Raw genomic sequence first — 57,671 nt, 5'->3', positions numbered from 1 at the left:
GAACGGCACCCCCGGCTTCGGTACGGACGCGCATCATCGGGCCGCCGGGTGGAAGAGGCCGGTCGCCGTGGGGCGTGGCGTCTCGGATCGCCTCGACGCCGTCGGCGAAGACGGTCTCGCCCAGGCGCGTGACGAGTTCGGCGATGGCCACCGGCCGCAGCCGGTGGGTGAACCGGTTGAGGTAGACGAGCAGGAGCACGAGGCTGACCGCCACCGCCGCGCCCGCCAGCGTGACCCCCAGGTCGGGGACCGATCCGGCTTCGACCCGGCGCAACAGCGAGAAGGAGAACGAGAACGTCCCCGTGAAGGTCGCCAGGACCGCTTTCTGCAGCCGGTCCCGGTACCAGAGGCGCATGTAGCGGGGGGAGAGGGTGCCCGTGGCCTGCTGCACCACGAGCACGCCGATGGTGACGACGAACCCGAGCAGCGCCACCATCGCGCCCACGATGGCGGTGAGCACCCCGCTCGCCGTCGTGGCGGAGTAGTGCCAGCCGCTGGGCCAGTCCGTGCCTTCGGTGGCGAGGGCGAGCTCGGCGAGCAGGCCGCCGAGGACGAGACCGATCATCGGCACGATCCACAGGCTCGCCTTGACGTACTGCCGCAACGCGAATCTGTCCGCCCAGGACGTCATGACACGCACGCCACGCCCCCTTCAGGGGGAGGAATCAGGTGCTCCTGAGGCACAGGAGAGGGTTCGCCCGACGCGACCGCCACCACCTCACGGTAGGGCGATTCCCGCACCGGCGCAGCGGCAGCACCGCCGCCACCCGGGCGACGCCCTCGTCAGGACGGCCCGCCGTCGGCGGCCTAAGCTGATCGGGTGCCGCCCCGGTCCGTCTCGACCGCGGCGTGACGGTGCCCCGAGTGCGGTCGGCCGGGGCTGAAAGGGGTCGACGATGGACGATTATCCCCTGATCGAGGACCATGGCCTGATCGGTGATCTGCAGACCGCGGCCCTCGTGACGACCGACGCGACGATCGACTGGTTCTGTTGTCCGCGGTTCGATTCGCCCAGCGTCTTCGGCGCTCTGCTCGACCGGCGCAAGGGCGGCCACTTCACCGTGCGGCCGGCTACGGGCACGTACACCACCAAGCAGCTCTACCATCCGGACACCGCCGTTCTGGTCACGCGCTTCATGACCGAGGACGGGGCGGGGGAGGTCGTCGACTTCATGCCGGTGACCGGACGTACCGCGACCGACCGGCACCGGATCGTCCGCATGCTGCGCTGTGTACGCGGCAGCATGACGTTCGAAGGAGAGATCGCCCCGCGCTTCGACTACGGTCGTAAGCCCCACAAGGCGCACCTCACCGAGCACGGGGCCCTGTTCACCTCGGAGGGCCTGGACCTCGCCGTCCACGTCGTCCGCGAGCCGCAGGACGAACGGCTGGTGAACACGCTCGTGGTCGACGACAACGACGTGCGCTTCTCCCTGACCCTGCGGGCGGGGCAGCAGCGCGGCCTGGTCATGGAATCGTCCCCCGACGGGCCTCCGCGGGAGGTCCGCCTGGAGGAGTTCGCGCGGCTCTTCGACGAGACGGTCGGCTTCTGGCGTTCGTGGCTGGGACAGTCCACCTACTCCGGCCGCTGGCGGGAGGCGGTGGAACGTTCCGCCGTGACGCTGAAGCTCATGACGTACGCGCCGACCGGCGCCCTGGTCGCCGCCCCCACGGCGGGACTCCCCGAGCAACTCGGCGGAGAGCGCAACTGGGACTACCGGTTCACCTGGATCCGCGACGCCTCGTTCTCGGTGTACGCCCTGCTGGGCCTGGGTTTCACGGAAGAGGCGTCCGCGTTCATCAACTGGCTGCACGACCGCGTGAAGCAGGAGGCCGGCCAGGGGAACGGCTCCGGGCCGCTGAACATCATGTACCGGGTCGACGGCTCCGCCGACCTCGTCGAGGAGACCCTGGACCACTGGGAGGGGTACCGCGGCTCCGCCCCGGTCCGCATCGGAAACGGGGCCGCGACCCAGCTCCAGCTGGACATCTACGGTGAGGCGCTCGACAGCATCTACTTCGCGCACGAGCACGGCATGCACCTCGACCACGGGGGCTGGAAGGCCCTGCACACCCTGCTCGACTGGCTGGTCGACCACTGGGACCAGCCCGGCGAAGGGCTCTGGGAGACACGCGGCGGCCGCAAGGACTTCACCTACGGTCGCGTGATGTCCTGGGTGGCCTTCGACCGTGCCCTGCGGATCGCGCACGACGACGGCCGTCCCGCGGCCGGCGGGCGCTGGGCGGACGCGCGGGACGAGATCTACGCACAGGTCTACGACCGGGGGTGGGACACGGGGAAGAAGGCCTTCGTCCAGCACTACGGCGACGACGTGCTCGACTCGGCGCTGCTGCGCATGCCGACGGTCGGCTTCATCACGCCGGACGACCCGATGTGGAAGTCCACCCTGGACGCGATGGAAAGTGAACTGGTCAGCGACAGCCTCGTCTACCGCTACAACCCCGAGGCGTCCCCCGACGGGCTGCGCGGCTCCGAGGGAACCTTCTCCCTGTGCACGTTCATGTACGTCGACGCCCTGGCACGGGCCGGACGTACCGACATGGCCAGGCTGGTGCTTGAGAAGATGCTCACGTACGCCAACCATCTGGGCCTGTACTCCGAGGAGATCGATCTGACGGGCCGTCAGCTGGGTAACTTCCCCCAGGCGTTCACGCACCTGGCGCTGATCGACGCGGCGATCACCCTGGACTCGATGCTCCGGGAGGGTCGGTAGGCGCGGACCCTAGGAGGACGAGAGCGTCCCCGTCCCGCGGGGCGCTCTCCCGTCTCTCCGTGACCGGATCCAGCTGGTGGTCTGCCCGCACCACGAAGAGTGTGTCGTGCTCGGGCGGCAGCGGGTCGGCGGCCGGCTGCACCACGAACCGGGCGCCCCGCCTGTAGCGCTCCGCGAGGACGTGGCGGACCAGGGAGCGGCCGAACAGGATGTCGCCGCCGGTGTACGGAGCGACCACGCCGTGGCTGTCGTGAGGCGGCCCCACCCGGTAGACGGGCCCCTCGACGTTGTCCTGCATCACGATCGAGGCGAGCGCGTTGAAGTCGTCTTCGTCGGTGGCCAGGAAGACCGCCGTCACACCCTCCAGACGAGCTCCGGGGTTGATCGCCGTGGACAGCAGATTGCCTTTGGCCAGGTCGAGGCCCGCCGCCTTGATCGCTTCACGTTCCTCGTCGAGTCCCGCCCACATCAGCACGTCGAGGCCGGCGGACCGCAGGGCCCTTCCCAGGTCGATCACCCACGGCTCGCCCCCCACCAGGAGAACGCGGCTGCCCGCCGCCTTGACGACGCCCAGCCGTCTGGCCGCCGGCGCCGCCGTCAGCGCGTACAGCAGAACGGTTCCCACGATCACGAGGAAGGTCACCGGAAGGATCTTCGTCGCTCCGGTCACCCCCCGTTCGACCAGGCCGGCGGAGAAGGCCGATGCCGTGGACGCCGCGACGATGCCGCGTGGGTCCATCCATCCGATGAAGGCGCGCTCCCCCCGTGAGAGATCCGTACGCGCCGCTGCGCCGAAGGCCACCAGGGGGCGGACCACCAGGACGAGGATCGCGATCAGGCCGAGCGCGGGAAGGAGCACCGGCACCACGGACGCCGGGGTGACCGTGGAGGAGATCGAGATGAACAGCAGTCCGATGATCAGCTGGACGAGCGTCTCGAAGAAGGGCCTGCGTGCTGGCATGTCGAAGCCGCGGATGTTGGCGACGGCCAGTCCCGCCACGATCGCGGCGATGAGCCCCGTGTCGTCGCGCACGATGTCGCATCCCGCCGACACGCCGATCACGATGGCGAGTTGCGCCAGCGTCCCCAAGGTCTCGCCGAGCCGGAGGGTGCGCAGGGTGAACCACAGCAGCCCGATGCCGACGATCCCACCGACCAGCCCGACCGCCAGGCTGAGGAAGAACTGGCCGATCTGGTATCCCCTGCCGATGTCGATCTGGCCCGACGCGGCCACCGCGTGGAAGGTCAGCGCGCCGAGGATGGCACCGATCGGGTCGGTCAGCGTCCCCTCCCAGATCAGGATGCGACGCACCTTGTCGCTCGGCCGCACGAAGTCGAGGATCGGCCCCACGACGGTGGGCCCCGAGACGACGAGGATCACACCCAGCATCGCGGCCACGCGCAGCTCCATGCCGAACATCGCCGGCGACACCGCAAAGACGACGAGGGAGGTGAGTAGCACGCCGTACACGAGCAGCCTGCCCACGATCCCCCGGTTGTGGCGGGCGAGCTTGCGCAGGTCGAGTCCCAGACCGGCGTCGTAGAGGATCACCGCGACCGACAGCGACACCAGGTCCGAGAAGGCAGGCCCCAACAGATTGTCCGGGTGGATGACGTCCGTCAGCGCGCCGGCGGCGAACCCGACGGGAAGCAGGACGATCAGGGCCGGGACGCGCAGTTTGTTCGCCAGGATCTGCGAGCCGGTGGCGAGCACCACCGTCAGGGCGAGGCCGAGAAGGATCTCGTTTTCGGTCACAGCGGCTTCCTCCGTCGGGGGCCGGGCGCGAGGGGGATGTCCGGACCGGACACGAGGGGGCGATCAGCTGTCGCGTACCGCTCCGTCACCGGGGTTGCCGCTTCCTCCGCTCAGCTCGGAGTCGGTGAGCTCCCCCAGCTCACCGTGGGTGTCCAGCCAGTAGAGGAGGACGACGGCCGGCATGACGACGACCAGGGCCACCAGGGTGACGATCGCCAGCCATGTCAGCGTGGAGGGCGCGCCCGCGGCGTCGGCCACGGTCAGCGAGGTGGGGAGCAGGTAGGGGCGCTGGGCCATGCCCCAGGCGATGACGGCGGACGCGACGACGCCGACCGCCGTGACGCGCACCCACGTTCCCGGCGTCCGCAGGAGCAGCCAGACGGTCGCGAGAGCGGCCGCTCCGGCCACGATGACGAAGAGCAGCCCCAGGCCGTGGGTGAGTCCGTGCCACACGTAGGGGGAGTCCTCATGGGTGACGAACCCGGTGACCACGGCCAGGACGGTGAGCACGGCGAGACTGCCCAGCGCCCGCCGCCTGAAGTAGCCGACCAGATCGGGCGCGTCGAACCTGCGGGCGTCCCCGGTGAGGAACACCGCACCGAGGAACGCCGTGGTCGCGATGGCGACCAGTCCGAACACGATCGACGTCGGGCTGGTCCAGACGTCTGCCGAGGCTTCGGTGCCGGGAGCCACGCGTTCCGACGCGGCTCCGCCGACGGCGGCACCGAGGAAGAACGGCGTGACGAGTGAGGCGCACGCGAACACGGCACCGTACAGGCGGCGGCCGGCGAGCCGCTGCGCGGGCTTGCGGAGCGCGAAACCGGCGCCCCGCAGCACCATGCCCACGGCGGCCAGGGCGAGCGGGAGCCACATCGCGGAGAACACGGTCTGGAACAGGACGGGGAAGCCGGTCCACATGATGACGAGAACGAAGATCAGCCAGACGTTGTTCACCTCCCACACGGGAGCCATGGCGTGGTCGATGAGCCACCGGGGACGCCGGCCGCGTTCCGTCCCTCCGGCCGTCAGGTCCCAGAAGCCGGCCCCGTAGTCCGTGCCGCCCGCGCAGGCGTACGCGGTCACGGCCAGGAGCAGCACCACGGCGATCAGGTCGGCGGTCACGGGCCCTCACCTCCGGATCGGCCGGCTCCGGGGTCGGCGGCGGGCACGTCACCCGCGGGAACCGAAGCCCGTGGTCCGTAAGGGATGTCGGCCTCGGGGGTGTGGGTGCCCGCTGCCGTGGCCTGCTGCTCGTCGGCGAGCCGCCAGCGCGTGCGCATCTTCAGCAGAACGACGAGGAACGAGCCGAAGAGGAACACGTACACCGCCGCCACCACCCCGAACATGATCCACAGACTGGTGGAACGGGTCGACGTGACGGCATCGGCGACCCGCATGTTCTCGTAGACGATCCAGGGCTGGCGTCCCACCTCGGTGGCGATCCAGCCGCACTCGACGGCCACGACGGAACCGACACCGGCACAGGCCGCGGAGCCGTAGAACCACTTCGAGGCGGGCAGACGCCGGTGCCGCAGCCAGACGAGCCCGTACCAGAGGGCGAGCAGCACCAGTACGGATCCGATGAGGACCATGATGTCGAAGGCCCAGTGCGCGATGGTCGCCTGAGTGGCCGTCGGTCGTTGATCGGCCGGGACCGAGGTCAGCCCCACCACCTCGGTGTTCGGGCTGAATCCGGCCAGGAAGGAGTCGAGCAGCGGGATCTTGATGCCACCCTTGACGGTCCCGTCCTCCTGCAGGCGCCCGAAGAGATACTCCGGCACCCGCGTGTCGGTCTTCCAGACGATCTCCAGCGCGGCGAACTTCACCGGCTGCTTGTGGAACACCGACCGGGCGATGGAATCGCCGAGGACGAACTGCACCGGTGCGGCGACGGCGGCGATCGTGAACGGCACGGCGAACCCGAGCCGGTGGTAGCGGTCCCGGCGGCCGCGCAGCCAGCCCGTGGCGTAGACGCCCGCCACCACGAAGCCCGCGGTGAGGATCATCCCCACGACGAAGTGCCAGTACTGCGGCCCGAACATCGGCGTGAAGATCGCCTTCCAGACGTTCACGTCGACCGGGTTGCCCCCGGAGTCGAGCGAGAAGCCCTGGGGCGTGTTCATCCAGGAATTGGCGGCCAGGATGCCGAACGCGCCGAGCAGCGCGGCGAACGGCAGGGGCAGCCCGAGGAGGAAGTGCGTCCGCGGCTTCAGCCTCCGCCATCCGTACAGGTAGATGGCGATGAGCACGGCCTCCAGGAAGAAGGCCCAGGCCTCGACGCCGAACCCGACGCCGAAGACGTCACCCCACCGCCCCATCATGCCGGGCCACAGCAGCCCGAACTCGAACGACAGCACCGTGCCGGTGACGATGCCGAGCGCGAACTGCACCGCCATGACGGCCGACCAGCGGCGTGCCAGGAGCAGGGCCGTGGCGTCCTTGCGGCGCAGCCCGCGGTAGTGCATGACCAGGGTGATGAGGGGAAAAGCCACGCCGAGGGGGACCAGGATGATGTGGGAGGCCAGAGTGAAGGCCATGAGTTCCCGGGCCGGCAGGAGTTGGGCCGGGGCGTCCGCCAGCAGGTGGAGCGAGGTGGGCATACGTGCCTTCGTCGTTCGGGTGGGTGAAGGTCCGAAGGAGGGTCATCCGCCGGTGGCGAAGCCGGGGAAGAGGGTCATGCCGCCGTCGACGTACAGGGTGGTTCCCACCACGTAGTCCATGAGATCGGACGCGAGGGCGACGACGGCGTGGGCGATGTCGTCGGGGTCCCCGACCCGGTCGTACGGGATGAGCCTCAGGAGGTCCTTCTGCGCTTCGGGCGTCTCCCAGGCCGCGCGGTTGATCGGCGTCTTGATCGCCCCCGGGGCGACCGCGTTCACGCGGATCTTCTCCGGCGCGAGCTCCTGGGCCAGGGTCTGCATCATCATCTGCACGCCGCCCTTGGACGACGCGTAGTTCACGTGACCCGCCCAGGGGATGATCTGGTGCACCGAGCTCATGCAGATGATCTTCCCGGCGGAGCGGGACACGTCGGGGACCACGCCCCGGCGCCGGAACTCCTTGGCCGCCTCCCGTGCGCACAGGAACTGACCGGTGAGATTGACGTCGATGACCTTCTGCCACTGGGCGAGGGTCATCTCCGTGACCGAGGCGTCACGTTGCAGTCCCGCGTTGGCCACGAGAATGTCGATGGTGCCGAACTCCCGGACCATCCGGTCCATCATGGCGACGACCTGGTCCTCCTGGGACACGTCCGCCTCGTACGCCGCCGAGCGCACCCCGAACGAGGCGATCTCCGCGGCCACCTCCTCCGCGGCCTCGCGACCCGCCACGTAGTTCACGACCACATCGGCGCCGGCTCGGCCCAGGCCGATCGCCGTGGCTTTGCCGATGCCCGAATTGGCGCCGGTGACCAGAGCCTTCTGGCCGTGCAGCAATCGCGCCGGGATCACACCCTGCGGCGCTCCCACCGTGGAATCCATGCCGTCCTGCCTCCTCGCTGCGCGGTTGCGCTGAGCCCGGCACCGGCTCGGGGCGGGGCATCGTCACGCAATCACCCGATGAGGTGGTCGGCATCTCCTCGGAATCGCCGTTAGGCCGTTGGGTTCAACATCTTCGTCCGGACGGACCACAGGTCGGTCGTCGTGCTCAACCCAGCCGGGCCAAGAGGTGGTCGCCGACCCGGAGGGCGTTGGCGATGGCCGTCAAGGACGGGTTGACCGCGCCGATGCTCGGGAAGAAGCTCGTGTCGACGACGTACAGGTTGTCGAGATCGTGGGCCTTGCAGTTCACGTCCAGCGCGGAGTCGGCGGGGTCGGTGCCGAAGCGTACGGTGCCCGCCTGGTGCGCGGTCGCTCCGATCGGCATGCCCTTGTGCAGGTAGATGCTGTGGGACAGCAGACGGTGCTCGTGCATGCCCAGGTGGCCGAGCATTCCCTGCAGTTTGTGTCGCAGGCGCTTCAGGCCCTCGATGTTGTTCTTCTCGTCGAGAGCGAGCCGGATGCGGGCGTCACCGTCGAGGGTGACGCGGTTGTCGGGCATCGGCAGGTCCTCACCGCACAGCCAGAAGTCGACGGCGTGGTGTGCCAGTACCTCGAACGGCATGTCGGGTGTCACCGCACCGGCCCACCGGGGCGCCTCGCCGTGGATCTGTTCGGCGTCCGACTTGCCGAGCATCTGGATGCCGCCCAGCGGGAAGTCCCAGTCGTCCGCGCCGAGGTACCAGTCGTGCAGGGCCAGGGTCTTCTGGAACTGGGTGTCGTTGGGTTCCTTCGACACCGCCATCAGGGCCAGGTTGTTGTGCCGCATGTAGAACCGGCCGACCACGTCGGAGCTGTTCGCGAGGCCACGGGGATGGTGCTCGTTCGCCGAGGCCAGCAGCAGCGCGGCGGAGTTGACCGCCCCGCAGGAGACGACCACGACGTCCGCCGTGTACCGCACCTCGGAGCCGTCGGGGAGCCGGCCGACGACCGCGCTGACACTGCGCCCACGGCCGTCGGTCTCCAGACGCACCACCTGCGTGTGCGTCACCATCTCGACGTTGGGGTGTTCCAGAGCGGGCTCGACACAGATCACCTGGGCGTCGGACTTGCCGCGTACCAGACACGGAAAGCCGTCGACCCGGTTGCACCGGATGCAGACGCTGGAGTGGGTGGGCCGCCCCCCGTCCTCCTGGCTCAGATTGACGCCGATCGGCAGGTGGAACGGGTGCAGACCACGCTTCTCGAGGTCGTCGCTCAACTGCTGGATCCGCGGCTCGTGTTCCACGGGCGGATGGGCGTACTGAGCGCTGACGGGACCCTCGCCGGGGTCCTCGCCGTGCCGTCCGTGGACGAGGTACAAGTGCTCGGCCTGGGTGTAGTACGGCTCGAGGTCCTCGTACCGGATCGGCCAGGCGGGCGAGAGACCACCGTGATGACGGAGCTCACCGAAGTCCTCGGGCCGCAGTCGGAAGAGGGCGGCCCCGTAGAACTTCGTGTTTCCGCCGACGTAGTAGTTGACCTCGGGCGGGAACTCGGTGCCGTGCTTGTCGAGCCAGAACTCCGGAGCCCGGTACTTGCCCTTGACGAACACGGCCGTCGAGTCCCAGTTGTCCCGCTCACGCGGCAGGTAGCCGCCCCGTTCGACGAGGAGGACACGTTTGCCCGAAGGGGCGAGGCGATGGGCGAGAGTCCCTCCGCCGGCACCGGTGCCGATGATGATGACGTCGTAGTGAGGGGCGTCGCCCACGGCGACCACCGTCCTTGGGATCAGGGCCCTGACCTGCTGTCAGGCGCCTGGCGCCCCGCTGGGCGAGGGTCCAGCGGTCCCACCTCCCTCGAAAGTATCCGCCTTGCCTGTGGACGGCGACCGGAGCGGCGTCCCCGGCGCCGCGGCCCCGTCACAGCACCGCGATCGGGTTCACCGGCGAACCCGTGGCTCCGGACAGCCGAAGGGGGGCCACCGCACACAGAAAACTCCAGCGGCCGGCCCGGGCGCAGGCCGGGGCGAGGTCCTCGAACTGCAGGTAGTCCATGAGGTGGATGCCCAGGGCGTGGATGGCCAGGACGTGTACGGGGAAGGCGATGTCCTCGACCGCGCTGGGCGCGGTGTCGTTGTTGCCGTCTCCGCCCAGGGCCGCGACCTCGCGCTCGGCCAGGAACTCCACGGCGGTCGGGTGAAGGCCGGCCCGCGCCGTGGCCGCGTCCCACGGCCCGAGTTCGGTGCGCCGGAGGCGATGTCCCGTCCGGACGAACAACAGGTCCCCCGGTCCGACGCGAACCCCTTGCGCGGCCTCGGCGGCCCTCAGGTCGCCGGAGGTCACCCGGTCGCCCGGTTCCAGCCAGGGCACCCCACGCAGCCGCGGGATGTCCAGCAGTACACCCCGGCCGACGATGCCGTTCGCGAGCAGGTCCACGGAGAGGGAACGGGCGCCCTCGGCCGTCACGGTGCTTGCGGGCACTCCGCCGTAGAGCTCCCCGTCGAACACCACATGACAGAGGGCGTCGAGATGGCTGTCCGCGTCCCCGTGCACGTTCATGGCGAAGCGGTCGGTGGCGAAGTGCAGCCCGCCCGAACCGAGATCGCTCGGGCTCGGGCCGGTCATCCGGTGCACCGCCGGCTCGGGATCGTCGGGGCCCTGCACGGTGTCGATCGGAGCTGCCAGCGACACCGTGCGTCCGATGCGGACTTCGGCGGCGGCCGCCGCCACCCGCTCAGGAGTCAGATGGCGGAGTGCCCCGCACCGGCCGTCCACCGTCGACGGCGCCGCCCGCCTTCGCAGGCGCTCGTAGAGCTCCCGGAAGTCGTGCGCGGACATACCGCTCGCCGTCGCCGGCTCCACGGACGGTGTCACGCGTACCCCCATGGGCTCAGACCCCACCGGAGCACGTGTGTCGCGCCCGGTGGGAGGACGGTGAGGTCCGTACCGCTGCGAAAGGCGTCCGGCGGGCAGGACATGGCCTCCACGGCGACGCCCCGCCGCCGTTCGGATTCGGCCAGGGTGTCACCCGTGTACACCTGCACGTAGCGGGTTCCCTCGCCGAGCCAGAGATCGACGCCGTGCCGTCCGGAGGGGTGTGCGAGGCGTACGATCGCCCGCCCGTCAGGGAGGCGGTCGAGCCCGGTGAAGGCGGTGTCCAGCCTGAGATCGCCGATGGGGCGGGCGGTGCGGAAGTCGTACGGGGTGCCGTCGACGGGCTCCCGGCCGACGGGCAGGCCCCTGTCGTCGGTCCGCAGCAGGTACCGGGCGGGAACGGTCAGCACCGTGCTGTCGACCAGATCGGTGCCGGTCGTCAGATACGGATGCTGCCCCACTCCGTAAGGCGCGGGCTCCGTACCGGCGTTGGTGGCGTGGACGGCGGTGCTGAGCCCGTCCGGGCCCAGCCGGTACTCGACACGGACATCGAGGAGGAACGGATATCCCGGCTGGGGGCAGAGCGTCGTGCCGAGCACCACCGAGTCATCGGTGTGGGCGAGCGGCTTCCACAGGGCCCAGCGAAGCAGTCCGTGGATCGCGTTGCCCTTCTCGACTTCGCTCAGGGGGAGTTGCAGACTCCTGCCGTCGAAGCGGTAGCGACCGTCGCCCACGCGGTTCGGCCAGGGGACGAGCAGTTGCCCCCGCCCGCCCGTGATGGCGGACCCCGTGGAGAAGCCGTCAAGCAGCGGTCGGCCGCCCACGACGTAGTCGCGCAGGGCGCCGCCCAGCTGGACCACGACCGCGCTCTGGTCTCCCCGGGCCAACCGCCACGAGGCGCCTGTGGGGCTGGGGGACGCGGCCGGGCCGTCGCGTACCGTCGGCACACCGGCCGCCCGGTCGGACACGGTGGAGGTCTCCCCGGGCATCAGGGACAGCACCGCCGCGACGGCGGCCTCCGGAGACTGGTCGATCTCCACCACCAACGGGTGCTCGTCGGGCTCCGGCTCCTGGAGAACCGCGAGCTGGCTGTCCAGCAGGTCGGCAGGGAAGAAATGACCGTCCCGCGCGGCCAGCCGGGACTGCAGCAGTTCGCGCGAGCCGTGCAGGTACACCAGAAGAACCTCTCGGCGCCCTGCCAGCAGCTTGTCCCGGTATTCCCGCTTGAGCGCCGAGCAGGTGACGACGGCCTGCCGACCGGCCGCGATCGCCCGGCCCATCCACGCGCTGATCGCATCCAGCCACGGCCCCCGGTCGCTGTCCGTGAGGGGATGACCGGCGGCCATCCTGGCGCGGTTGGCCTCGGAGTGGAACTCGTCCGCGTCCCGGTACGCCCAGCCAAGGCGGTCGGCGAGCAGACGCCCCACGGCCGACTTGCCCGACCCGGCGACGCCGACGACGAGCACCAGCGTCGGCTGTGTTTCCTTCGCTGCTTCGAGTGCCACGGCGGCCCGTCCCGGACGTCAGTCCCGCACCGGACGGGGAACCACGCACAGCGGCCCCCTGCCGTGCGTCTCCCTTCCCGGACCGGGCGCGTTCGTGTGGGTCGTCATGCCGGGCTCCTCCCGCGTCTGCCGCCGAGGAGGTCTCCGTCCGGCGGGCCGGATACCTCCAATCTGACCCCCGTCGTCCCCCCACGCATGTCGGCGAGACAAGAAGGCCGGTGTCGCGGTGCGGCGTCTTTCCGCCCGAATCGCGCGGTTCGCGGCTGACAAACCCTTGCCATGGCGAGGACTTGCCGTCATGAGGCCTTCACGACGGCGTTCACCGGTCGATAGACCCATGGCATGTCCTCCTCCTTTCATTCTTCCGCCTTCCGGCGCAGGCGTTGGCAGCTGATCACGGCAGCCACCGTGGTGCCCCTGCTGGCATCGGGGCTCGCCGTTGCGCAGGCACCGGCCCAAGCCGCTCCGAGCAGGCCGACCGTCCCCACCAAGCCCACGGCGACCCACAAGGTCACCCTGGTCACCGGCGACGTCGTCACGGTCACCACGACCGCCGACGGCAAGCAGATCGCCGACGTCGACAGGCCGGACGACGCCTTCGGCGGTGTGAAGCTGCAGGAGATCAAGGGCGACCTGTTCGTCATCCCGGACGAAGCGGGGCCGCTGCTGGGAACGGGCGGGCTCGACCGGCGGCTGTTCAACGTCACCGACCTGATCGAGATGGGATACGACGACGCGAAGTCGGCCGCCGTACCGCTGATCGCGACGTACACCCAGCCGAAGTCCCGCGCGGCCGTCGAGCCGACGGCACCCCGGGGCAGCAAGCTGACCCGCAAGCTCAAGGGCATCGGAGGCGCCGCGCTCAGCACCGATAAGCGGCAGGTCCGCACCTTCTGGAACACCGTCGCGCCGCAGGGCAGCGCGAAGCTGAGCGCGGGCGTGGCGAAGCTGTGGCTCGACGGCCGTGTGAAGGCCGACCTGAAGGAGAGCGTGCCGCTGATCGGCGCGCCCGAAGCGTGGGCAGCCGGTTACACCGGCAAGGGCGTGAAGGTCGCGGTGCTCGACACCGGCATCGACGTCAACCACCCCGACTTCGCCGGCCTGATCGACGGCACGACCAGCTTCGTGCCGGGTGAGGCCGTCACCGACGTCAACGGGCACGGCACGCATGTGGCCGGCACGATCGTCGGTTCGGGCGCTGCCTCCGGGGGTGAGAACAAGGGCGTCGCGCCCGGCGCCGACCTCTACGTCGGCAAGGTGCTCGGCGGCCCGGAGGGTTCCGGCCAGGACTCCTGGGTCATGGCCGGCATGGAGTGGGCCGCCGAGTCGGGCGCTGACGTCGTCAACATGAGCCTCGGCGACTCCTACCCCACGGACGGCAGCGACCCGATGTCGCAGTTGGTCGACGCGCTCTCCGCGCAGTACGGCACGCTGTTCGTCATAGCCGCCGGCAACGCGGGCCCGGAGAGCATCTCCGCCCCGGGCGCGGCCGCCGCGGCGCTGACCGTGGCGGCCACGGACAAGCAGGACCGGCTCGCGTCCTTCTCCAGCACGGGCCCGCTGGCCTACTCGGGTGGTATGAAGCCGGACATCGCGGCGCCGGGCGTGGACATCACCGCGGCCCGCTCGCAGGAGATGACCGACGGTGGCGAGGGCCTCTACCGCACCCTCAGCGGCACCTCGATGGCCACGCCGCACGTGGTCGGCGCGGCGGCGATCCTGGCCCAGCAGCACCCGGACTGGACCGGCGCGCAGCTCAAGGAACACCTGATGAGCACCGCGAAGGGCCTCGGCGACGCGTACTCGCCGTACGAGGTCGGCACCGGCCGTCTCGACGTGGCCGCCGCCGTGCGCACCACGGTCCGTGGCACCGGCTCGCTCTTCTTCGGCAACTACACGTGGCCGCACGAGCCGAGTGACGTCGCCGTCACGAAGGATCTGACCTTCACCAACTCCGGTTCCGCCGACGTCACGCTGAACCTGGCGCTGACCGGCGCCGGCGGCCCGTTCACCCTGGGCGCCACCACGGTGACCGTCCCGGCGGGCGGCACCGCCTCCGTCCCGGTGACCGGCGACCCGCGCAACGCCCCGGCCGGACGGAACGCCGGCTATGTGATCGCCACCGATGCGACCACCGGGCAGCCGGTGACCCGCACCTCCGTGGCGCTCCTGAAGGAGGAGGAGCGCTACGACCTGAACATCAAGCTGGTCGGCCGGGACGGCAAGCCCGCCGCCGGCTGGGTCTCGGTCAACCTGGCGGGCGACGGCTGGCCGTGGTCGGTCTACGTCGACGGCTCCACCACCATGCGCATGGCACCCGGCCTGTACACCGTCGCCGCCTACCTCGACGTGGCCGGCGAGCAGGCGGACCGCTCGGGTCTGGCCGTCCTCGTCGACCCGGAGACCGTGTTGAAGGACGCCTCCGCGAACGTGGTCCTCGACGCGAGCAAGGCACACCTGCTGCAGACCGAGGCGCCGCAGCGGACCCAGGACCGCCAGCGCAAGGTCGACTACAACGTCCACTACACCGGCTTCGACCCGTGGATGGACTACCGCGGCGCGTATGTGCTGCCGCCGACGTACGACGACATCTACGTCGCGCCGACGGAGACGATGACGCAGGGCGAGTTCACGCTGATCACCCGCTGGCGCAAGGGCGAGCCACAGCTCGGCCTCAGCACGGTGGACGGCCGGCTTCACTTCGAGGCGCTGGTCCAGCGCGGCAGCGCCCTGGGCACCACCTCGGACAGGCTGACCGCGGTCTACGCGGGCAACGGCGCGGCGGCCGACTACGAGAAGCTCAACGCCAAGGGCAAGGTCGCCGTCGTCGAGCGCAGTGACGAGGTCTCGCCGGAGGAGCGCGTCGCCGCCGCGGTCGCGGCCGGGGCGAAGGCCCTGATCGTGGTCAACGACGGTGTGGGTGGCCTGATGGAGATCGCCGGCGAGTCCGGCATCCCGGTCGCCACCGTGCATCGCGAAGCGGGCCGGACCCTCGTGGCGATGGCGAAGACAGGCAACCTCAAGCTGACCGTCAAGCAGACCGAGTACACGCCGTTCGTCTACGACCTGACCCGGGACTACCCCGGCCAGGTGCCCGACCGGGCCCTGGTCTACAAGCCGACCAAGGACGACCTCGCCCGGATCGACGCCCGCTACTACGCGGCCGCAGGAGGCCGTCTGGCCGAGGGCTACCGGTCCGACTTCACCCTCAGCCCGTCGTTCAACTTCCCCGAGGCCGAGTGGCACCCGGGAACCCGTACCGAATGGGTGACCCCGGGTCAGGTCTGGAGGGAGTTCCACACGCAGGGTGTCGACGGAGCCCTGCCGTGGTCGATGGTGTCGGGTGACAACACGTACGCCAAGGGCAGCACCACCCGTCTGGACTGGTTCGCTCCGGCGACCCGCCCCGCTCAGAGCGAGTCCTTCGGTGTCTACAACTCCCGCTGGCAGAACTACATGACCTGGAACGTGCAGGCATGGGCCTCCGCCAGCGACTCCATGCGTCTCGGCGGCTACCTGTCGTGGGGTGAGACGCCGACCCGCCTGCAGGTCTTCCAAGGCGACACGCTGATCCACGACAACCCGAACAGCACGGACATGCAGTGGGTGGAGGTACCGGCGGGCGACCTTCCCTACCGCGCCGTCCTCGACGCGGAGCGGCCCGCCGACCTCTTCCGGCTCTCGACGCGCACCCACACCGAGTGGACCTTCAGGTCCGACACCGTCGACGCGGACTTCTTCGAGCCGTTCCCGGTGCTGAACCTGGACTACAAACTGGAGACGGACCTGCACGGAGACGTCGAGGCCCGTGCGGTCCAGCGGATCGCGCTCAAGCCGGTGTCCATGGGCCTGGGCACCGTACCGGGCACCGTCACCACGGTGACGCTGGACGTGTCCTACGACGATGGCGCCACCTGGCAGAAGGTGACCCTGGCCAAGGGCACGGACGGCTGCTGGACGGGTGCGTTCACCACGGCGAAGAAGCCCGGCGGCTTCGTCTCGATCCGCGCGAGCGCCGAGACCGACGGCGGCTACAGCGTCAAGAACGAGATCATCCGGGCGTACGGCCTGCGATGAGCCGCACTGTCGGGCCCCGGGGAGGCGACTCCCCGGGGCCCTTCCCCTCGCACCCGCTCCCAGCAGGCACTATTCAAGGTCTTCCGCCATGGCGCATACTCTCCCCGCTACGGCAAGCGGAAGAGAGTCGATCGCCGATGCTGGATGTTCTGGGCCTCGAACCCGATGACGAGCACGTCTACCGGGTGCTGCTCGGACGACCGAACTCCACCCCGGTGCATCTTTCGGACCTTCTCGTGCTGTCACGGGCCCACGTCGACAAGGCGCTGTGCCGCCTCGTCGGCTGGGGGCTGGTGACCAGGTCCGCGGACGAGCGGTACACCGCCGCACCGCCGGCGATGGCGCTCGGCGCTCTCATAGCCCAGCGCCGGGACGGACTGCGTACCGCCGAACAGGCCCTGGTGACCTTCGCCGAGGAACACCGGGCCGCGATGACCGGAAGCAGCATCACCGACCTGATCGAGGTCGTCACGGGCGTCGACGCCATCCGCCACCGCTTCCTCCAGGTGCAGCAGGCGGCCCGCACGGAGGTCCGCTCCTTCATCACCGCACCGTTCGTCGCCCTGCCTCCCGACGAGAACACGGCCGAGCCCATGGCGCTCGACCGGGGGGTGCTTTTCCGGGCGGTACTGGACCGTGAAGTACTGGCGGAGCCGGGCATCGTCCACGACGCCATCGACTCCCTGCGCAACGGCGTGCAACTGCGTGTCGCCGACCATCTGCCGATGAAACTCGTGCTGGCCGACGCCGACCTCGGCCTGGTCCCGCTCGCGGTCACACCGGCGGGAGAGCCCGGCGCCGTACTGCTGCACCGCAGCGGCCTCCTGGACGCGCTGGACGCGTTGTTCGAGACGGTATGGCGCACGGCCCACCCGCTCCAGTTGTCGGGCACGGGAGACGAACCCGAGGCGACCGTCGAGGTCGGTCCCCAAGGCCCGACCGAGCTCGACCGCAGGATCCTCGCGCTGCTCCTGGCCGGCCTCACGGACCTGGCGGCCGCGACCCAACTCGGTCTGTCACCGCGTACGTTGCACCGGCGCCTGCGCCATCTCATGGACCTGGCCGGGGTCCGGACCCGGATGCAGCTGGGCGCCCACGCCGTACGACACGGCTGGACGGAGCCCCTGCGAACGTGACCGCGGAGTGATGGCGTCGCCTCGGCGCGCTTCGAGGGAACCGTCCGGTCCGGTGCGGCGAAAGCGACCCCTATTCAGGCGAGGACGTTGACGGCTCGGGCGACCACCAGGCCGAGAATGAGCAGGGAGACGAGGGACTGGACGCCCATGGTGATCTTGGCCCACGGCGCCAGGGGCATCACGTCGGTGGGGCTGAACGCGGTGGCGTTGGTCAGCGCGAGGTAGAGGTAGTCGACGAACCGGGGCCGCCAGTCGGCGCTTGCCACTTCGGGGTTGAGCTGCTGGGGGAAGGCGAGCGCGGGCGTTGCGGGCATGTGGTGGGCACGCGCAGCGGCCCCGCCGCAGTCGAGCTCGAAGTAGAGCATGGAGAACGCCAGAACCGTGCAGGCCCATACCGTGCTGCCGCTCTGCAGCAGACTGGTGGCGGATCCCGTCTCCTTGCCGCCCTGGAGGATGTCGTCCACCAGCCGGACGGTGGACCAGACGGCGCTGAGCGCGAGCACGCCCACCAGGGCGATCGACATGGTGCGCAGTACCGTCGAGCGCCGGTCGATCCGGCCGGGGTCGCCGGCGATGAGCGCGAGCAGAAGCAGTCCCTCGACGGCCGGGAGCACCCAGCGAGGCGCCAGACGGAGGTCGTCGGGAAGCAGGAGGGTGAGCACCATCGCGGCGACGACGGCCGCGGCCATCGGCCACCGGTGCTCACCGACGGGCCCGTGCGGACTCGATCTCTCGGGGGCCTTGGGGATGCGTCCGGTCACGGTTCAACGGCCCTTACGTTCGAGTGCGGAGTGGTTGTCGCCGTCCTGCCCTCGGAAGATATAGCGGGCAGGTGGGCGGGGTGCGGATCTCATACCTCGGCGCTTCGAAGACGAGGTGCTCGACCTCGGCTTCGGCCTTCGGGGTGGAGCGGCAGGCCAGGTCGGAGCCTGGGGAGCGTCAAGGTACGGATGCTGACCTTTTGCTGACCCCCAGCCAGATCGCGAGCTGTTGACCTGCGGAAACGTGACCGCTACACGGGTTGTGGTGGAACTTCGTGGCCCGCGCGGACGAGGAGATCCGCCAGGCGAGAGAGGACTGGATGGCCGGCTCCCGCTTCGGCGAGGTGAAGGGGTATGGCGGCGGCCGATCGGACACGCCGGAGGTGCCCACGACCCAGTTGGAGGCGTGGGTCCGGTGCGCTGAACTGGGATTTCCTCCTTCGAGCTGGTGTGGGGTCGGGAAATGCCCGACCCCTGCCTGCGGCTGTCGTGGCGACTGTGGGAGGGGCATGTCGCGGCCCTCCCACAGTCGCGTAGTCGGCGGGTGTATTTCCAGTGTGTACTCGTGTGGGAGCAGGTCTGGTCGGCTGAATGCCGACCTTTTGCTGACTTCACTGACAGGGCATCAAGTATCTCGATTGCCCGGCGCGGGGTGACGGCGGGCCCGTCCCGGCACCGTAGCCTGTGCTGCTCATGGGCCGGCGAGACGTCGTGGTTCGGCTGTCCCTGCCGGCTGCCGCGGCTCCAGCCGGGTCGAGCAGGACGAAGAGGGTGTTCAGGGCGTGCTTGGGGTCCTTACGGCCTCGATGCGGTCGTCCTGCTCGCCTTCCTTACGGGCCCCTCCTGTTGTCCGCACCGGGCGGCATCGGATGCGTCCTGCTCTGCATCGGCCTGACCGGCGCCCAGGGGTCCACCAGGGCCGGCGTCGGTGGCTCCCGCGTGGTGACGCGTGGCCGAGTGGGCACGACGTGGGAGCGGGATGCCACGTCGTCAGGGTGGATCGGTTGCGCGGCTGAAGTAGGAAAAGCCTGTACAGGATTCACGCGTTTCCTTTCGCCGCGCTGTCACCATTCGGCCAAGGCCCCGTCCTGCCGGCGCCAGACCGGGTTGCGCCAGCGATGGCCCGTCGCGGCGGCGTGCTCGACGGCCTTCTCGTCGACTTCGATGCCGAGGCCGGGTTCCGTGAGCAGGCCCACGTGTCCGTCCTCGTACCGGAAGACCGAGGGGTCGACGAGGTAGTCGAGCAGGTCGGAGCCGGTGTTGTAGTGGATGCCGAGGCTCTGCTCCTGGATGAGCAGGTTGGGGGAGGCGAAGCCGACCTGGAGGCAGGAGGCGAGCGCGATCGGTCCCAGCGGGCAGTGCGGGGCGAGGGAGACGTCGTACGCCTCGGCCATCGCGGCGATCCTGCGGACCTCCGAGATGCCGCCGGCGTGCGAGAGGTCGGGCTGGGCGACGGCTATGCCCGAGCCGAGGACCTTCTTGAAGTCCCAGCGGGAGTAGAGGCGTTCGCCGGTCGCGACGGGAATGCTGGTGGAGCGGACGATGTCGCCGATGTGCTCGCTCAGTTCCGGTACGAGCGGTTCCTCAACGAAGAACGGCAGGTACGGCTCCAGGAGCGGCAAGACCCGGCGGGCCATGGGGATGGTGAGGCGGCCGTGGAAGTCCACGGCGATGTCGAACTCGTCGCCGACGGCCTCGCGGAGGGAGGCGACGCGGTCGACGATCCCCTGCACGGCCTTGGGCGTGTCGATGAACTCCAGCTGGGGCGAGGCGTTCATCTTGATCGCGGTGAAGCCTTCGGCCTTGCGGGCCAGGGCCTGCTCGACAACCTCGTCGGGGCGGTCGCCGCCGATCCAGCTGTACACCCGGGCGCGGTCGCGGACGTTGCCGCCCAACAGCTGCCACACCGGGACGCCGAGCGCCTTGCCCTTGATGTCCCACAGCGCCTGGTCGATTCCGGCGACGGCGCTGGAGAGGACGGGGCCGCCGCGGTAGAAGCCGCCCTTGGTGAGGACCTGCCAGTGGTCCTCGATGCGCATCGGATCCTGGCCGACGAGGTAGTCGCTCAGCTCGTCGACGGCGGCGGCGACCGTGTGCGCCCGACCTTCGATGACCGGTTCGCCCCAGCCGGTGACGCCCTCGTCGGTCTCGACCTTCAGGAAGCACCAGCGGGGGGCGACGAGGTAGGTGCGCAGGGCGGTGATCTTCACTTGGACTCCTTCTTCACGGACCAGCCGCCGTCGACGACGAGTTCCGTACCGGTGATGTACGAGGCGTCGGCGGACGCCAGGAAGGCGACCGCGGAGGCCACTTCGTCCGCCGCCCCGAGCCTGTCGAGCGCAGTGGCGCGGGCGGACATCCGCTGGTCCTCCTCGCTCACCTCGTCCCAGACGTCGGTGAGGATGGGGCCGGGCAGGACGGAGTTGAACCGGACATCGGGCCCGTACTCGACGGCCAGTTGGCGGATCAGCGCGCAGATGCCGCCCTTCGCGGCCGCGTAGGCGGGGTTGCCGGGCAGGCCGAAGTTGGCGTGCACGCTGGAGGTCGCGACGAAGCAGCCCTTCGTGGACCGCAGGTCGTCCAGAAAAGTGCGGGCGGCGAGGTAGAGGGCCTTGAGGTTGACCGAGATCTCCCGGTCCCAGGCGTCTGCGGTCAGTTCGTGGGCCGCGCCGGGGAGGTGGATGAAGGCGTTGTTGTGCACGACGTCGGCCGGGCCCGCGATCTCGTGCGTCCGGTCGCGCAGCCGCTCCCAGTGCTCCGGGGAGGAGACGTCGCAGTGGACGTAGGCGGCGCGCGCGCCACCGGCGACGATGCGCTCGACGACGGCCTGCCCGGCCGCGTCGGCGATGTCGGCGAGGATGACGGTGGCGCCTTCGGAGGCCAGTCTCAGCGCGGTGGCCGCGCCGATGCCGCCAGCGGCGCCTGTGACCACCGCGGTCTTTCCTGAGAAGCGTTGCATGAGGGTGATTCCTGTCGTTTCGGATCGAGTCCGGGAGGGGGCGATGCCCGCTCGCTCTCCTGGTGAGGGATCAGCGGATGACGTCGTCGCCGGTGAGCAGGGACAGTTCCTCCCGGCGGGGGAGGCCCTCCCAATCGCCCTGGACGGACACGGCGAACGAGCCGCAGGTCGCCGCGGTGAGCAGCCGTTCGGCCGGTGATGCGCCGTCGAGGTACGCCGCCAGGTATCCGGCGACGAAGGCGTCGCCCGCGCCGATCGGGTCGACGACCGTGACCGGCACGGGTGGCTGGGCCAGGACCGCTCCGTCGATCGCCGCCAGCGCGCCCTCGGCGCCGAGCTTGACGACGGCCTGCTGCGGACCGAGTGCCGTCAGCGCCTGCGCCGTCTCCTCCGGGGGTGCCTCGTCGACGAGGAGCCGCGCCTCCTCGGGCCCGGCGAAGACGAGGTCGGCCTGCCGGACGAGGAAGCCCAGTTCGTCGGCCGCGTCGTCCCTGGACCACAGCAGCGCGCGGTAGTTGACGTCGAGGGAGACGACGACTCCGGCCCGACGGGCGATGTCGACGGCGCGGCGTACGGCGTCCCGGGCGGTACGGCCGAGAGCGGGGGTGATGCCGGTGATGTGCAGCAACCGTGCCGAAGAGACCAGTCTTTCGTCGATGTCTCCGGGCGCGAGACGGGAGCCGGCGAGGCCGCGGCGGTAGTAGGCGGAGCGGGTGTGGTCGGCCGTGCGGCGTTCGCGGAGCATCAGTCCGGTGGGGAGGTCCGGTTCGACGTGGACGTGGGACACGTCGACACCTTCCGACCGCAGTCCGTGGACGATCATCGTGCCGGCGGCGTCCGCGCCGACCCGGCCGATCCACGAGGCGGAGTGGCCGAGACGGCTGACCCCGATGGCGACGGTCGCCTCGGCTCCGGCGAAGGACAGGTTGGCGGGTTTCCCGGGCGCGAGGGGTCCGGGGGTGCTCGCCGCCACCACGGCCATCGACTCGCCCAGGGTCACCAGGGCGGTCATCCGCGTGCTCCCGTCACGAGACCGACGAGCCGGGACGTACGGTCGGCGAGGGCGGACAGATTGCCGCTCTCGCAGGCGTCGCCGACGAGGGGGCTGCCCATGCCGAGCGCGGTGGCACCCGCCCGGAGGTAGCCGGGAGCGTCGTCGAGGTCGATGCCGCCGGTGGGCACGAGCGGTACGCCGGGGAGCGGCGCGCGGACGGCACGGAGGTACTCCGGGCCTCCGACGGCGGCGGGAAACAGTTTCACCATGGAGGCGCCGGCATGCCACGCCGTCAGGATCTCCGTCGGGGTGAGGGCGCCGGGCAGCACCGGGACTCCGAGCCGGCGGGCTTCGGCGATCACCTCGGGCTGGGTGGCCGGGGTGATGAGGTACTCGGCGCCCGCGGCCACCGCTGCCTCGGCCTCGTGCGGGGTGGTGACCGTGCCGGCGCCGAGCGTGAGGCCGTCGGGCAGGTCCTGGGTGTACTCGCGCAGGGCGGCGAGGACCCCGGGGGTGGTGAGCGTGAATTCGATCGCGCGGATGCCGCCCTGGCGCAGGGTGTCGGCGACTTCGGGGAACCGGTCGGCGGAACTTGAGCGCAAGATCGCCACGACGGGCATGGCGGCGAGCGCGGCGGAGAGGGTGGTGGTCATGTCGTCTCCTGGGGGACGAGGTCGTCGAACGGCACGGCCGGAAGTCCGGCGATGCCCGGACGGCAGACGAACAGCCGTCCGGCGTGGCGTTCTTCGTTCAGCTGTTGCTGGGTCAGTTCTTCGGTCGCCGTCGTGATCACGAGGGTGTCGAGGGCGGGGCCGGCGAAGACGACACTGGACACGTGCGAGGTGCCGACGTGCACGACGGTGTGGCAGGTGCCGTCGGGTGCGAAGGCACGGACCTGGCCCGCTCCCCAGACCGCGACCCACACGTTGCCGTCACGGTCGACGGTCAGGCCGTCCGGGAAGCCGCCTTCGATCGAGGCGAAGGGCCGACGACCGCTGGGAGTGCCGGTGGCGAGGTCGTAGTCGAACACGTCGACACGGCCGGTCGGGCTGTCGGCGTAGTACATCAGGGAGCCGTCGGGGCTCCAGCCGAGACCGTTGGAGATGGTCACGGAATCGAGCAGCACCCGCATGCCGTCCGGGCCTAGCTGGTAGAGGGAGCCTGCCCCCTCGGTCGCGTCGTAGGCCATGGTGCCGGCGAGGAGACGCCCGTGGGGGTCGCACGCGGCGTCGTTGAACCGTCGCCGTATGCCGTCCGGGGGGAGGGACAGGGAGGCGATCTCTTCGGATCGGCCACCGTTGTCGATCCTCATGACGGACGTGGACATCGGGGCGATCAGCGCGCCCCTGCGGCTCGGCAGGACGGCACCGACCGGGCCGCCGGGGGTGAGCGTGACGTGAGGCAGTACGTCGGGCAGACCGGTGCCGTCCGCGGACGGCACCAGGCTGCCGCGGTGGATGAGGCCGGCGGTGATGTCGACCCACAACAGCTCGTGCGCGGCAGGATCCCACAGGGGGCCCTCGCAGAGTCTGCCGGGATCTGGGCTGCAGGGACGGGCCCTCAAGTGGCGCATACAGAAGTCTCCTTGCTCGTTGTTAACGTAACTATTTGCCTGACCCCCTGTAAACAGCCCCCTTCGGGATGTCGGCCCGCCGGCTCGGCGGAAGGGCTCGCTCGGGGCGGACGCGCTCATGGAGAAGCGGCCCGGAGGGGTTGGGGCGCGGACGGCCTCGCCGCCGCCTCCCTGTGGGATGGCCTCGAGGGCCGGCTCCGCCGTCGAGGGATTGCGCACGCCGGCGCCCCCTCGGGTGTGAAGCCGCGTGAAGCGACGCGCCCGGAGCTGTGGGGTTCGACGGGATCAGAATACTGTTTGCGTAAACATCAAGTGAAGGGGGCCGTCGCTTCAGAGGACCGCCTCATGCGGTAGTAGCTGCCGAGAAAGCCGTCGGCGCGCTGACCGTCCCGGTTCCTCCGCCACTTCAGAGGTGGCCGTGCACCTGAGTCAGTACCCCTCGCTCTTCCCCGCCCGCAGTCCGGACCGCGGCAGGCGGGCCGCAGCGCTGGTTGTGTCCGCCGAGGCGGCCAGGGTCCGCCAGGCGCGTCATTCCGTGACCGCGGCGCTGCGCCGGTGGGGCTGGGTCGGCCGGAACCGAACGTCCACGTCGCTTGCTTCGGACGGAAGACTGATGGAAGGCGTCATCGAGAACGGCAGCCCGTCGAGGTGATTCGCGCGATGGTCACCCGTGCCCACGGCACGGACCAGGTGTGCGACGCGGACGAGGCCTGCATCGGCGAACTGGGCGACGGCTGCTTCGGCGTGGCCCACGAGTGCGACGCCATGGCCGCCTAACCGGCGGCGCTTCGGCTGACCTGGCAGCACACGAAGCCTCCAGCGCTGGTGGTGGTCGACCTCTCCGGTGGAGGCCATGAGCCGTGCGATGCCGACCGCTCCTTCATGGCACACGTCGATGCGGACGACCTCGACGCCGTGAGGGGGACACTGACCCGGTCGCAGGTCTGCGCCCACGACGAGGCGCTCGGCGCGATCACCCGGGGGCTGAACGGCATCCGGCGCACTGCGTTCGGCCCGCTGGCCGGGCCGGGTGAAACTACGTGACGCAGGGCCTTTCTGCGGATGGTCGAGGAAGTGCCGGGCGATGGCGAACGACGCGGCGCCGATCTGCGCACGACTACGACTGGATCCTCGAGGTCGTGGCGGCCCGTGCCGATGCGCTGGGCGGGGAAGCGGGGGTCGCGGGTGCGCAGCCGGATGTCCGGTTCGGCGAGCAGCCGCGAGGGTATGCCGCCGCCCTCCCACTCGGCGCAGATGTACGGGCCGGGGCGGAGCAGGACGTGGAGTCCTTCGGCGGCGGCGAGGTCGAGGAAGCGGGGGAGGTCGAGGCCTGCGTCCATCACGAAGCGGTCGGGGCGTGGCTGGTGCAGGTTCCAGGGGACGTAGGTCTCGACGGTGTTGAGGCCCATGAGCCGTGCCTTGCGGAGCCGGTCCTGCCACTGGTCGGGGTGGACCCGGAAGTAGTGCAGCCCGCCGGACAGGATGCGGAAGGGGTGGCCGTCGAGCAGGAAGCCGGCCTGGTCTGTCTGGAGAACGGGCATGCGCTGTGTGCTCCTGCAGGTGAAAGGTCGTGCGGGACCGCGGTGTCACCCTGATCCATTGACGCAGACACCTCTCAGGGTGCGGCAAGCCCTTTCCGCGGGCTTGCGGGGGCGGAGCCTCGACGTGGCTCCGCCCCCGCGTCGAGCGGGTTACTTGTTGACGGTGAAGCCCTGGTCCTTGCCGTACTTGACGCTGGCGTCCTGCCAGGCCTTCAGGCCCTCGGAGAGCTTGGTGGGGGAGACGTAGGCCTTGCCGACGGTGTCGTTGAAGATGGAGTTGGCGTAGACCTGGTAGGGCAGGTACTGCCAGTCGGAGCCCACGTTGGCGGCCGACTCGGCGAAGATCTGGTTGGCCTTCTGGCCGCCGAAGTACGGGAACTCGGTGTCCAGGAACGCCTTGGACTCCAGGTCGGCGCGGGTGGCGGGGAAGGCGCCCTGGGCGACGCGGGAGCTCGCGCCGGTGCCGGTGGTGGCGAACTCGGCGAAGGCGTAGGCGAGTTCCTTGTTCTTGGCGACCTTCGGGACGGCCAGCGAGCTGCCGCCGTTCTCGGCGCTCGCCTTGCCGCCCTTCTTCCACTGCGGGAGCGGGGCGACCCGCCAGTCGCCGGAGGCGGAGGCGACGCCGGAGGCGAAGTTGGCCGGCATCCAGGCGCCGGTGGTCAGGGTGGCGATGGAGCCGTCGGCGAGGCCCTTGTACCAGGCGTCGCTCCAAGGGTTGACGGGTGAGAGGAGCTTCTCGTCGAGGAGCTTCTGCCAGGTGGCGGCGTACGTCTTGGAGCCGTCGTCCGTGAAGTCGATCTTCACATCGGTTCCGTCGGTCTTGTACGGGTGACCGCCGGCCTGCCAGATCAGGCTGGTGGTGGCGCCGGCGTCGCCGGTGTCGTTGGCGATGAAGACCTTCGGGTCGGCCTTGTGGAGGGCGCGGGCTGCCTCCACGTACTCGTCCCAGGTGGTCGGCACCTTGATGTGGTGCTTGTCGAAGACCTTCTTGTTGTAGAAGAACGCCATCGGGCCGGAGTCCATGGGCAGCGCGTAGATGGCGTCGTCCTGGTGGACAGCGTTCCAGGGGCCGGAGGTGAAGCTCGTGGCGTGCTTGGTGGCGCCGTAGGGGGCGAGGTCCTCGACGGACTTGCCGATGGTGAACTGGCCGAGGGCGTAGTACTCGACCTGGGCGACGTCGGGCGCGCCCGAGCCGGCGGCTATCGCGTTCTGGAGAGCCGTGTACTGCTTGTCGCCGGTGCCGGCGTTCACCAGCTCGACGTCGACCTTCGGGTACTTCTGCTCGAAGTCCTCCGCGACCTTCTTCAGAGTGGGCTCCCAGGCCCACACGGTCACCTTGCCGCCCTTCTCCAGCGCGGCCGCGACCTCCTTCGGACCACTCGTGCCGGCCGAGCCGCCGTCGGCGGCATCGGAGCCGCAGGCCGTGGCGGTCAGCGCGATCGTGGAGGCCACGGCGACGGCGCCGAGCAGTCTGAGGGAGGAGTGCGTTCTCATGGGATGGGCTCCTGGTCGGTGATGAGGGTGGGAGGGGCGGGGAGCGTGGGGGTGGACTGAAGGGCGTGGGTCAGGGGGCGATGGTCATTCCTTGACGCTGCCCGCGGCCAGACCGGACTGCCAGTAACGCTGGAGCAGCAGGAAGGCGGCGACGATCGGAACGATCGTGAGCAGGGAACCGGTGATGATCAGATCGAAGACGGGCTCGCCGCCGGCGGTCTGGGCCTGGGCGTTCCAGGCGTTCAGGCCGAGGGTGAGCGGGTACCAGTCGGGGTCCTTGATCATGATCAGCGGCAGGAAGTAGTTGTTCCAGGTCGCGACCATCGAGAAGAGCAGCACGGTGACCGTGCCCGGCATCAGCAGCGGCAGCGCGACCGTGAAGAAGGTGCGCACCTCGCCCGAGCCGTCGATGCGCGCGGCCTCAAGGAGCTCCGTGGGGACGGCTTCGGCCGCGAACACCCACATCAGGTAGAGGCCGAAGGGGGAGATCAGCGACGGGATGATCACGGCCCACGGGGTGTTGGTCAGGCCCATGGTGCTGAACATCAGGAAGGTGGGCACGGCCAGCGCGGTGCCGGGCACGGCCACGGCGCCGATGACGACCGCGAAGACCGCCTTGCGGCCGGGGAAGTCGTACTTCGCGAGGGCGTAGCCGCCGAGGACGGCGAGGACCGTCGCGCCGCCCGCGCCGACGACGACGTACAGCAGGGTGTTGAGCAGCCAGCGGACGAAGACGCCGTCGTCGTACGTGAGGGTGCGGACGATGTTGTCCCAGAGGTTGACGTCGCCGGCGAACCACAGCCCGAAGGAGTTGAGCAGGCTCTTCTGGTCCTTCGTGGCGTTGATGAAGAGCCAGGCCAGCGGCAGCAGGGTGTAGACGAGCACCAGGCCGGTGACCAGCGTCAGCGGGATGCTGGGGCGCGGGTTGAGCGGGGTCTGCGGGGGCTTCCTGCGACCTCGCGCCGAGGCGGTGCGGCCGGCGGCCCTGTGCGTGCTCGGACCCGTGCCCGGGGTGGTGGCCGGTCCGGCGGGGGCGCCGGCGTCGGTGGCGGCCGCGGTGGTGAGGGGGGTGGTCATGTGTCAGCCCTTCCGCATGCCGCGCAGCTGGACCGCGTAGGCGATGATCGCGGTGATCACGCCCATCACGATCGCGACGGTCGCCGCGTAGTTGTGCTGCTGGCCCGCGAAGGACAGCGAGTAGGTGTAGAGGTTCGGGGTGAAGTCGCTGGTGATGGCATTGGGGGCGAGCTTCTGCAGGATGCTGGGCTCGTTGAAGAGCTGGAAGCTTCCGATGATCGAGAAGATCGTGGCGATGACCACGGCGCTGCGGATCGCCGGCAGCTTGATGGACCACACGACGCGCCACTCGCCGGCTCCGTCGATGGCCGCCGCCTCGTAGAGCGAGCTCGGTACGACCTTGAGCGCCGAGTAGAAGATCAGCATGTTGTACCCGACGAACTCCCAGGTCACGATGTTGCCGATGGAGGCCAGGGCCAGGGAGGGGGAGAGCGGGTTGGGCAGGGTGACCCCGAGCGCCTCGTTGATGTTGCCGACGAGACCGAACTGCGTGCCGTACATGAAGCCCCAGATGAGGCTGGCGACGACGGCCGGCACGGCGTACGGCAGGAAGACGGAGACGCGGAAGAAGGTCTTGCCGTAGAGTCGGCCGCTGTCGATCGCCAATGCGACCAGCAGCGCGATCCCCAGCATGACGGGGACCTGGACCAGGAGGAACATACCGACCCGTGTCAGGCCGTCCCAGAAGCGGGGATCGGTCAGCGCCTCGCCGTAGTTGTCGAGGCCGACGAAGGACGTTCCGCCGATGAGCCGGTTCTGGAAGAGGCTCAGGTATATGGCGTATCCGATCGGAGCCAGGAAGACGAGAGCGAAGACGGCGACGAACGGGCCGACGAAACCCCAGCCCACGAAGGCTTCCTTGCGGAAGCGGAGACGGGCGCGTGCGCGCGGCGGTGGCGCCGCCGTGGCGCGCGTCGACAGGAGCGTCATGGCTGAGGTCCTTGCGTCGGTGACCGGACGGTCCGGAGACAGGGAGCAGAAAAGTGATACCGGGGACAGAAGCGACCCCGGGGGTAGCCGATGAGAAATGTTTACGTAATCATCGGGTAGCGAGATGGTGACACCCCCATGGGGGGGCGTCAAGCGTGCAGCGTGAATGTGAGGGATTCCGTGGCAGAGATGAAACCGGCCGAGGTGCCGACGCCGGCCGGCGGCACGGGCCGCAGGGCCGGGCGGGGCAGGCCGCGACGGGTGTCGATGGCGGACGTGGCGCAGCTCGCGGGCGTCTCGTCCCAGACGGTCTCCCGGGTCTCCAACGGGGACCCCGCCGTCATCGAGAGCACCCGGCTGAAGGTCCTCGAAGCCATGAACCAGCTGGGCTACCGGCCCAACAGTGCGGCCCGCGCCCTCAAGCGCGGCGACTTCCGCGCCATCGGCGTCATCACCATGGGCCTCACCAGCACGGGGAACGTGCGCACCCTGGACGCGATCGCGGGCTCGGCCTCCCGCGAGGGCTACGCCGTCACCCTGATCCCGCTGGACGCCCCCACGCAGGAGAACGTCAAGGGCGCCTTCACGCGGCTCGACGAGCTGGCCGTCGACGCCGTCGTCCTCATCATGGAGGTCCACCTGCTCGACACGGCCGCCCTGACCCTTCCCCCGCACGTCAAGGTGGTCGTCGTGGACTCCGACGCCACCGGGCGCTTCCCCGTCGTGGACACCGACCAGCGGCAGGGAGCACGACAGGCCGTCCAGCACCTGCTCGACCTCGGACACGAGACGGTGTGGCACCTGGCCGGGCCCGAGGAGTCCTTCGCCGCCGGCCGCCGCTCGGACGCCTGGGAGGCGACGCTGCGCGAGGAGGGCCGGGCGGTCCCGCCGGCCCTGCGCGGGGACTGGACCCCCGAATCCGGCTACGAGGCGGGCCTGCGGCTCGCCGACGAACCCGGCTGCACGGCCGTCTTCGTCGCCAACGACCAGATGGCCCTCGGCGTCCTGCGGGCCTTCCACGAGCGCGGCCGGCGGGTACCCGAGGACGTGAGCGTCGTCGGCTTCGACGACATCCCCGACGCGGCTTCCTACATCCCCCCGCTCACGACCGTCCGGCAGGACTTCGCCGAGGTCGGCGCGCTGTGCGTCGACGCCGCTCTGCGCGAGCTGCGCGGCGAGACGGTGACCGGTGTACGGCTCGTGCCGACCGCCCTGGTGGAACGGTCCAGCACGGCGGCTCCACGCCCGGCCGGGGGTGTGTGAGGGGGGAGGGGCCGTTGTTCTTCGGGAAGGGCATGGAATGAGTCGGGGAGAGGCGTCGAGGGGGCGTAGGGTCGGCGCTGCTTGCTTGTGGCCTGGGGGTCGGGCCCGGGAGGCTCGATGCCGGGTCCGCGAGGCCGGGGCCTGAGCCGGGGCCAGGGCCCGCGAGGCGGGTGCGGCCGACCGCAGGAGTTGAATCCGCCCCCTGCGAAGCAACGGCTTCGCCGGGCCCCGTCGCGTGTTGTATCGCACAGTGACGCGTGAAACCTGTGAAAGCGGGCTCCGAGCTTCTTGACACCTTGGTTTCGCCGCTCCCAGACTCTCCCCACGACGGACCGTGTTAACGAAAACATCGAGAAGTGGGCACCTCGGGTGCCTCTCGCGTCAAGGCGATGGACGCGGCTCCGCCCACCCCCGATCGGCGCGTGCTCCTGTCCCGAGCCCGCGCCACGGTCCGGGGGGCGCGTCCCCGGGTGCGGCCCCCCGGACGCGTCCCCACGACACCCGCACCCACCAGGGAGTAGTACGTGTTGTCCTCACGTGATCGAGCGGCGGCGCCCCGCCGCCGGCGGAGCAGGCTGCCCGCCCTCGCGGCCGTTCCCGTCCTCGCCCTGCCGGCCCTCGTCATGGCGCCGGTCGACCAGGCAGGCGCAACCGAGGCGGCCCCCGCGGCCCTCACCGTCCGCCCCGACCCCAGTTATCAACAGCCCGCCTTCGAGGGCTGGGGCACGGCACTCGCCTGGTTCGCCAACGTGACCGGCGGCTGGCCGGACGCCCAGCGCAACGCCCTCGCTGACGCCCTCTACGGCGCCGACGGTCTCGGCTTCACCATCGCCCGCTACAACATCGGTGGCGGTGACAGCCCCGAGACCCCCTCGTACATGCGGGCCGGCGGTGCGGTTCCCGGCTACTGGAACCGGCCGGGAGCGGAGACCCCGGGCTGGTGGGACCCGAACAACCCCACCCACTGGAACGACCAGGCCGACGCCAACCAGCGCTGGTGGCTGACCGCCGCCAAGGCCCGCGGCGCCACCACCTTCGAGGCGTTCTCGAACTCCGCCCCGTACTTCATGACCAACAGCGGTCTCGTCTCCGGCTCCGTGGACGGCGGGTCGGACAACCTCCGCTCCGACCAGTACGACCGGTTCGCCGCCTACCTCTCCGGCGCACTGCGCCGCGCCGAGCAGGGCTCCGGCGTCACCTTCACCTCGATCTCCCCGGTCAACGAGCCCTCCGCGAGCTACTGGAAGGCCGGCGGACGGCAGGAGGGCTCCCACTGGGACCCCGCCTCCGTGGCCAGGATCGTCAGTACCCTGCGTACCACCCTCGACGCGGCCGGCAAGAGCACCAAGGTCTCCGCCATGGACGACTACGGCCCGGACGTCGCCTCCTGGCAGTGGAGCCAGTACGCCCCCGCTGTCCGGGACGCCGTCGGACGGATCAACGTCCACACCTACAACACGGGCGGGCGCATCGCCGTCCGGGACATCGCCAAGGGGGAGAGCACCCCCCTGTGGATGTCGGAGAACGACCTCGGCGGCAGTGTCGGCCAGAGCTTCACCGACATGAGGCCGGGACTCGACCTCGCCGCCAAGATCACCACGGACGTCCGGCAGTTGGAGCCCAGCGCCTGGGTGCTGTGGCAGGCGGTCGAGGACTACGAGAACATGACCCCGGAGCGCGAGAACTCCAACTGGGGTCTGATCCAGACCGCCTTCACCCCGGCCGACGCCGCCACCGAGCCCCTGCGCAAGAACAAGAAGTACTGGACGATGGCCCAGTACAGCCGGTTCATCCGCCCCGGCGCCCATGTCGTGCCCACCGACGACCCCGACACCCTCGCGGCGGTCCGCCCGAACGGCCAGGGCCTCGTCCTCGTCCACACCAACCACGGTTCGACCGCCCGTGACCTCACCCTCGACCTCGGCGGCTTCGAGACCACCGGCGGCGCCGTCGAGCGCTACACCACCGACGCCACGCGGAACGTCGAGCGCGGCACGGACCTCACCGTGACGGGGAAGGCCCTCCGGGCCACCGTCGCTCCCGACTCCGTCACCACCTTCGTGCTTCCGGGCGTCACCGGCGTGAACGCCGCCGACACCGGCACCCCCACCGGTGCGCCCCGGCAGATCCTGAACGACAACAGCGGCAAGGCTCTCGCCGTCACCACCGTGGCCGGCAAGGACGGCCTGGTGCAGCGGACCGCGAACACCGCCGACCCCGCCCAGCAGTGGACGTTTACCAAGTCCTCCGCGACCGACTGGAGCAGCACCGCCACGTACCGCGTGACCAGTGTCAAGACGGGCAAGGCGCTCTCGGTCACGGCGGGCGCGCTCGGCTTCGCCACCCCCGGCGCCGGCGCCGAGCAGCTGTGGATGCGCTCGACCGCCGGTGACGGTCACGCCACCCTGGTCAACAGTGCCACCGGACAACTCCTCGACGTGTCAGGCGAGTCGACGGCCGACGGTGCTCCCGTCGGCGTCTACCGGCCGACCGCCGGAGCCAACCAGTCCTGGACCTTCCGCTCCACGGCCGCCGACGTCTGGCAGACCCCGGTCTTCCGGCACAGCGGCAAGTGCCTCGACGTGGCGGGCGTCTCGACCGCCGACGGCGCCCAGGTGTTCCAGTACGGCTGCAACGGAGGCGCCAACCAGCAGTGGTCCCTGCGGCCCGCCTCCACTGGTTACGTGAACATGGTCGCCCGGCACAGCGGCAAGTGCCTGGACGTGAGCGGGGCTTCGGCCGCCGACGGCGCCCAGGTCCTCCAGTACGGCTGCAACGGCGGCCGGAACCAGGAGTGGGCCGTGCACAGCGTCGACACGAGCCACGTCACCCTGATGGCCCGGCACAGCGGCAAGTGCCTGGATATCGAGGGTGGTTCGACTGCGGACGGGATGGCCGTCCGCCAGTACGCCTGCAACGGCGGCACCAACCAGCAGCTCCGCATCGGCTGACGACGCAAGACGGGCCGGGCACCGACCACTGGGTCGGTGCCCGGCCCTCTGCCGTGCGCGGTCGGCGGCGCCGGGGCGCGCAAGTCCGAGGAGCGTACGTCGGCACACGTAAGAGGCGGAACGCCGGGCTCGGGGGTGGGATGTCCGAACCCGGCGCTCCGGGCATCTGGTTACTCCTCGGTCGGCCCGAGGTCGGGCGTCTCTCGCAGGCTCACCGTGCGGGTCCGGGGGCCCGCGTGGAGTTCGAGGACGACGATCTCGTTCGTGCCCGCGCGCAGGACGGGGGCGGGGACGTACAGGGAGGCCTGCGGGCCGCGGGACCAGTAGCGACCGAGGGGGAAGCCGTTGACCCAGGCGTTGCCCTTGGTCCAGCCGTCGAGGTGGAGGAAGGTGTCGGCGGGGTCCGACACCTCGAAGGCGCCCCGGTGGAAGGCCGGCCCGACGGGCACGGTCGTGGTCGCCGCGAACGGGACGCCGTCCAGCTCGGTCAGGGTGAGTGCGCGCTGGGTCCAGCCCGCGAGCTCGACGCCGTCGAGGAGGACCTTCCCTAGCAGACCCTTCCGGTCGTGGATGCCCTCGCCGTAGTTCACCCGACCCTGGTTCTCGACCAGGACCGAGAGCACGCTGCCGGCCCGGGGGACCGTGAAGGCCAGGGCGTGCTCGTGGTTCTCGCGTTCCAGGACGCCGACGGGCTGTCCGTCGACGAAGACCTGGGCGCGGTCGCGCACCTGCTCGATCTCCAGGAGCGCCGGCCCCGCGAGGGGCAGGGGCGTCTCGTAGAGGACGAAACCGAAGTCCTGCTCCAGCTCCTCCATGGTCAGCGGGCGGCGGGACTCCACCGCCGTCGCGAGCGCGGCCGCGCTCGGCAGCAGACGGGCGCTCTCGGTCAGCGCGACGGCCGGGACGGCCAGCTTGGGACCGGGCGCCGGTACGGGCTCGTCCGGCACGGGCGCGTACTTGGCGATGACGTCGCGGAAGGCGGTGTACTTCGCGGTGGGGTCGCCGGCCTCGTCGAGCGGGGAGTCGTAGTCGTACGACGTGACGGTGGGCCGGTAGGTGTGCTTGTCGTTGGCGCCGTTGGTGAAGCCGAAGTTGGTGCCGCCGTGGAACATGTAGAAGTTGACCGAGGCGCCGGTGGCGAGGAGTTCGTCCAGCTCGTGGGCGGCCTCCTGCGGGTCGCGGACGACGTGGCGCGCGCCCCAACGGTCGAACCAGCCGATCCAGAACTCGGACGTCATCAGCGGCCCCTCGGGGCGCTGGGCGCGCAGGTCGGCCAGGTGGTGGGCCGATCGGCTGCCGAAGTTCGCGGTGGCGAGCACGCCGGGCAGGGCGCCGCGTTCCAGGTCGACCGGCTGGTCGCAGGTGAAGAGGGGGACGTCGACCCCGCAGCGGCGCAGCGAGTCGGCGATGCACTCCATGTAGGCGGTGTCGTCGCCGTAGGCCCCGTACTCGTTCTCCACCTGCACGGCCAGGACCGGGCCGCCCTGTGAGGCGAGGTACGGCCGCAGTGGGGTGAGGAGTCGCTCGAAGTAGTCGTCGACGGCCGCGAGGAAGCGGGGGTCGCGGGTGCGCAGCCGGATGTCCGGTTCGGCGAGCAGCCAGGAGGGTATGCCGCCGCCCTCCCACTCGGCGCAGATGTACGGGCCGGGGCGGAGCAGGACGTGGAGTCCTTCGGCGGCGGCGAGGTCGAGGAAGCGGGGGAGGTCGAGGCCTGCGTCCATCACGAAGCGGTCGGGGCGTGGCTGGTGCAGGTTCCAGGGGACGTAGGTCTCGACGGTGTTGAGGCCCATGAGCCGTGCCTTGCGGAGCCGGTCCTGCCACTGGTCGGGGTGGACCCGGAAGTAGTGCAGCCCGCCGGACAGGATGCGGAAGGGGTGGCCGTCGAGCAGGAAGCCGGCCTGGTCTGTCTGGAGAACGGGCATGCGCTGTGTGCTCCTGTGTAGAAGGGTGCGATGCGGGCCTGGAAGTCGCCAGCATGTGTATGTTTACGTAAACACCATGATGCTGGCAAGCCCGGTACCGGTCCGGGGACACGGGGACCATCGAGGAGCGGGTCTTCTTTGGGGGAGATATGCATGGCCGACGTACCCGCTCCATGCAGACAGACCCTGATCCGGTCCATACGGCGCGCACTGCGCCTGCTCCGTGCCCTGGAGCAGCGGGTCGGCGGCGCTGGCGCCGAACAACCGGCCCGGGGCGCCGCGCTGCCGACCACGTACCACCTCCTGGTCCACGAGGGCGTGGTGCGCGACGGACCACGGAGATGCGAGCTGATCGACCTCGCGACCGAGGCGCCCGGCGAGATGGCGGAGCCGCCGGTCGGGGAGCGGATGGACTTCCGGGCCGGCGCGCACGCGCATGCCGGGGGACGAGCCGTCCTCGCCCAGCTCGGCAGGGAGGAGCGAGCCGACCACCTCGCCCGTCACCCGGCTGACCCGGCGCACCCTGCCCGACCGCGCCGCCCTTGAGCGCCGCCTCGCGGATCTCCCCCGGGGTGGCCCCGCGTGGAGCACCAGGAGTGCGTGCTCGGCACGGTCTGTGCCGCGGCACCCATCAGCGTCGGCTCGACCGCCGCGGCGCTGGTCGTCTCGCTGCCCGCCTCCCGACCCGCAACGGCTATCACCCGTAGTGAAATGGAAGCGTCGGTGGGCCGGCCGATGACCTTGCGCCTCGCAACCTCGACGGTGGCGAAGAGGGGCGTGGTGCCAGCTCGGACAAGGCTGTGACTGCGGTGTTCGGGACCGCCAGGCACAATCGGCAGAAGTGTTGGCTGGGACAGATGCAGGCAGAAACGCAGGCAGTGCTCTGCATGAGTCGAACGTACCGGTCCATCGGACAGATAGGCGCCTGGTGCGTCTCGCCGAACGCGCTCAGAAGAAGCCGAGCTTCTTCGGCGAGTAGCTGACCAGCAGGTTTTTCGTGTGCTGGTGGTACACGCCTCGCATGGCCACTGACCAGCGGAAACGGCCACGATTCGGCCAGGCTGCAGGCGGCTGGTCCGCGTATGGCCCGGATCTTGGTCGGCACGGGCTGCGGCTTCGAGGGTGCGGCCGGTAGCGAGCATGAGGGCGATCAGGGCACCGGCAAGGTACTCGCCCACGGCCAGGGTGCCGCCGAGTGCGAGTACGGCGATCAGGTCCACGCCCGCCTGTCCGCGACGCAGTGCGGCGAGCACCCACACTACGGCGGGCACGACGGCAGCGACGGTTCCCAGAGCCCAAAACAGGTCCGACAGACCGGGAGCGCCAACGAGCCAGGCGATGCCGCTGCCGGCCAGCGCGGCCGCGGTGACGGACAGGAGGACCGATTCGAGCCGCAGGGAGGTGATGGCGGCGGTGATGCGGCGCGAACCTGCTGCGGTGGGGTTCATGGCGCACCTCGATCCGTGCGGTGCGGCCACCGCGGGGCTCGGTCCCTCCCTCCCATCAAGGCGGTGACCTCGGCGGTAGGGGCCGTCCGGCCCTTATGCCGGGCCGGACGGGACCGACGCATGCTCGTCACGTCCGGTCGGCATCGAGGTGGAGCGCCAGCAGGGGGCAAGCCGCGGCGGCCCGTCGGGCGTGGGCGCGCAGGTGGTCGGGGACGGACCGGTCCTTGACGATGGGGTAGCCCCATTCGTCGAGGTCGATCAGCTCGGGCAGCAGTTCCCCGCACAGGCCCTGTCCGGTGCAGGCGATGCGGTCGATACGCAGGGTCTTGGCGCGGTTCGCGGGGTTCATCGCCAGGTCTCCGGGAGTACGGCGGGTGGTACGGGGATCCGCGGCGGCCGGTGGGCCGCGGCGCAGGCGCCCTGGGCGAGGTGGCGGTCGACATCGTCGGCGAAGGCGCGTAGGGCGGAGGCGGCCAGTTGGGCGGCGCCGTCCGGGTGGCGACAGGCACCTCGGTCCGGCAGCAGCCCGACCCGCCGGAGCAGCCGGGACAACAGAGCGGGGTCAGCCCGTCCCGCAGCCAGTGCGGCGAAGTCCTCGGCGACGGCGGGCAGCCCGAAGCGGCACGGCCCGCACTGGCGGGCGCCGTTCGCGGCGAGGTACGCCAGCATGCGCGCCGTCTCGGACAGTCCGCAGGCCGCCCGGGGCAGAGCGATCAGCACGCCCGCACCAGGTGCGGCGCCCAGCGGGGCCAGGTTGCACCGGGCGAGGGGCACTTGGAGGTGCTCCGCGGAAAGCCAGGTGCCGCCGAACCCGCCCAGCAGGAGCGCTTGCAGGGACTCCGTACGGCCTCCGGCGCGGTCCAGGATCACGTCGAGGGGCGTCCCGAACGCGGTCTCCAGGACACCGGGCGCCGCGACCGCGCCGGAGACGGTGACGAGCAGCGTGCCGGGCTCGTCCGGCGTTCCCGCCTGCTGGAACCAGTCCGGCCCGTAGCGGGCGATCAGGGCCAGGTGGGCGAAGGTCTCGGTGTTGCTCACCAGCGTGGGGCGGCGGGCGACACCGCGTTCGTGGGTGTGGGGCGGGCTGCCCTGCGGACGCGCCGGTCCGCCGTTGAGCCAGCGCACCAGCGACGTCGACTCGCTGGAGACGTAGGTGTGCGGAAGGGCGTGGAGGCGCAGCCGCACCGGGTCGAGGCGGGCGCGCCGCCGTTCGTCCAGGGCCGCACTCAGCTGCTCGAACTGGGCGGCGCGGGTGCGAGGCAGGCACAAATGGACGGTGTCGGCGCTGACCGTCCTCGCGGCCAGGACGGCGCCGTCCAGGACCAGATGGGGTGCGACGGTGAGCAGGAACTCGTCCTTGCGGCTCGCGGGTTCGCTCTCCATCGCGTTGACGACGACCACCGCCCGTCCGCCTCGCTCCGCGACCGCGCGCAGCTTGCGGGCCGTGGGGAACCCGGCACCGCCGCGCCCGGTGAGCCCGGCCGCCTCGACGGCCTCCACCACGGACATCGGCGACGTACGGGTGCCCGGAGCCGACGGGCCGTAGTGCCGCAGATGCTCGGCGAGGGTGGCCGGCACACCGGTGGCGTACAGGCCGGAGAGGAGCCGGGGCGCGTGGTGCGCCGGGGAGGAGAGGGCCGAGGAGTTCGGCGTCGCGTCCGTCGTCGCGTTCATCGTCCGCCTCCGATCAGGACCACAGGTGTCAGGGCGGCGCGCTGCGACCAGCCCGGCTGGAGTGGCCCGGCGGCGAGGAACGCGGTGAGCACCACGGGTACGGCGGTCGCGGCCACGGCGGCCGTCAGGCGCCCGGCGACATGCCCCGGACCGGCCTTGGCCAGCCGCCACCACACGGCGGCGATCACCGTCGCGAGGCAGGCGGCGTACAGCCACAGCTGGAGGGGAAGCCGGGTGTCGGTGCCGGTCCCGGCGCTGTGGAAGAGGGCCAGGGGCCAGGCGGCGTACGCGAGCCAGTGCACGGCCTTCCAGGAACGTACCCCGAGCCGGTGCCGTAGCGCGCTGGTGACGAGGACCGCCAGCAGCAGGTCGAGCGCCGCGGTGCCGAGCCCGAGCCAGAGGGGCCGGTAGGACGCTCCGAAGGGCACCACGGACACGGCCCAGCTCAGGCGCACGAACGGATCGAGCACCGCGGTCACCACATGCATGCCGAGGAACACCAGGGTGAGCAGGGACAGGTTGCGGTGCAGCAGCCCGATCTCGAAGCGGCCGATGCGGCGGGGCACGACCCGTCCGCCGGAGGCGATGCCGAGCACCACGGTGGCGGTGAGGAGGACCAGGGCGAGGGTGCCGCCCGCACGGCTCGCGTACCAGAGAGGGCTGCCTGTCAGGGCCAGGGTCGTCGTCATCGCGCGCCTCCGGGGTCCGGCTTCCGCGAGCCCGGCGGTGCGGGCGCGTGCGAGTCGGGCGGCCAGCCGCCGAGGCGTACGATCCTGCCGTCGAGGGCGGTCAGCCGGGCCGGCAGGGCGGTGCTGAGCAGCCAGTCCGGCGCCCGTTCGCCCAGCACGATCGCCGCCGTGCTGACGGCGTTGGCGTCCACGCAGGTGGCGGCCGCGACGGTGGCGGTGCGCCACGCCGGTGCGGCGGGTTCTCCGGTGGCCGGGTCGACGATGTGGTGCAGGGCCCGACCGCCGCGGCGCCAGGCGCGCACCCGGATGCCCGAGGTCGCCAGGGCCCCGCCGGTCACCGCCACTGCGGCACCGCCTTCCGGCGCCGGCCGGGCGTGGTCGTCGGCGAGGGCGATCCGCCAGCCGCCCTCTGGGGCCGGTCCGGCGGTCGCCAGGTCGCCTCCCAGATTGACCAGGACGCTGCAGCCGGTTGCTTCGGCGGCCCGTCGGGCGGCACGGTCGGCGGCCAGCGCCTTGGCGGTGGCGCCGAGGTCGAGGCGGGTGCCCGGGGGCAGGCGCAGTCGGCGCGTCCGCGGGTCGAAGGCGATCCGCCGCCAACCGGGCGCCGGCCGGCCCACCGGGACGGGGCGGGCGTCCCCGGGGCGTATGGACGCGAAGGTGCGGTCGTAGCCGAGCGCGATCACCGCGCTGCCGACGGTCGGGTCCACCGCGCCGTCGGTGAGCCGGGCGGCCCGCAGCGAGGCTTCCAGGGCCACCGCGAAGTATGCGCTGACCGTCGTCGTACAGCCCGCGTTCAGGTTCACACGGCTGAGCTCGGAATCAGGCCGGAAGCGGCTGCACGCACGGTCGACGGCGGTCAGCTCGGCCTGCAGCACTGCTTCCGCAGCGGGCAGAGCGTCAGGATCGGTGACGAGCAGGACGGCCGTGGTGCCCAGCGCCGGGAAGGCGACCCGGGCGGGCACGGACGCCGACGGGCATGTGTTCATGACGCCCCCGTCGTGGTCTGCGGCTGCTGCTGGGTCGCTGCGGGTGGCTGGACCGGCGGCTGCGGAGCCGGTGGCGCCACGGTGGTCGGCTGGACCGGCGGCTGCGGAGCTGGTTGCGCGACTGGAGCCGTACCCTCCGTGCCGTCCTCGTCGCCGTCCTGCTCCTCGCGCCCCTCGTCGTCCTTCCCCACGGTGGCGGCAGTCGACGGCGCGGGATTCTGCACCGGTGCATTCGCCGGTACGTTAGTGGGCGCGGAGGCGGCCGAGCCGCCCGGCAGCAGGTGCGCGTAGAAGCCGCCCAGGGCCGCCGCACCGGCGGCGGCCGTGACCGCGATCCACCGGGTGGTGCGGCGGCTGCGGCGCAATCCGTGGTCGCGTGCGTACTGGGAGGAGGCGGGGGCGGGTGTCGGCCGGAAGTCGTCGGGCAAGGGGGCCATGGCAGCGCTCCTGGAGAATCGGCGGCCCGGATCGGCTGCGTGCACTTCCAGGCTGAGCTCACCGCACCCGGGAACTCGCTCACGTCTCCTTCAGAACCGGTAAAGATCTTCACGTCGGAAGCCTCTACGTCCCGCCCTGCGCGTGCCCGTCCTCAGCCCACAGGGGGAGATCCAGTACGACGGTCAGCCCGCCACCGGGAGTGTCCTCGAGGCGTGCCGTACCGCCGTTGACGGTGACCAGCCGGTGCACGATGGCCAGCCCCAGACCCGTGCCCCTGGCTTCGGGGTTGCCGAACCGGCGGAAGGCGACCGCCTTGGCCTTGTCCGTCATCCCGGGTCCGTCATCCCGAACGAAGACCCGGGCCCGCCCCCGTACCGTGCCATGGCCGAGGGTGATGCTCCCGCCGGATTCCGCGGCCTCCACGGCGTTGGCGATCAGGTTGTCCAGGATCTGCTCCAGGTGGCCCGCGCCCAGCGCGACGCTCAGGGCAGGCCCCTCGGGCACGGCGGTCAGCCGGACGCCGTGCTCCTCGGCGACAGGGGACCAGGCCGCCACCCGCTCGGTGACCACCTCGTCGACCCGCACCGCGGCCGGACGCGGTGTCGCCTGCTCAGCACGCGCGACCGCCAGAAGTCCGTCGACCATCCGCGACAGACGCGTGATCTCCTCCTGCGCGGCGGCCAGCTCCACCGCTGTGTCCGGTTCGGCGCCGGCGGCCAGCACGTCGAGGCGCAGCCGCAGCGCAGCCAGCGGCGTGCGCAGCTGGTGGGACACATCGGCGATCACGGCCCGGTGACCGTGGACCAGGGCCTCCGTGCGGGCAGCCATGGTGTTGAAGGTGGCGGCCAGCCGGCGCACCTCCGGAGGCCCGGCCTCGACCTCGGCCCGCTCGTCGAGGGCGCCCTCGCCCAAGTGCCGGGCGCTGGCGTCCAGCGTCGACAGCGGACGGCTGACCCAGCGGGCGAGCCGCACGGACAGCAGCATGGACGCCGCAAGACCCGCGACACCGAGCGCGGCGGACCAGCCCCAGATCGCCGCGATCCGGGCATCCAGCGGATCCGCGGAGCGGGCCAGGACGACCGCACCGGCGGGCCGGCGCACCTCTCCGGCCGGTTCCGCGGCGAGCAGCCGGCCCTCGTTCTCCGGCGGCTCCGGCTCGTGCCCGGCCAGTACGTCTTCCACCAGCTCCTCCGCCTCCTCGCCCTGGGCCGCCGTGCACGGGGTACCGGCCACCAGGCGCCCGGAAGCGTCGTACACCGAGGCGCAGTCCCCGGCCCGGGCCGCGGCGTCAAGCTCCTGGTTCAGGACGGTCGGGGGCTTGTTGTCGGAAAGGTGCTCCTCGGCCGCCGCCGCGATCACCCGGGTGGCCGCCCGCTGGTTGTCGCGGTAGGCGACGCGCTCGCGCGCCGTCAGCGACACCGCCAGCGGTACGACCGCCAGCACCAACAGCACGGACGTGAGAACAAGGAACGTCCAGGTGATCCGCTGGGTCACGACCGCTCCCGCGACCCCTCGACCGCCCCGAGCCGGAACCCCTGCCCGTAGACCGTCTCGACCAGCCCCGGCACGCCGAGCTTGCGGCGCAGCGCCGCCACGTGCACGTCCAGCACCTTCGTCGGGCCGTACCAGTGGGCGTCCCAGGCTTGCTCCAGAATTTGCTGGCGGCTCACCACCCGACCCGGATCCGCAGCCAGACACTCCAGGATGCCGAACTCCTTCGGCGTCAGCGCCACCGCACGTCCGTCGACCGAGACCTGCCGGGTGCGCAGGTCCAGCGTCAGCGGCCCGTGCCGCAGAATCTCGGGCTCCGCCGGACGCCGGCGGCGCAACACGGCACGGACTCGTGCCAGCAACTCGGCAAGACCGAACGGCTTGACCAGGTAGTCATCGGCACCCTCGTCCAGGGCCACCACCCGGTCCGCCTCCTCACCCCGCGCGGTCACGGCGATGATCGCGGCGTCTGAACGCGCCCGTACCCTCCGGCACACCTCCACACCGTCGATGTCCGGAAGCCCCAGATCCAGCAGGACGACATCGGGCGTGGACGCTGCCAGGGCCGCCCGCCCGGTCCCCACACTCGCGGCCTCGTATCCAGCTTGTCGCAGACCACGCACCAAGGACTCTGCGATGCCCCGGTCATCCTCCACGACCAGCACCCTCGTCACCTCGGGGTCGCCCCCTGTGCGCGCGTTCATGATCGCTGCCCGCCTTCCGGCCGAGGAGTCGGCCACGTCGACACACTCAGGCTGCGTCCACGCCTCGTGTCGGCGGTAGGGGCCGTTCGGCTCCCAGTGCGACGCGGGCGGACCCCAGCCGACTCGGTGTGCCCATGGCTGTCGATGCAGCGAGCGGTGGCCTCGGACCGAGGACCGGTGAGGGGTGCGGCAGCCGGCGGTACGGGTCGTGGTGGTTCTCATGGCCTGCCCCCATGATGCGGTCGGCGCGGCGGAAGAGGGCGGTGGCGGCCAGGGTGACGCCCGCGAGCCAGGCGAGGGCGAGAAGTAGGGGAGCCGGTGGCGTAGAAGCCGGGTGTGACGGCGGCGTCGGTCAGGACGCGGCCGGCGCCGTAGCTGGGCAGGGCGCGGGCTCAGCCGGGCGGAGCATGGGGCGCGTCGAAGACGGTGGCGGTGATGGCCAGGGAGGCGGTCGTCGCCGCGAGCGCGCCGAGGGCGACGACGGCGAGCAGAACGGCGGGTCGGCAGCCGGTTGGCGCGAGCCGTCGGTCGGCGGCTCACGGGTCGACGGTCGGTGGCCAGCTCTGTACGGCGCCCGACAGCTCACGTACCGCCTTCTGCGACGGTGGCGAGTGCGGTGTCGAGGCGTCGTGCCGCCTCGTCGGCGACGGGGGCCATGGCGTCGACGCCGGTGAGGGTGACCATGGTGGCGGGGTCGATCGCCTGGACGGTCACCTGGTCGCCGTCGGTGCGGACCACGACGTTGCAGGGCAGCAGTAGCCCGATCGAGCGGTCGGCGTCCAGGGCCTGACGGGCGAGTGGGGGGTTGCACGCTCCGAGGATCAGGTACGGCTCCATGTCGTGGCCGAGTTTCGCCTTGAGCGTGGCCTGGACGTCGATCTCGGTCAGGATGCCGAAGCCCTGGTCGGCGAGGGCGCGGCGGACGGCCTCCACCGTCTCGTCGAAGGTTCCGGCGACCTTGACGGTGCGGTCGTAGGGCATGGTCTTCACCTCACTGTTCGGAAGGCGACCGCCTCGGCATGCGGGCGACCCGGTCGTCGTGCCGCTGACGGTCGGCGCAGCGTGGGCCGAGGACAACATGATGTCCCGACGCATCCGTCCGGGGGCGGACGACAGGCATTGAGGGACCGTCGGAAATCCTTCAGTTCGGTCTCGTGGTGACGCCCAGCCCCTACCCAAGCGGGGCGAAGGGGAAGTCCGAGGACGCCCGGACTTCCCCGTCCGCAGCGACGGTGAGGAGGGCGTACCCCGGCAAAGCGGTGATCCACCGATGGGCCTCGCGAGCCCCCAGGACCATCGCCGCCGTCGCGTAGACGTCGGCCCACAGCAGTTCCGGACCCGTCACGGTCGCCCCCAGCAGCCCTGTGGCCGGGGTCCGGGTGCGCGGGTCGATGATGTGCGCGCCGCGCTCGGTCGTGCCCGAGGTGGCGACCGCGAGGTCTCGCCCCGCCACCACCGCCAGCAGCCGCCCCGACACCCGGGGGTCGGCGACCCCGATGCACCAGGTGCCCGCGGGTCCCGGGGCGCCGCCGACCCGCACGTCCCCGCCCGCGTTCACGCACGCGTCGGTGGCGCCCGCCTCCCGCAGCACCCGCCAGGCCCGCTCGGCGGCCCAGCCCTTCACCAGACCGCACGGATCGGGCCGGCCGTCCGCCCAGGCGTCGAAGGCGCCCCGGGTACGGCTGTGCGCGAGGTCGCACAGCTCCAGCACGCGCCGTACGGCGGGAGTGGTGTCCGCCCGGCCCGACTCGCCCCGTCGCAGTCGGCTCACGGCGCTGTCCGGCATAAACGGGGAGAACTCCCGGTCGACCTCGTGCAGCAGCGCCACGGCCTTGCCCAGCGCGGTCCGCAGCTCCGGCGTCCGCCGGTGGCGCAGGGCGAAGGAGACCACGGTGCCCATCACCGGTTCGGCGTGCCGCCAAGGGGCCGTCCCGGGCGCGGTCCGGTCACCCATGGGCCTGGTCCAGCGCGCTCTGCAGGGACCGGATGTAGCCCTCGCTCGTGTACGTGGCACCCGACACCGTGTCGATGTGGGCGCTCTGCGCGGTCAGGGCTTCGCCGGTGAGCGTCGGCACTGCGTAGCCGGCGATCTCCCGGTCGCGTTCATTCTCCGACGGCGTCCGGACCGCGGTGACGTCGGTGAGCCGTCCGTCGGCGATCGTGACGCGCACCTGCACCGGTCCGTACCGGGTGTCGACGACGTCCCCGGTGTACGTGCCGGAGGGCGGGGTGCCCGGTGTCGTGCCGACGGAACCGGGCTGCGTCGGAACGGCGACGGCCGGCTGGTGCGGTTTCAGGGCGAGCAGCGAGCACACTCCGGCCACGGTGACCGCGGTGGAGAGCAGAAGACGGCGCATGGGGGCCTCCTCAGGGCCGGTGGGAGGGGGGCGTTTCGGGTCGACCCCGGCAGGTTCACCACGTGAACGATTCGTGGTGGATCCGGTGGGCGGGCACCCCCGCCTCACGCAGCGCCGCCTCCGCCGCCGCGGTCCAGCTGGGCGGCCCGCACAGGAAGCAGGCGCGCCCCGCCACGTCCGGGACGAGGCCGCGCAGCGTGGCGGCGTCCAGCGGCAGGCGGTAGCCCGTCGGGTGGCTCACGGAGTAGTGGGCGCGCGCGCCTCGGTGGGCCGCGATCGCGTCGATCTCGTGGCGGAGCACCAGATCCTCGGGCCGTCGTGCCCAGTGGATCAGCACCGGGTCCCTCGGCAGCGTCTCGAACAGCACCCGCAGCGGGGTGATGCCCACCCCGGCTGCGAGCAGCAGCGCGGGCCGTCCCGCCGCGCGGTCCGGGGTGAGGGCGCCGTACGGGCCCTCGGCCCACACCCGGGTGCCGGGACGGACAGTGGCGAGCGCCGCGCTGTGGCCGCCCAGTGCCTTCACGGTGATGCGCAGGCTGCGTCCGTCGGGGACGGCGGACACCGAGTACGGCGACGCGGTCCACCACAGCCCCGGTGCCAGGAACCGCCAGCGGAAGAACTGCCCGGGCCGGACGGTGAGTTCATCCATGCGATCGCCGGTGACCAGCACCGACACCACGTCGGGGGCTTCCCGCCGGATGCCCGCGACCCGCAGTCCGTGTCGCCGCGAAAGCCGCACCGGCGTGAGCATCCGGAACCAGACGATCAGCGCGGCGGCCCCCGCGTACAGCACGTACCAGGCGGCTCGCACGGCCAGCCGGTCGAAGTCCGCACCGTTCGTGATCTGGTGCCCGAAGGCGAGGAAGACCGCCGCGTACGTGAGGAGGTGCAGGTAGTACCAGGTCTCGTGGCTCAACCGGCGGCGTGCGGCACGCGCCGAGACCACCGCCGTGAGCAGCAGGAGCAGCAACGCGGCCGTCGTCTTGAGCATGTCCGGGTAGTGCAGGACCACCCGGACTCCCTCGGTGACCGGATCCGTCCGGCCGGTGAGCGCGTAGCCTTCGATGATCAGCACCGCGTGGGCCAGTGTCAGCCCGATGGTGTAGCGGCCCGCCGCCGCGTGCCAGCGCGTCATCCGGTCGGTGCCCAGCGTGCGGTCCAGGAGCGGCACCCGTGCCATGAGGACGACCAGCACCGCGCAGGCGTATCCCGCGAGCAGGCCGGTGATCCGGCCCGCGCCGGTGAACCAGCCCGCAGGCCCCACCACCGAGGCGGTGTCCACCCACCACAGGGCGAGCACCGCCGTGGCACCGGCCCAGATCGCCGCCTGGACCGCAATCACCGCGACGGTCGCGGACCCGGGGGCGGCCCGGCCGGCGCGACGCCGGCCTCCCGGCCGCACCGTCCGTGCGACTTCCGTGCTCATCGCTCCCTCGCCTTCGATCCCGTGGCCCGGCAGGGCGCCAGGGCCTCGCCCACTGTGGTCCGTGATCCTGTGAGAAGCCTCTGAACCGGACCCCGTACCGAGCGGTCCGCCGGCCCCGGACCAGCGCCGGACCCGACGGGGCACGGGCGGACGGTGAGAATCTGTTCAGAGGAAACTCAGAGGTGAGGGCGGGCCTCCGGCCCCGCGCCGTCCGGCATCCTGGAAGGACCATGAACCCATCGCCGCGTACCGAGGTGCGCCGCCCCGACGGCACCCGGCCCAGGGTGCTGGTCGTCGACGACGAGCAGGATCTCACCGAGGTGCTGGCCGCAGCCCTGCGCGCCGAAGGCTGGGAGGTGCGCACCGCGGGAACGGCCGCCGAGGCGACCGCGGCCGCCGAGGACTTCGGCCCGGACGCGGTGGTCCTGGACTGGATGCTGCCGGACCACGACGGCCCGCACGTGCTGGCCCGACTGCGCGCGGCCCGTCCCACCCTGTGCGTCCTCTTTCTCACCGCGCGCGACACCGTCGAGGACCGGATCGCCGGGATCACCGCCGGCGCCGACGACTACGTCACCAAGCCGTTCAGCCTCGAAGAGGTACTGGCCCGGCTCAGGGGGCTGCTGCGCCGGGCAGGGCTCGCGGAGACCGCACAGGGCGGTGGACCTCGGCTGGCCCTCGCCGACCTCGTCATGGACGAGGAGGGTTACGAGGTCACCCGTGGCGGCGTCCCCGTCGACCTCTCCCGCACCGAGTTCGAGCTGCTGCGCTTCCTGCTGCGCAATCCGCACCGCGTGCTGTCCAAGCGGCAGATCCTGGACCACGTCTGGCGGTACGACTTCGGCGGCCGCGCCCATGTCGTCGAGCTCTACATCAGCTATCTCCGCAAGAAGATCGACGTCGGCCGCCCACCGCTCATCCACACCGTGCGCGGCGTCGGCTACGTGCTGCGCCCGGAGCGCCGATGACCCCGCAGCGCCCGTCACGCGTCCGTGGGTGGCGCGTCCGCCCCCGCCTGCCGCACTCCCTTCGGGCCCGGCTGACCACGGGGCTCGTCGCGCTTCTCGCCCTCGCCTGCGTCATCGTCGGCCTGGTCACCGTACTCGGCCTGCGCAGCTTCCTGGTCAGCCGGCTCGACCAGCAGATCGTGGCGAGCGGCGGCCGGTTCGCCGTCAGCCTCGAACACGAGGGCCGACCCGACGCCGACGGCCGGGGCGACACCCGGGGGCAGGCCGACGGGACTCTCGGCGCCCGGCTGCTGCGGGGCCGGATCGCACAGGCCGCCGTGGTGCGCGGCACCAGCGACGTCACGGTGCCCTTGACCGCCGATGACGCGCGGGCGCTTGCCGCCGTGCCCGCCGATGCCCGGCCCCGTACCGTGCGCCTCGCGTCCCTCGGGACGTACCGTGTCGCCGCCTGGAGCGGCGACGACGGCGACGTCCTGCTGTCGGGACTGCCCCTGCACCCCGTCGAGGAGACGGTGGAGAGGCTCGCGGTCGTGGAGACGGTCGTGTTCGCGATCGTCCTCACCGCGGCCGGGGTGATCACCGCAGCCTGGACCCGGTTCTCTCTGCGCTCCCTCGAACGCCTGGCCGTGACCGCCGACGAGGTGACCCGACTTCCGCTCGCCGCGGGGCAGGTCGCCATGCCGCCGCCGCTGCCCGGTACCCGGCCAGACACCGAGGTGGGTCGGCTCACCGGTGCGTTCAACCGGATGCTCGGCCATGTCGGCGACGCCCTGGACCGCCGCCACGTCGTCGAGGAACGGCTGCGCACCTTCGCCGCCGATGCCGGACACGAGCTGCGCACTCCCGTGGCCACAGTGCGGGCCCGCGCCGAACTCGCCCTGCGCCATCACGGGGACACCTTGCCCGACGAGGTCCGGCACGCGCTCGAACGCATCGATGCCGAGTCCCGCCGCATGAGCCTTCTGGTGGACGAACTGCTGCTGCTGGCCCGGCTGGACGCGGGACGTAGCCTGCGCCGAGACGCCGTGGACCTGACCCGCATCGTTCTCGACACCGTGGCGGACGCGACCGCCCGGCACCCCCGACACCTGTGGGAGCTGGACCTTCCCGAGGAACCCGTCCACGTCACCGGCGACGGCGACCGCCTCCACCAGGTCCTCGGCAACCTCCTTGCGAACGCCGGCGGCCACACACCGCCCGGTACCCGGGTCACCGTCGGCCTCGCCGCCGACGCAGAGAGGGTGACCCTCACCGTCACGGACGACGGTCCCGGCATCCCCGCCGAACTGCTGCCCGGCGTCTTCCACCGGTTCACCCGGGGCGACTCCTCGCGCTCCCGCGCGACCGGCTCGACCGGGCTCGGCCTCGCCATCGTGGACGCCGTGACCCGCGCCCACGACGGCCGGGCGACGGTCACCAGCCGCCCCGGCCACACCCGCTTCACCCTGCGGCTGCCGGCGCGGCGTGACGACGACGGCACCTCCGGTGGCGAAGCCTAGGGCGTGCCTCGGGTGGTGATCAGTCGATCGTCTGTCACCGCTTTCTCGGCGCAAGCACCGTGCAGTAGACCGTAGGCCAGGCGATACCGAACACCGGCGGCAGCTGCCGCCGTTTGCACTGGGCGCTGCAGAGGTGCGGACGTTCAACCCAGCCCGACCAGTTGGTGTCTTCGCTGCCGGCAATCTGGGGCGTCCACCGCTTCCATCACAGCCCAAAACGTAAACCCTCTGCGTACGGACCAGGCCGCACGCTCACCGCCGAGGGTGGGCTGTGCCGGTCATCGTGCCCGGCTGTTCGGGGGATCTGCGGGCCACATCCGACGCCTCTCCACCCCAGCGCGGGCATCGGTGGGGGAAACGAAGGAGAGACCCGATGCCGCTTTATCTATCCAGGTTCAGCTACACGCCGGAGACCTGGGCGAGGTTGATTGGGCACCCCGAGGACCGCGCAGAAGCCGCTCGGTCGTACATCGAGTCTGTCGGTGGGAAGCTCCACGGCTTCTGGTACGCCTTCGGCACGCATGACGGCTACAACCTGTGGGAGGCCCCGGACAACGTGTCCATGGCTGCGGTTGGGCTGGCGATCAGTGGGGGCGGCGCGCTCAGCTCTTTCGAGACGACCGTTCTCCTGACCGTCGATGAAACACTGGATGCCCTGGGCAGAGCCGGGCAAGTCCGGTACCGGGCTCCCGGCGCGGAGCGGTGAGCTGCAGTGGCCTCCGTTCGGGTGCTCTATGCGTCCGAGCATCACTCCACGGAGGAGATCGCCGACCGGATCGGTGAGCGATTGCGCCTGAACGGACACCATGTGGAGATCCAGGCGCTGCCCGCGCCCTCTGATAGGCAGGGGCCTTCGCCGGGCGAAGCGCTTGTGCTGGGCAGCGCGGTCCATGACGGCGCTTGGCTGCCAGCAGCGGAAGGCTTCGTCAGGAGCAATGCTGATCGCATGGGCGATCAGCCGACGTGGATGTTCAGCGTCGGCATGGCCGCGGCTTTGCCCGGGCCGTTACGCCGACTTGCCGAACGCAAGGTGCAGCCGCGTATTTCTGCTCTCGTCGAGGTCGTCCGTCCTCGGGACCATAGGCGCTTCTCGGGCGTGATCCGGCGCGAGCACCTCGACCGGAAGGGTGCCTTGTTGTTCCGGTTGCTTGGTTGCCGTTACGGGGACCACAGGGATTGGGCGGCGATCGACGCCTGGGCGGACGACATCGCCCGGGAGCTCGTCGCGTGACGAGGCGGCGGTGCGCTCGGAAGTGGATTTCGTGACGGCGGCGCCTCACCAGTGGGTTGGCCAGATGAGCTGTCCCGGGTTGCCCGTCATTCGGTGACGCGGACCGCGAGGGCCGGGCGGATGGCGGCCGCGCGCCGTGCTGGTCCGATCGTGGCCAGGAGCGACGCGACGAAGGTGGCTGCCGCCAGGCCGCCGACGCTGGCCCATTCGACGGGGAACCCTCCTTCGAGGCCCTCGAATGCGGCGCTGTTCTGGTACATCAGCCAGGTCGTCAGCACGCCCAGCAGGGATCCGAGCACGATTCCCTCCACCGCCACGAAGGTGCTCTCCCACAGGAAGGACCGCTGGACGGTCCGTGCCCGGAAGCCGAGGGCCCGGAGGATTCCGATGGTGCGGCGGCGTTCGCGTACGGCTCGGACCATGACGACACCGAGGCCGGTGATGCCCACGCCGAGGCCGAGGACGAGGAAGCCCTGCATGAGGCGGAAGAAGGCGGTGCTGGAGTCGAACTGGCGGCGGATGTCCGACTCGATGGGCGTGGCGACCAGGCTGGAGGAGAGCTGCTCGCCCTGCAGTTGGGTCGCCAACGTGTCGGGTGCGGTGCCAGGGCTGGTTCTCACCAGTGCGGAGGCGTTCTGTGCCTGGCTGCCGAAGAGTTCGTGCGTGGCCTGCTCGCTCATCACGACCGGGTAGGTGGTCGAACTCGCGCCCGTGCCAGGGTAGAAGACCATGCCGTTGCTGAGCACGCCGGCGATGACCTTCTGTTCGCTGCGGCCCGTCCGGGGATCCGTCAGGGTGAGGGTGTCCCCGGGGTCGTAGTAGTCGCCGACCGGGCCGCCGGTGCTGCCGAAGAAGCCGTCGAGAACGACGTAGCGGGGGTCGGAGGCGAGAGCCCGCCATACCGCGGGGTCGTCGGCCAGGCCAGGCAGCCGCTCGCGGAACGTGATGCCGGAGATCGCCCCGTCGGGTACGCCGACGACGGCGGTGTCCAGAGGCTGAGGGCCGCGACCACCCGGATCGGTGGCCCGCCCGGTGGCGTTGAGCAACGGTGTCACGGCGGAGATCCCGGCGGCCGACGGGCCGCCGCGCAGATCGGAGACGAGTCGATCGCCCGCGACCTCGGGGTTGTAGTCCAGCCGAAGGGAGTATCCGGCGGTGGCGTCGGCGACGACTCCGTCGACGCCGGCGCGGAGAATGCCCGAGATTTCCGTCAGGAGCACCAGGACGAACACGATCAGCGTGTACATCACCAGCGTCGCGCCGGTCCTGAAGCGCTTGGCCAAGGGGTACGCGACCGCGAGCCGCGCCGCGAGGCCGCCTTCCGTAGGGCGCTGGAGGAGCCGCCGTACGGGGCGGAGCAGGGTCTTCTGGTTGTCGCTGACGAGCACCACGGCGGAGAAGGCGGCCAGGGCGCCCTGGATGACGTACACGGACATGGAGGGCGTGTCGAAGATCCGGGGGCGTATGACGGGTGCCAGGAGCGTCCAGGCGAGTACGGCTCCGGCGACCAGGGTGGTGACCGTGTGACGGGGGAGGACGCGCAGCAGTGCCGGAGTGGCGAAGGCGAGGGCGAGCGCCGGCATGAGGTACGTCGCGTCGGGCTGGCTGCGCGCCACGGCCGGGACGGCCACGAGCGCGCAGAGGACGGCCAGGGTGGTGGAGACCGCAAGCAGACGGCGGCGTGGACGCTGTCCGGGTGTGGCGGGGAGGTCGCGGATGGCGGCGATGATGTTGAACCTGCTGATCCGCACGCTGGTCGCGAGGATCGCGGCGAAGGCGATGAGCAGGCCCATGGCCAGTCCGTTGAGGACGCTGGTAGGAGTGATCGCGAAAGCGATGCGGATGCTGCTTCCGCCGACGGACCAGCCCTGGAAGATCTGCGCCGCCACCACGGCGACGCCCCAGCCGACGGCGACCCCGATGGCCACGCCCGGCAGCGCCGACAGCAACGCGTACGTCGCCCCTTCGAGGGTGAAGGACCCGACGAGGCGCGAGCGCTTCATCCCGACGGCCCGCACCATGCCCATCTGGGATTTCCGCTCCTCGCCGAGCATCACGAAGATGTTCACCAGCAGCAGGGCGCCCGCGATGATGCTGAAGCTGCCGATCATGAGGAACAGGGCTCCGAGGGAGTCCCCGGCCTGCTTGGCGTCCCGCAGCACGGTGTGCTTCGGAGTGTCGATCGCCGTCTGGTCGGCGAGCGGTCCCAGAGCCTGCCGGATGTCGGTGGTCACGCGGTCGGTCAGGGCTTCGCCGCTCTCGACGCCGCCTCGGTTGGACACGAAGGTGACCGAGCGCGGCTCCGTTCCGGCGGCCCGGGCGGCGGAGTCCAGGGCCTGCGGCGGCAGGAAGACGTCGCGGTTCAGTCTGCCGCCGAGGCCCACACCGGCAAGACCCTGCTCTGGGACCACACGCTCGACCCGGTACGTCTGCGGTGCCCCGAACAGGTACACCGTGATCGGGTCACCGGCTCCCACGCTCAGGGACCGCGCCAGCGGCTCGTTGACCACGACCTGGCCGGGCTTCGGGTTCGGTCCGCCGAGACCGGAGTCGCCCCCTGCCGCGCCGAACCGCGATGCCTTGTCGAAGTCCATCTGCCAGGCCAGGACGCGCGGCTCGGCGACCTTGCGGCCACCGGCACCGCTGACGGCCGATGCCTGCGCGGCCCCGGCATTCAGAACACCGTCGACATCGGGATCGCCGACCAGGCCGGCCAGTCGTTCCGTGACGACGCGACCGGTCGGTCCAGGGGGTGCGACGACACGCTCGTCCACCGGCCCCAGAGTGCGGTACGCCTCCTGGCGTACGGAGAAGTTCAAGGTGTCACCGACGACCAGGGCGCCGATGACGATGGCCGTGCCGAGCATCGATCCGCCGATCACCAGCACTGCCTCGGTGCGCCGGCGGGCGACCTGCCGGAAGGCCAGCCGTCGTGACACCGGCTGCCGGACGGCCACCAGCACCAGGGCCGCGAGGGCGAGCACGAGGGCGCTGAGCAACGGGACGAGGAGGTTCGGGTACATGGTCAGCCCATGGGGAAGTCACGGATCGCGGCCGGAGCGGTGACGGCCTGGCGGACGTCGTCGACCAGTTGCCCGTCGCGCATCCGGATCAGCCGGGGGACACGCGCGCCGATGGCGCTGTCGTGCGTGACCAGGACGATCGTCTGGCCCTCGTCCTGGTTGAGCTCGCACAGCAGGTCCATGACCTGGTCTGCCATCGCGCTGTCCAGGTTGCCCGTCGGTTCGTCCGCCCAGACGATGGCCGGACGTCCGGCGAGGGCGCGGGCGATGGTCACCCGCTGCTGTTCACCGCCGGACATCTCGCTCGGCCGGTGCTCGACCCGGTGGCCGAGGCCCACCCGGTCGAGCATCTCCAGGGCTCTGCGGCGCGCCTCGCGCGGCCGGGTGCCCACGAGCAGCAGGGGCAGTTCGACGTTCTCCACGGCGGAGAAGACGGGGATGAGGTTGAACGCTTGGAAGACGAAGCCCATGGTGTGGGCCCGGTGCTCCGTGCGCGCGGCGTCCGACATGGCGAACAGGTCGTGACCGTCGACCTCCACCCGACCGCCGTCGATGTCGTCGAGTCCCGAGAGACAGTTCAGCAGCGTGGTCTTTCCGGAACCGGACGGACCCATGACCCCGACCATCTCGCCGTGGCGTACGAGGAGGTCCAGGTCGAGCAGGGCGGTGACCGCGACGGAGCCCGTCCGGTAGATCTTGCGTACCCCGGTGGCGACGAGGAGTGCCCGGTCGGTGTTCATGGTCTCCATCCCAACCTCCGGAGGAAGCGCTGCGCTACGGCCACCCAGGCCCGACAAGGGGCCGAAGGGCCCAATCGCCGAGGCGCCGGGAGGGCCGCTTCGAGCGGTCTGCCGACGCTGTCCATCGGCGCTGTCCGTTGGCGCGGGCAGGCATCCGCCGTCAGACGTCTGCGGCGGCTCGGGCGCGTCTACGGACAGCGGTGGCGGCCAGGCTGCCCGCGGCCGTCGCGGTGACGGCGAGGAGGACGAACCCCCACGTGTAGTCGTGGGCGACGCTGTCGACCGCTCCCATCACGAGGGGCGGGAAGAAGCCTCCGAGACCACCCGCCGCACCGACCACTCCGGTCACCGAGCCGACCCGCTCGGCCGGAACCAGACGTGCGACGAGCGCGAAGACGGCCCCGGACCCGGCTCCCAGGCCGGCGGCCATGCCGAAGAAGGCCGCCGTTCCCACCGGGACCAGGCCCGCCTCGAACGCCGCGACCAAGGCGCACGCCGAAACGACACCGTACGAAACAGTCAGTACGGGGACGGGGTGAGTACGGTCCGAGAGCCAGCCGCCCACCGGCCGCATCGCCACGGCGAGGACGACGAATCCCGCCGTCCGCAGTGCCGCGTCGGAGCGGCCGAGCTCGTAGGCCCGGGTGAGGTAGGTCGGGAGGTAGACGCTGAACGCGACGAACCCTCCGAAGGACACGGCGTACAGGAACGCCAGCTGCCAGGTGGCCGGCGTCCGCATGGCCAGCGCCGTGCGTGACACCATCGACCCCGTTGCCGTCGCGCGTCCCGGACGGTCGCGGAGCAGGAACCGGGCCACCACGGCGTACACGGCGAGGCAGCCGGCCACGAGATCGAAGGGGAAGGCGCGCCCGACGGCGTCGGCGAGCTGGACGGTGGTGAACGCCGACAGGGCCGTACCACCAGTGCCGATGCCGAAGATTCCGAGGGCGACACCCCGCCGTGCGGGTGGGTACCAGGCGTTGACAAACGGTACGCCGACGGCGAAGGCCGTACCCCCGAGCCCGAGGAGGAAGCCGCCTACGAGCACCTCGGCCAGCGAGTCGGCCAGGTGGCCCAGATACAGCACGGGCAGGATCGTCAGGGCCGCGACGAGGGGGAAGACCCGGCGTGCCCCCCACCGGTCCGTCAGCGCCCCCGCCGGGATCCGGCCGAGCGCGCCGACCACCACGGGCACGGCGACCACCAGCGACTGCTCGAACGAACTGAGGGCGAGGTCGTCCCGGAGCCGCGGGCCGAGAGGGGCCAGCAGGGCCCACGCCCAGAAGCAGAGCGCGAACCCGGTGGTGGCGAGGATCAGCATCTGCCACGGTTGCGGCGCGTCCGCAACCGGTCGGCTCCCCGTGTTCCGGACCATCGTGACCTCCCGGCAGTGATCCGCGTGGGCGGCGTGTGCCCTGCCGCTTCCCACACTCCGGCCGCCAGGATCTCGGTCCCAGGGGCCACTCGTTCCCTTCCGTGACCGTGCGGCCCCACGACATGGGCCGGTCGGCCCTGTGCGGGGAGTCCTGGGCCGGGCACGGTGGGAGTGACGGACAGGCCGCAGGCAGGAGTGTCCAGCTCCTGCCGGTCCGCCATCGGGAGTGTGAGTGGCGATGATGTTCTGGTACGGCGACGGCATGAATGGATGGGGATGGTTCGCCATGTCGGCCGGGATGGTTCTCTTCTGGGGGCTGCTCATCACCGCCGCGGTGATGCTCTTCCGCTCACTGGACCGCGCCGCGGAACGGCCTCGGGGTTTCGGCCCAGCGGCGTCGGCCGAGCAGATCCTGGGCGAGCGACTGGCGCGCGGTGAGATCGACGAGGAGGAGTACCGCCGGCGCCTGACCGCTTTGCGCAGCGGCGGACAGTGACCGGTCGGGATGCGGGCGCGGGCGCGGCCGGTCACCCTGGGACCATGGCCGGTCGGATGCCCGGGGAGCCGGGCCGACGCCCCGACGCGCTCCGTGAGCTGACCGCTCGGCACGCAGGGCTGCTGCCGGCCGCGCTGGAGCGCGCCAGAACGGGCACCCCGGAGGAGCCCGGGGCATGGGCGCCCCAGGTTGCGGAGGCAGCCGGACTCCCGGCCGCCGCGGGGCTCGGCCCCGCCACCTTCTTCGCCGATCTCGCCACCCCGCGCGGCGAGCGGCATGTGCGGGTGTGCACTGCGACGGCGTGCTTCGCCGCGCGGCGCGGGGAGCATCTGGCGGAGGTGGAGCGCGCTCTCGGCGTGGTGGCGGGCACGGTCGACGAGGCGGGTTCGACCTCGCTGCAGACCGTGCACTGTCTCGGCTACTGCTACGCGGGCCCCGCTGCTCTCGACGGCACCCTGCCTCGCACGGGCCCGGACCTGGCCGACCAACTCGGCGGGCGGACGGAACCGCGCGCGCCGGGCATCCCCGTGGCCGACACCACCGGGGCGCCCGTCCTGCTCGCCGGGATCGTGGGAGGGCAGGACGCCTGGGACGTGTGGCGCCGGGCGGTGGCCGGACTGCGGCCCGACGACGTACGGCAGGAGACCGCCGCCTCGGGACTCCGCGGGCGCGGCGGCGCCGGATTCCCGGTGGCCGACAAGTGGGCCGCGGCGGGGAAGCCGGGCACGGTCGTCATCGCCAACGGGGACGAGGGCGACCCCGGCTCGTACGCCGACCGGCTGCTCATGGAGGAGGACCCCGAGCGCGCCCTCGCGGGACTCGCGCTGGCCTGCTTCGCCTGCGGCGCCGGGCGCGGGATCGTCCTGGTGCGCTCCGAGTATCCGAGGGCCATGGCCCGGCTGCGCCGGGCGGTGGAACGCGCGACGGAGGCGGGCGACCTGGCTCCTTCGGTCGGGGCGGCCGGCCCGCGGCCGTTCGTCGAGGTCGTCGAAGGAGCGGGTTCCTACGTCTCCGGTGAGGAGACCGCCCTCATCGCCCGCCTCGAAGGCGCTCGCGGCTGTGCGCGCCCCCGGCCCCCCTACCCCACGGACCACGGCCTGTGGGACAGACCGACCGTGGTCAACAACGTGGAGACGCTGGCAGCCGTGCCCTGGATCGTCGCCCACGGCGGAGCGTCCTATGCCCGACGCGGCGTACCGGACGAGACCGGCACGAAACTGGTGTGCCTGTCCGAACGCTTCGCCCGGCCCGGGGCCTACGAGGTCGAACTCGGCACTTCCGTGGGCGAGATCGTCACCCGGTTCGGCGGTGGTCTCAAGGACGGGCGTCAGCTCGTGGCCCTCCAGATCGGCGGCCCGCTCGGCGGCTTCCTCGCCGGGACCGCCCTCGACGTCCCGCTCACCACGGCCGAACTCGCCGCGCACGGCGCCGCCCTCGGCCACGGCGGCATGGTCGCCTTCGACGCAGACACCGATCCGCACGAACTCCTCAGGCACATCTGGGAGTTCGCCGCCGGCGAGAGCTGCGGTGCCTGCTCGCCCTGCCGGATCGGCACCGGGCGAGGACGTGAACTCGCGCAGGGCACGGGCGGGCCGGGGGAGACCTACGAGCGATTGGCACGGCTGATGAGGGAGGCGAGCCTCTGTGCCTTCGGCCGACGTGTCCCCGCCGCCGTCGGCAGCCTCGCCCGCGCCTTCGGGCCGGTCCTGGAAGGATGGGACCGATGACCCGGCTCCAGGTCGACGGTGTTCCGGTCGAACTGCCCGCCGGGGCCTCACTGCTCGACGCCGTGCGTGCCACCGGAACCGACCTGCCTGCCCTCTGCCACGACGACCGCCTCCGGCCGGCCGGCTCCTGTCGGACCTGCCTGGTCCGCGCCGACGGCCGGACCGTCGCCGCCTGCGTCACACCCGCGACTGCGGACCTCACCGTCGACACCGCCGACGACGGCGTGCGGAACCTGCGCCGGGACGCGGTCGCCCTGATCGCCTCGGCGCTCCCGCCGCGCGCGCTCGCCGACAGCGCGCACAGTGAACTGGCCGAGGCGTGCCGGGCCTTGGGAATCCCGGCGGACACGGCGGCGGGTGACCCCGCGCGCGGGCGGGACGAGAGCCACCC

General features: G+C 71.3%; 45 protein-coding genes and 2 pseudogenes (2 of these 47 cut by a window edge). 13 read left to right on the top strand and 34 right to left on the bottom strand.

Annotated elements, in window-relative coordinates:
* Window positions 1-631, bottom strand: the 5' portion of a protein-coding gene (locus GGE06_RS25995) for a DUF2254 domain-containing protein (protein WP_116165742.1). Its footprint begins 641 nt before the window's first position; only the first 631 of its 1,272 coding nucleotides appear in the window; the start codon lies at window positions 629-631; the stop codon falls past the left edge of the window.
* A 265-nt stretch (window positions 632-896) separates the two neighbouring features.
* Between GGE06_RS25995 and GGE06_RS25990 the strand changes: the two genes are divergently transcribed.
* Window positions 897-2,735, top strand: coding sequence for a glycoside hydrolase family 15 protein (locus GGE06_RS25990; RefSeq protein ID WP_116163878.1), 1,839 nt, complete (start codon window positions 897-899; stop codon window positions 2,733-2,735).
* On the opposite strand, the gene GGE06_RS25985 is transcribed toward GGE06_RS25990, so the two are convergent.
* The 7 genes from GGE06_RS25985 to GGE06_RS25955 all read right to left on the bottom strand — a co-directional run bounded on the left by GGE06_RS25985 (window position 2,701) and on the right by GGE06_RS25955 (window position 12,330).
* Window positions 2,701-4,491, bottom strand: coding sequence for a cation:proton antiporter (locus GGE06_RS25985; RefSeq protein WP_184931925.1), 1,791 nt, complete (start codon window positions 4,489-4,491; stop codon window positions 2,701-2,703). The two genes, GGE06_RS25990 and GGE06_RS25985, sit on opposite strands and share 35 nt — an antisense overlap.
* Before the next feature lie 63 nt (window positions 4,492-4,554).
* On the bottom strand, window positions 4,555-5,613 hold the full coding sequence (locus GGE06_RS25980; protein ID WP_184931924.1) for a cytochrome d ubiquinol oxidase subunit II: 1,059 nt from the start codon (window positions 5,611-5,613) through the stop codon (window positions 4,555-4,557).
* A complete protein-coding gene (locus GGE06_RS25975; RefSeq protein WP_184931923.1) occupies window positions 5,610-7,091 on the bottom strand; it encodes a cytochrome ubiquinol oxidase subunit I in 1,482 nt (493 codons plus the stop codon). Before GGE06_RS25975 ends, GGE06_RS25980 begins: the two co-directional genes overlap by 4 nt.
* A 42-nt stretch (window positions 7,092-7,133) precedes the next feature.
* Window positions 7,134-7,973, bottom strand: a complete 840-nt coding sequence (locus GGE06_RS25970; protein ID WP_116163886.1) for an SDR family oxidoreductase — start codon at window positions 7,971-7,973, stop codon at window positions 7,134-7,136.
* Between the two features lie 166 nt (window positions 7,974-8,139).
* Entirely contained in the window at window positions 8,140-9,720 is a 1,581-nt protein-coding gene (locus tag GGE06_RS25965; RefSeq protein WP_116165743.1) for a GMC oxidoreductase, read from the bottom strand.
* 151 nt (window positions 9,721-9,871) lie between these two features.
* Window positions 9,872-10,789: a cyclase family protein gene (locus GGE06_RS25960; RefSeq protein WP_184931970.1), complete on the bottom strand. Its 918-nt coding sequence runs from the start codon at window positions 10,787-10,789 to the stop codon at window positions 9,872-9,874.
* 32 nt (window positions 10,790-10,821) lie between these two features.
* On the bottom strand, window positions 10,822-12,330 hold the full coding sequence (locus tag GGE06_RS25955; RefSeq protein WP_184931922.1) for a gluconokinase, GntK/IdnK-type: 1,509 nt from the start codon (window positions 12,328-12,330) through the stop codon (window positions 10,822-10,824).
* A gap of 342 nt (window positions 12,331-12,672) precedes the next feature.
* On the opposite strand from GGE06_RS25955, the gene GGE06_RS25950 reads away from it, so the two are divergent.
* Window positions 12,673-16,407 (top strand): S8 family peptidase, encoded by a 3,735-nt coding sequence (locus tag GGE06_RS25950; protein ID WP_184931921.1) that lies wholly within the window; start codon window positions 12,673-12,675, stop codon window positions 16,405-16,407.
* Between the two features lie 137 nt (window positions 16,408-16,544).
* Window positions 16,545-17,543 (top strand): helix-turn-helix domain-containing protein, encoded by a 999-nt coding sequence (locus GGE06_RS25945; RefSeq protein ID WP_116163894.1) that lies wholly within the window; start codon window positions 16,545-16,547, stop codon window positions 17,541-17,543.
* Between the two features lie 74 nt (window positions 17,544-17,617).
* Here the strand turns inward: GGE06_RS25945 and GGE06_RS25940 are convergent, their stop codons facing one another.
* From GGE06_RS25940 to GGE06_RS25895, 10 genes and pseudogenes are all read right to left on the bottom strand, one after another.
* Window positions 17,618-18,304: a hypothetical protein gene (locus GGE06_RS25940; RefSeq protein ID WP_116163896.1), complete on the bottom strand. Its 687-nt coding sequence runs from the start codon at window positions 18,302-18,304 to the stop codon at window positions 17,618-17,620.
* Between the two features lie 1,064 nt (window positions 18,305-19,368).
* Window positions 19,369-20,514 carry a galactonate dehydratase gene (dgoD, locus tag GGE06_RS25935; RefSeq protein ID WP_116163898.1) on the bottom strand — a complete coding sequence of 382 codons (1,146 nt, stop codon included), beginning with the start codon at window positions 20,512-20,514 and terminating at the stop codon, window positions 19,369-19,371.
* A complete protein-coding gene (locus tag GGE06_RS25930) occupies window positions 20,511-21,263 on the bottom strand; it encodes an SDR family NAD(P)-dependent oxidoreductase (RefSeq protein WP_116163900.1) in 753 nt (250 codons plus the stop codon). Before GGE06_RS25930 ends, dgoD begins: the two co-directional genes overlap by 4 nt.
* A gap of 70 nt (window positions 21,264-21,333) precedes the next feature.
* Window positions 21,334-22,275: a sugar kinase gene (locus GGE06_RS25925; RefSeq protein WP_116163902.1), complete on the bottom strand. Its 942-nt coding sequence runs from the start codon at window positions 22,273-22,275 to the stop codon at window positions 21,334-21,336.
* Window positions 22,272-22,910 (bottom strand): bifunctional 4-hydroxy-2-oxoglutarate aldolase/2-dehydro-3-deoxy-phosphogluconate aldolase, encoded by a 639-nt coding sequence (locus GGE06_RS25920; protein WP_184931920.1) that lies wholly within the window; start codon window positions 22,908-22,910, stop codon window positions 22,272-22,274. Before GGE06_RS25920 ends, GGE06_RS25925 begins: the two co-directional genes overlap by 4 nt.
* On the bottom strand, window positions 22,907-23,830 hold the full coding sequence (locus GGE06_RS25915) for an SMP-30/gluconolactonase/LRE family protein (RefSeq protein ID WP_116163906.1): 924 nt from the start codon (window positions 23,828-23,830) through the stop codon (window positions 22,907-22,909). The genes GGE06_RS25920 and GGE06_RS25915 overlap by 4 nt, the downstream gene beginning before the upstream one ends.
* Window positions 23,831-24,999: 1,169 nt before the next feature.
* Window positions 25,000-25,371: pseudogene (locus GGE06_RS25910) on the bottom strand (beta-galactosidase); the annotation flags it as partial.
* Between the two features lie 150 nt (window positions 25,372-25,521).
* Window positions 25,522-26,865, bottom strand: a complete 1,344-nt coding sequence (locus GGE06_RS25905) for an ABC transporter substrate-binding protein (RefSeq protein ID WP_116163908.1) — start codon at window positions 26,863-26,865, stop codon at window positions 25,522-25,524.
* Window positions 26,866-26,949: 84 nt separating this feature from the next.
* Window positions 26,950-27,942 (bottom strand): carbohydrate ABC transporter permease, encoded by a 993-nt coding sequence (locus tag GGE06_RS25900; protein ID WP_116163910.1) that lies wholly within the window; start codon window positions 27,940-27,942, stop codon window positions 26,950-26,952.
* A 3-nt stretch (window positions 27,943-27,945) separates the two neighbouring features.
* Window positions 27,946-28,872: a carbohydrate ABC transporter permease gene (locus GGE06_RS25895; RefSeq protein WP_184931919.1), complete on the bottom strand. Its 927-nt coding sequence runs from the start codon at window positions 28,870-28,872 to the stop codon at window positions 27,946-27,948.
* Window positions 28,873-29,139: 267 nt separating this feature from the next.
* On the opposite strand from GGE06_RS25895, the gene GGE06_RS25890 reads away from it, so the two are divergent.
* Window positions 29,140-30,135 (top strand): LacI family DNA-binding transcriptional regulator, encoded by a 996-nt coding sequence (locus tag GGE06_RS25890; protein WP_184931969.1) that lies wholly within the window; start codon window positions 29,140-29,142, stop codon window positions 30,133-30,135.
* Between the two features lie 524 nt (window positions 30,136-30,659).
* Complete coding sequence (locus tag GGE06_RS25885; protein ID WP_184931918.1) at window positions 30,660-33,086, top strand: RICIN domain-containing protein; 2,427 nt, start codon at window positions 30,660-30,662, stop codon at window positions 33,084-33,086.
* A gap of 170 nt (window positions 33,087-33,256) precedes the next feature.
* On the opposite strand, the gene GGE06_RS25880 is transcribed toward GGE06_RS25885, so the two are convergent.
* Window positions 33,257-35,008 (bottom strand): glycoside hydrolase family 35 protein, encoded by a 1,752-nt coding sequence (locus GGE06_RS25880; protein ID WP_184931917.1) that lies wholly within the window; start codon window positions 35,006-35,008, stop codon window positions 33,257-33,259.
* Between the two features lie 153 nt (window positions 35,009-35,161).
* Between GGE06_RS25880 and GGE06_RS25875 the strand changes: the two genes are divergently transcribed.
* Complete coding sequence (locus tag GGE06_RS25875; RefSeq protein WP_116163918.1) at window positions 35,162-35,554, top strand: hypothetical protein; 393 nt, start codon at window positions 35,162-35,164, stop codon at window positions 35,552-35,554.
* Between the two features lie 545 nt (window positions 35,555-36,099).
* Here GGE06_RS25875 and GGE06_RS42765 read toward each other — a convergent pair.
* The 12 genes and pseudogenes from GGE06_RS42765 to GGE06_RS25820 form a co-directional block, all read right to left on the bottom strand.
* Window positions 36,100-36,456: pseudogene (locus GGE06_RS42765) on the bottom strand (heavy metal translocating P-type ATPase); the annotation flags it as partial.
* Between the two features lie 127 nt (window positions 36,457-36,583).
* Window positions 36,584-36,805, bottom strand: a complete 222-nt coding sequence (locus GGE06_RS25870) for a ferredoxin (RefSeq protein WP_184931916.1) — start codon at window positions 36,803-36,805, stop codon at window positions 36,584-36,586.
* The gene (locus tag GGE06_RS25865; RefSeq protein WP_184931915.1) at window positions 36,802-38,130 is read right to left on the bottom strand and encodes an NADH-ubiquinone oxidoreductase-F iron-sulfur binding region domain-containing protein; all 1,329 of its coding nucleotides are present in this window, start codon (window positions 38,128-38,130) and stop codon (window positions 36,802-36,804) included. Before GGE06_RS25865 ends, GGE06_RS25870 begins: the two co-directional genes overlap by 4 nt.
* Window positions 38,127-38,819 (bottom strand): ferric reductase-like transmembrane domain-containing protein, encoded by a 693-nt coding sequence (locus tag GGE06_RS25860; protein ID WP_184931914.1) that lies wholly within the window; start codon window positions 38,817-38,819, stop codon window positions 38,127-38,129. The genes GGE06_RS25865 and GGE06_RS25860 overlap by 4 nt, the downstream gene beginning before the upstream one ends.
* Complete coding sequence (locus GGE06_RS25855) at window positions 38,816-39,805, bottom strand: FAD:protein FMN transferase (protein ID WP_184931913.1); 990 nt, start codon at window positions 39,803-39,805, stop codon at window positions 38,816-38,818. Before GGE06_RS25855 ends, GGE06_RS25860 begins: the two co-directional genes overlap by 4 nt.
* Window positions 39,802-40,242, bottom strand: coding sequence for a hypothetical protein (locus GGE06_RS25850; protein WP_184931912.1), 441 nt, complete (start codon window positions 40,240-40,242; stop codon window positions 39,802-39,804). Before GGE06_RS25850 ends, GGE06_RS25855 begins: the two co-directional genes overlap by 4 nt.
* Before the next feature lie 124 nt (window positions 40,243-40,366).
* Entirely contained in the window at window positions 40,367-41,737 is a 1,371-nt protein-coding gene (locus GGE06_RS25845) for a sensor histidine kinase (RefSeq protein ID WP_184931911.1), read from the bottom strand.
* On the bottom strand, window positions 41,734-42,438 hold the full coding sequence (locus GGE06_RS25840; protein ID WP_184931910.1) for a response regulator transcription factor: 705 nt from the start codon (window positions 42,436-42,438) through the stop codon (window positions 41,734-41,736). The genes GGE06_RS25845 and GGE06_RS25840 overlap by 4 nt, the downstream gene beginning before the upstream one ends.
* 582 nt (window positions 42,439-43,020) lie before the next feature.
* Complete coding sequence (locus GGE06_RS25835; protein ID WP_184931909.1) at window positions 43,021-43,419, bottom strand: DUF302 domain-containing protein; 399 nt, start codon at window positions 43,417-43,419, stop codon at window positions 43,021-43,023.
* A gap of 190 nt (window positions 43,420-43,609) precedes the next feature.
* Window positions 43,610-44,392, bottom strand: a complete 783-nt coding sequence (locus tag GGE06_RS25830) for an FAD:protein FMN transferase (RefSeq protein ID WP_184931908.1) — start codon at window positions 44,390-44,392, stop codon at window positions 43,610-43,612.
* Window positions 44,385-44,795, bottom strand: a complete 411-nt coding sequence (locus tag GGE06_RS25825; protein ID WP_184931907.1) for an FMN-binding protein — start codon at window positions 44,793-44,795, stop codon at window positions 44,385-44,387. The genes GGE06_RS25830 and GGE06_RS25825 overlap by 8 nt, the downstream gene beginning before the upstream one ends.
* Window positions 44,796-44,850: 55 nt before the next feature.
* Window positions 44,851-46,221 carry a ferredoxin reductase family protein gene (locus GGE06_RS25820; RefSeq protein ID WP_184931906.1) on the bottom strand — a complete coding sequence of 457 codons (1,371 nt, stop codon included), beginning with the start codon at window positions 46,219-46,221 and terminating at the stop codon, window positions 44,851-44,853.
* 230 nt (window positions 46,222-46,451) lie between these two features.
* On the opposite strand from GGE06_RS25820, the gene GGE06_RS25815 reads away from it, so the two are divergent.
* From GGE06_RS25815 to GGE06_RS25800, 4 genes are all read left to right on the top strand, one after another.
* The gene (locus GGE06_RS25815; protein WP_221518489.1) at window positions 46,452-47,189 is read left to right on the top strand and encodes a response regulator transcription factor; all 738 of its coding nucleotides are present in this window, start codon (window positions 46,452-46,454) and stop codon (window positions 47,187-47,189) included.
* Window positions 47,186-48,688, top strand: a complete 1,503-nt coding sequence (locus tag GGE06_RS25810; RefSeq protein ID WP_184931905.1) for a sensor histidine kinase — start codon at window positions 47,186-47,188, stop codon at window positions 48,686-48,688. The genes GGE06_RS25815 and GGE06_RS25810 overlap by 4 nt, the downstream gene beginning before the upstream one ends.
* Window positions 48,689-49,061: 373 nt before the next feature.
* Window positions 49,062-49,394: a GYD domain-containing protein gene (locus GGE06_RS25805; RefSeq protein ID WP_184931904.1), complete on the top strand. Its 333-nt coding sequence runs from the start codon at window positions 49,062-49,064 to the stop codon at window positions 49,392-49,394.
* Window positions 49,395-49,415: 21 nt separating this feature from the next.
* Entirely contained in the window at window positions 49,416-49,919 is a 504-nt protein-coding gene (locus tag GGE06_RS25800) for a flavodoxin domain-containing protein (protein ID WP_312883294.1), read from the top strand.
* Between the two features lie 86 nt (window positions 49,920-50,005).
* On the opposite strand, the gene GGE06_RS25795 is transcribed toward GGE06_RS25800, so the two are convergent.
* The 3 genes from GGE06_RS25795 to GGE06_RS25785 all read right to left on the bottom strand — a co-directional run bounded on the left by GGE06_RS25795 (window position 50,006) and on the right by GGE06_RS25785 (window position 55,003).
* Entirely contained in the window at window positions 50,006-52,942 is a 2,937-nt protein-coding gene (locus tag GGE06_RS25795; RefSeq protein WP_184931903.1) for an ABC transporter permease, read from the bottom strand.
* A 2-nt stretch (window positions 52,943-52,944) separates the two neighbouring features.
* Window positions 52,945-53,691 carry an ABC transporter ATP-binding protein gene (locus GGE06_RS25790; RefSeq protein WP_246532743.1) on the bottom strand — a complete coding sequence of 249 codons (747 nt, stop codon included), beginning with the start codon at window positions 53,689-53,691 and terminating at the stop codon, window positions 52,945-52,947.
* 151 nt (window positions 53,692-53,842) lie between these two features.
* Window positions 53,843-55,003, bottom strand: a complete 1,161-nt coding sequence (locus GGE06_RS25785; RefSeq protein WP_221518488.1) for an MFS transporter — start codon at window positions 55,001-55,003, stop codon at window positions 53,843-53,845.
* Between the two features lie 292 nt (window positions 55,004-55,295).
* Between GGE06_RS25785 and GGE06_RS25780 the strand changes: the two genes are divergently transcribed.
* The 3 genes in view from GGE06_RS25780 to fdhF are tightly spaced (at most 44 nt apart) and all read left to right on the top strand, a layout consistent with a single transcriptional unit that may run on beyond the window.
* Window positions 55,296-55,553: an SHOCT domain-containing protein gene (locus tag GGE06_RS25780; protein WP_184931966.1), complete on the top strand. Its 258-nt coding sequence runs from the start codon at window positions 55,296-55,298 to the stop codon at window positions 55,551-55,553.
* 44 nt (window positions 55,554-55,597) lie between these two features.
* A complete protein-coding gene (locus GGE06_RS25775) occupies window positions 55,598-57,280 on the top strand; it encodes an NADH-ubiquinone oxidoreductase-F iron-sulfur binding region domain-containing protein (protein ID WP_246532742.1) in 1,683 nt (560 codons plus the stop codon).
* On the top strand, window positions 57,277-57,671 hold the 5' end (the start) of the coding sequence (gene fdhF, locus GGE06_RS25770; protein ID WP_184931901.1) for a formate dehydrogenase subunit alpha. The gene runs 2,341 nt beyond the window's last position; 395 of the gene's 2,736 nt are visible here — the first part of the coding sequence; the start codon lies at window positions 57,277-57,279; its stop codon lies beyond the right edge, outside the window. Before GGE06_RS25775 ends, fdhF begins: the two co-directional genes overlap by 4 nt.

The organism is Streptomyces nymphaeiformis, from assembly GCF_014203895.1.
GTDB lineage: Bacteria > Actinomycetota > Actinomycetes > Streptomycetales > Streptomycetaceae > Streptomyces > Streptomyces nymphaeiformis.
Note: the sequence above shows the minus strand (reverse complement) of the source record. Positions and strands in the feature narration are given on the sequence as shown.

Bases quoted from the DNA above. Each gene is read 5' to 3' on its own strand.
- GGE06_RS25990 (WP_116163878.1), top strand. From the start codon at position 897: ATGGACGATTATCCCCTGATCGAGGACCATGGCCTGATCGGTGATCTG.
- GGE06_RS25975 (WP_184931923.1), bottom strand. From the start codon at position 7,091: ATGCCCACCTCGCTCCACCTGCTGGCGGACGCCCCGGCCCAACTCCTG.
- GGE06_RS25970 (WP_116163886.1), bottom strand. From the start codon at position 7,973: ATGGATTCCACGGTGGGAGCGCCGCAGGGTGTGATCCCGGCGCGATTG.
- GGE06_RS25960 (WP_184931970.1), bottom strand. From the start codon at position 10,789: ATGTCCGCGCACGACTTCCGGGAGCTCTACGAGCGCCTGCGAAGGCGG.
- GGE06_RS25950 (WP_184931921.1), top strand. From the start codon at position 12,673: ATGTCCTCCTCCTTTCATTCTTCCGCCTTCCGGCGCAGGCGTTGGCAG.
- GGE06_RS25945 (WP_116163894.1), top strand. From the start codon at position 16,545: ATGCTGGATGTTCTGGGCCTCGAACCCGATGACGAGCACGTCTACCGG.
- GGE06_RS25930 (WP_116163900.1), bottom strand. From the start codon at position 21,263: ATGCAACGCTTCTCAGGAAAGACCGCGGTGGTCACAGGCGCCGCTGGC.
- GGE06_RS25925 (WP_116163902.1), bottom strand. From the start codon at position 22,275: ATGACCGCCCTGGTGACCCTGGGCGAGTCGATGGCCGTGGTGGCGGCG.
- GGE06_RS25920 (WP_184931920.1), bottom strand. From the start codon at position 22,910: ATGACCACCACCCTCTCCGCCGCGCTCGCCGCCATGCCCGTCGTGGCG.
- GGE06_RS25915 (WP_116163906.1), bottom strand. From the start codon at position 23,830: ATGCGCCACTTGAGGGCCCGTCCCTGCAGCCCAGATCCCGGCAGACTC.
- GGE06_RS25905 (WP_116163908.1), bottom strand. From the start codon at position 26,865: ATGAGAACGCACTCCTCCCTCAGACTGCTCGGCGCCGTCGCCGTGGCC.
- GGE06_RS25900 (WP_116163910.1), bottom strand. From the start codon at position 27,942: ATGACCACCCCCCTCACCACCGCGGCCGCCACCGACGCCGGCGCCCCC.
- GGE06_RS25895 (WP_184931919.1), bottom strand. From the start codon at position 28,872: ATGACGCTCCTGTCGACGCGCGCCACGGCGGCGCCACCGCCGCGCGCA.
- GGE06_RS25890 (WP_184931969.1), top strand. From the start codon at position 29,140: ATGGCGGACGTGGCGCAGCTCGCGGGCGTCTCGTCCCAGACGGTCTCC.
- GGE06_RS25880 (WP_184931917.1), bottom strand. From the start codon at position 35,008: ATGCCCGTTCTCCAGACAGACCAGGCCGGCTTCCTGCTCGACGGCCAC.
- GGE06_RS25875 (WP_116163918.1), top strand. From the start codon at position 35,162: ATGGCCGACGTACCCGCTCCATGCAGACAGACCCTGATCCGGTCCATA.
- GGE06_RS25870 (WP_184931916.1), bottom strand. From the start codon at position 36,805: ATGAACCCCGCGAACCGCGCCAAGACCCTGCGTATCGACCGCATCGCC.
- GGE06_RS25865 (WP_184931915.1), bottom strand. From the start codon at position 38,130: ATGAACGCGACGACGGACGCGACGCCGAACTCCTCGGCCCTCTCCTCC.
- GGE06_RS25860 (WP_184931914.1), bottom strand. From the start codon at position 38,819: ATGACGACGACCCTGGCCCTGACAGGCAGCCCTCTCTGGTACGCGAGC.
- GGE06_RS25855 (WP_184931913.1), bottom strand. From the start codon at position 39,805: ATGAACACATGCCCGTCGGCGTCCGTGCCCGCCCGGGTCGCCTTCCCG.
- GGE06_RS25850 (WP_184931912.1), bottom strand. From the start codon at position 40,242: ATGGCCCCCTTGCCCGACGACTTCCGGCCGACACCCGCCCCCGCCTCC.
- GGE06_RS25840 (WP_184931910.1), bottom strand. From the start codon at position 42,438: ATGAACGCGCGCACAGGGGGCGACCCCGAGGTGACGAGGGTGCTGGTC.
- GGE06_RS25835 (WP_184931909.1), bottom strand. From the start codon at position 43,419: ATGCCCTACGACCGCACCGTCAAGGTCGCCGGAACCTTCGACGAGACG.
- GGE06_RS25830 (WP_184931908.1), bottom strand. From the start codon at position 44,392: ATGGGTGACCGGACCGCGCCCGGGACGGCCCCTTGGCGGCACGCCGAA.
- GGE06_RS25825 (WP_184931907.1), bottom strand. From the start codon at position 44,795: ATGCGCCGTCTTCTGCTCTCCACCGCGGTCACCGTGGCCGGAGTGTGC.
- GGE06_RS25820 (WP_184931906.1), bottom strand. From the start codon at position 46,221: ATGAGCACGGAAGTCGCACGGACGGTGCGGCCGGGAGGCCGGCGTCGC.
- GGE06_RS25815 (WP_221518489.1), top strand. From the start codon at position 46,452: ATGAACCCATCGCCGCGTACCGAGGTGCGCCGCCCCGACGGCACCCGG.
- GGE06_RS25810 (WP_184931905.1), top strand. From the start codon at position 47,186: ATGACCCCGCAGCGCCCGTCACGCGTCCGTGGGTGGCGCGTCCGCCCC.
- GGE06_RS25805 (WP_184931904.1), top strand. From the start codon at position 49,062: ATGCCGCTTTATCTATCCAGGTTCAGCTACACGCCGGAGACCTGGGCG.
- GGE06_RS25795 (WP_184931903.1), bottom strand. From the start codon at position 52,942: ATGTACCCGAACCTCCTCGTCCCGTTGCTCAGCGCCCTCGTGCTCGCC.
- GGE06_RS25790 (WP_246532743.1), bottom strand. From the start codon at position 53,691: ATGGAGACCATGAACACCGACCGGGCACTCCTCGTCGCCACCGGGGTA.
- GGE06_RS25785 (WP_221518488.1), bottom strand. From the start codon at position 55,003: ATGCTGATCCTCGCCACCACCGGGTTCGCGCTCTGCTTCTGGGCGTGG.
- GGE06_RS25780 (WP_184931966.1), top strand. From the start codon at position 55,296: ATGATGTTCTGGTACGGCGACGGCATGAATGGATGGGGATGGTTCGCC.
- GGE06_RS25775 (WP_246532742.1), top strand. From the start codon at position 55,598: ATGGCCGGTCGGATGCCCGGGGAGCCGGGCCGACGCCCCGACGCGCTC.